This is a genomic window from Glycomyces sp. NPDC046736, assembly GCF_040645615.1.
Classification (GTDB): domain Bacteria; phylum Actinomycetota; class Actinomycetes; order Mycobacteriales; family Micromonosporaceae; genus Glycomyces.
Genome location: NZ_JBEYYO010000015.1, coordinates 1 through 57,288 on the forward strand (window position 1 = coordinate 1; position 57,288 = coordinate 57,288).

The 57,288-nt window shown below is 69.9% G+C and carries 49 protein-coding genes and 1 tRNA gene (1 of these 50 only partly in view); 27 read left to right on the top strand and 23 right to left on the bottom strand.

Features of this window, described 5'->3' with window-relative positions; translation table 11 throughout:
- Positions 1-328: 328 nt before the first annotated feature.
- Positions 329-2,626, bottom strand: coding sequence for a carboxypeptidase regulatory-like domain-containing protein (locus tag AB0B28_RS15410; protein ID WP_360121223.1), 2,298 nt, complete (start codon positions 2,624-2,626; stop codon positions 329-331).
- 317 nt (positions 2,627-2,943) lie between these two features.
- Between AB0B28_RS15410 and AB0B28_RS15415 the strand changes: the two genes are divergently transcribed.
- On the top strand, positions 2,944-3,303 hold the full coding sequence (locus tag AB0B28_RS15415) for a sterol carrier family protein (RefSeq protein ID WP_360121465.1): 360 nt from the start codon (positions 2,944-2,946) through the stop codon (positions 3,301-3,303).
- A 241-nt stretch (positions 3,304-3,544) separates the two neighbouring features.
- On the opposite strand, the gene purL is transcribed toward AB0B28_RS15415, so the two are convergent.
- From purL to purB, 4 genes are all read right to left on the bottom strand, one after another.
- Positions 3,545-5,824, bottom strand: coding sequence for a phosphoribosylformylglycinamidine synthase subunit PurL (purL, locus tag AB0B28_RS15420; RefSeq protein WP_360121225.1), 2,280 nt, complete (start codon positions 5,822-5,824; stop codon positions 3,545-3,547).
- Positions 5,821-6,504 (bottom strand): phosphoribosylformylglycinamidine synthase subunit PurQ, encoded by a 684-nt coding sequence (gene purQ / locus AB0B28_RS15425; RefSeq protein ID WP_360121227.1) that lies wholly within the window; start codon positions 6,502-6,504, stop codon positions 5,821-5,823. The genes purL and purQ overlap by 4 nt, the downstream gene beginning before the upstream one ends.
- Positions 6,501-6,761, bottom strand: coding sequence for a phosphoribosylformylglycinamidine synthase subunit PurS (gene purS, locus AB0B28_RS15430; RefSeq protein WP_360121229.1), 261 nt, complete (start codon positions 6,759-6,761; stop codon positions 6,501-6,503). The genes purQ and purS overlap by 4 nt, the downstream gene beginning before the upstream one ends.
- A gap of 104 nt (positions 6,762-6,865) precedes the next feature.
- Positions 6,866-8,296, bottom strand: coding sequence for an adenylosuccinate lyase (gene purB / locus AB0B28_RS15435; RefSeq protein ID WP_360121231.1), 1,431 nt, complete (start codon positions 8,294-8,296; stop codon positions 6,866-6,868).
- A gap of 101 nt (positions 8,297-8,397) precedes the next feature.
- Here purB and purD point away from each other — a divergent pair, with 101 nt between their 5' ends.
- On the top strand, positions 8,398-9,618 hold the full coding sequence (purD, locus tag AB0B28_RS15440) for a phosphoribosylamine--glycine ligase (protein WP_360121233.1): 1,221 nt from the start codon (positions 8,398-8,400) through the stop codon (positions 9,616-9,618).
- 50 nt (positions 9,619-9,668) lie between these two features.
- Here the strand turns inward: purD and AB0B28_RS15445 are convergent, their stop codons facing one another.
- Positions 9,669-10,883: an arginine deiminase gene (locus tag AB0B28_RS15445; RefSeq protein WP_360121235.1), complete on the bottom strand. Its 1,215-nt coding sequence runs from the start codon at positions 10,881-10,883 to the stop codon at positions 9,669-9,671.
- A gap of 61 nt (positions 10,884-10,944) precedes the next feature.
- On the opposite strand from AB0B28_RS15445, the gene AB0B28_RS15450 reads away from it, so the two are divergent.
- A complete protein-coding gene (locus AB0B28_RS15450; RefSeq protein WP_360121237.1) occupies positions 10,945-11,436 on the top strand; it encodes a hypothetical protein in 492 nt (163 codons plus the stop codon).
- A 104-nt stretch (positions 11,437-11,540) separates the two neighbouring features.
- Here the strand turns inward: AB0B28_RS15450 and AB0B28_RS15455 are convergent, their stop codons facing one another.
- Entirely contained in the window at positions 11,541-13,421 is a 1,881-nt protein-coding gene (locus tag AB0B28_RS15455; RefSeq protein WP_360121239.1) for a hypothetical protein, read from the bottom strand.
- A 281-nt stretch (positions 13,422-13,702) separates the two neighbouring features.
- On the opposite strand from AB0B28_RS15455, the gene AB0B28_RS15460 reads away from it, so the two are divergent.
- The 3 genes from AB0B28_RS15460 (at position 13,703) to AB0B28_RS15470 (ending at position 17,516) form a co-directional block, all read left to right on the top strand.
- A complete protein-coding gene (locus AB0B28_RS15460) occupies positions 13,703-14,569 on the top strand; it encodes a hypothetical protein (RefSeq protein ID WP_360121241.1) in 867 nt (288 codons plus the stop codon).
- A gap of 531 nt (positions 14,570-15,100) precedes the next feature.
- Positions 15,101-16,063 (top strand): hypothetical protein, encoded by a 963-nt coding sequence (locus AB0B28_RS15465; protein ID WP_360121243.1) that lies wholly within the window; start codon positions 15,101-15,103, stop codon positions 16,061-16,063.
- A 91-nt stretch (positions 16,064-16,154) separates the two neighbouring features.
- Positions 16,155-17,516 (top strand): FAD-linked oxidase C-terminal domain-containing protein, encoded by a 1,362-nt coding sequence (locus AB0B28_RS15470; RefSeq protein WP_360121245.1) that lies wholly within the window; start codon positions 16,155-16,157, stop codon positions 17,514-17,516.
- A 371-nt stretch (positions 17,517-17,887) separates the two neighbouring features.
- On the opposite strand, the gene AB0B28_RS15475 is transcribed toward AB0B28_RS15470, so the two are convergent.
- Positions 17,888-18,742 carry an aminotransferase class IV gene (locus AB0B28_RS15475; RefSeq protein ID WP_360121247.1) on the bottom strand — a complete coding sequence of 285 codons (855 nt, stop codon included), beginning with the start codon at positions 18,740-18,742 and terminating at the stop codon, positions 17,888-17,890.
- A 237-nt stretch (positions 18,743-18,979) separates the two neighbouring features.
- Between AB0B28_RS15475 and AB0B28_RS15480 the strand changes: the two genes are divergently transcribed.
- From AB0B28_RS15480 to AB0B28_RS15505, 6 genes are all read left to right on the top strand, one after another.
- Entirely contained in the window at positions 18,980-19,420 is a 441-nt protein-coding gene (locus tag AB0B28_RS15480) for a Fur family transcriptional regulator (RefSeq protein ID WP_360121249.1), read from the top strand.
- The gene (locus AB0B28_RS15485; RefSeq protein ID WP_360121251.1) at positions 19,417-20,517 is read left to right on the top strand and encodes a folate-binding protein; all 1,101 of its coding nucleotides are present in this window, start codon (positions 19,417-19,419) and stop codon (positions 20,515-20,517) included. Before AB0B28_RS15480 ends, AB0B28_RS15485 begins: the two co-directional genes overlap by 4 nt.
- Before the next feature lie 72 nt (positions 20,518-20,589).
- The gene (locus tag AB0B28_RS15490) at positions 20,590-21,567 is read left to right on the top strand and encodes an asparaginase (protein WP_360121253.1); all 978 of its coding nucleotides are present in this window, start codon (positions 20,590-20,592) and stop codon (positions 21,565-21,567) included.
- Positions 21,568-21,654: 87 nt separating this feature from the next.
- A tRNA-Leu gene (locus AB0B28_RS15495) sits at positions 21,655-21,737 on the top strand.
- 243 nt (positions 21,738-21,980) lie between these two features.
- A complete protein-coding gene (locus AB0B28_RS15500) occupies positions 21,981-22,586 on the top strand; it encodes a bacterial proteasome activator family protein (RefSeq protein ID WP_360121255.1) in 606 nt (201 codons plus the stop codon).
- A gap of 167 nt (positions 22,587-22,753) precedes the next feature.
- A complete protein-coding gene (locus AB0B28_RS15505) occupies positions 22,754-23,443 on the top strand; it encodes a lysophospholipid acyltransferase family protein (RefSeq protein ID WP_360121257.1) in 690 nt (229 codons plus the stop codon).
- Here the strand turns inward: AB0B28_RS15505 and AB0B28_RS15510 are convergent.
- The 4 genes from AB0B28_RS15510 to AB0B28_RS15525 all read right to left on the bottom strand — a co-directional run bounded on the left by AB0B28_RS15510 (position 23,440) and on the right by AB0B28_RS15525 (position 27,571).
- Entirely contained in the window at positions 23,440-24,390 is a 951-nt protein-coding gene (locus AB0B28_RS15510) for a peptidylprolyl isomerase (protein WP_360121259.1), read from the bottom strand. The genes AB0B28_RS15505 and AB0B28_RS15510 overlap by 4 nt on opposite strands.
- The gene (locus AB0B28_RS15515) at positions 24,345-25,691 is read right to left on the bottom strand and encodes an MFS transporter (protein ID WP_360121261.1); all 1,347 of its coding nucleotides are present in this window, start codon (positions 25,689-25,691) and stop codon (positions 24,345-24,347) included. The genes AB0B28_RS15510 and AB0B28_RS15515 overlap by 46 nt, the downstream gene beginning before the upstream one ends.
- A gap of 103 nt (positions 25,692-25,794) precedes the next feature.
- Positions 25,795-26,865 carry an inositol-3-phosphate synthase gene (locus AB0B28_RS15520; RefSeq protein WP_360121263.1) on the bottom strand — a complete coding sequence of 357 codons (1,071 nt, stop codon included), beginning with the start codon at positions 26,863-26,865 and terminating at the stop codon, positions 25,795-25,797.
- Entirely contained in the window at positions 26,858-27,571 is a 714-nt protein-coding gene (locus tag AB0B28_RS15525; protein ID WP_360121265.1) for a PadR family transcriptional regulator, read from the bottom strand. The genes AB0B28_RS15520 and AB0B28_RS15525 overlap by 8 nt, the downstream gene beginning before the upstream one ends.
- Positions 27,572-27,911: 340 nt before the next feature.
- On the opposite strand from AB0B28_RS15525, the gene AB0B28_RS15530 reads away from it, so the two are divergent.
- Positions 27,912-31,157 carry a transglycosylase domain-containing protein gene (locus AB0B28_RS15530; RefSeq protein ID WP_360121267.1) on the top strand — a complete coding sequence of 1,082 codons (3,246 nt, stop codon included), beginning with the start codon at positions 27,912-27,914 and terminating at the stop codon, positions 31,155-31,157.
- Between the two features lie 50 nt (positions 31,158-31,207).
- Complete coding sequence (locus AB0B28_RS15535) at positions 31,208-32,701, top strand: glycosyltransferase 87 family protein (RefSeq protein WP_360121269.1); 1,494 nt, start codon at positions 31,208-31,210, stop codon at positions 32,699-32,701.
- Here the strand turns inward: AB0B28_RS15535 and AB0B28_RS15540 are convergent.
- Complete coding sequence (locus AB0B28_RS15540; protein WP_360121271.1) at positions 32,592-34,016, bottom strand: CCA tRNA nucleotidyltransferase; 1,425 nt, start codon at positions 34,014-34,016, stop codon at positions 32,592-32,594. The genes AB0B28_RS15535 and AB0B28_RS15540 overlap by 110 nt on opposite strands.
- Positions 34,017-34,046: 30 nt before the next feature.
- Between AB0B28_RS15540 and murJ the strand changes: the two genes are divergently transcribed.
- From murJ to trxA, 6 genes are all read left to right on the top strand, one after another.
- A complete protein-coding gene (gene murJ / locus AB0B28_RS15545) occupies positions 34,047-35,870 on the top strand; it encodes a murein biosynthesis integral membrane protein MurJ (protein ID WP_360121273.1) in 1,824 nt (607 codons plus the stop codon).
- A gap of 123 nt (positions 35,871-35,993) precedes the next feature.
- A complete protein-coding gene (locus AB0B28_RS15550) occupies positions 35,994-37,499 on the top strand; it encodes a protein kinase family protein (protein WP_360121275.1) in 1,506 nt (501 codons plus the stop codon).
- A gap of 5 nt (positions 37,500-37,504) precedes the next feature.
- Complete coding sequence (sigM, locus tag AB0B28_RS15555; RefSeq protein ID WP_360121277.1) at positions 37,505-38,209, top strand: RNA polymerase sigma factor SigM; 705 nt, start codon at positions 37,505-37,507, stop codon at positions 38,207-38,209.
- Positions 38,206-38,955 carry a hypothetical protein gene (locus AB0B28_RS15560; RefSeq protein ID WP_360121279.1) on the top strand — a complete coding sequence of 250 codons (750 nt, stop codon included), beginning with the start codon at positions 38,206-38,208 and terminating at the stop codon, positions 38,953-38,955. Before sigM ends, AB0B28_RS15560 begins: the two co-directional genes overlap by 4 nt.
- A gap of 153 nt (positions 38,956-39,108) precedes the next feature.
- Positions 39,109-40,056, top strand: coding sequence for a thioredoxin-disulfide reductase (gene trxB, locus AB0B28_RS15565; protein ID WP_360121281.1), 948 nt, complete (start codon positions 39,109-39,111; stop codon positions 40,054-40,056).
- A gap of 34 nt (positions 40,057-40,090) precedes the next feature.
- A complete protein-coding gene (gene trxA, locus AB0B28_RS15570; RefSeq protein ID WP_360121283.1) occupies positions 40,091-40,405 on the top strand; it encodes a thioredoxin in 315 nt (104 codons plus the stop codon).
- 199 nt (positions 40,406-40,604) lie between these two features.
- On the opposite strand, the gene AB0B28_RS15575 is transcribed toward trxA, so the two are convergent.
- Positions 40,605-41,366, bottom strand: coding sequence for a GNAT family N-acetyltransferase (locus tag AB0B28_RS15575; protein WP_360121285.1), 762 nt, complete (start codon positions 41,364-41,366; stop codon positions 40,605-40,607).
- Between the two features lie 252 nt (positions 41,367-41,618).
- Between AB0B28_RS15575 and AB0B28_RS15580 the strand changes: the two genes are divergently transcribed.
- Both AB0B28_RS15580 and AB0B28_RS15585 read left to right on the top strand, forming a co-directional pair.
- Positions 41,619-42,866, top strand: a complete 1,248-nt coding sequence (locus tag AB0B28_RS15580) for a PLP-dependent aminotransferase family protein (protein WP_360121287.1) — start codon at positions 41,619-41,621, stop codon at positions 42,864-42,866.
- Positions 42,863-43,819 (top strand): D-alanine--D-alanine ligase, encoded by a 957-nt coding sequence (locus AB0B28_RS15585; protein WP_360121289.1) that lies wholly within the window; start codon positions 42,863-42,865, stop codon positions 43,817-43,819. The genes AB0B28_RS15580 and AB0B28_RS15585 overlap by 4 nt, the downstream gene beginning before the upstream one ends.
- 127 nt (positions 43,820-43,946) lie before the next feature.
- Here the strand turns inward: AB0B28_RS15585 and AB0B28_RS15590 are convergent, their stop codons facing one another.
- The gene (locus tag AB0B28_RS15590) at positions 43,947-44,501 is read right to left on the bottom strand and encodes a hypothetical protein (protein ID WP_360121291.1); all 555 of its coding nucleotides are present in this window, start codon (positions 44,499-44,501) and stop codon (positions 43,947-43,949) included.
- 289 nt (positions 44,502-44,790) lie between these two features.
- Here AB0B28_RS15590 and AB0B28_RS15595 point away from each other — a divergent pair, with 289 nt between their 5' ends.
- Positions 44,791-45,345, top strand: a complete 555-nt coding sequence (locus AB0B28_RS15595; protein ID WP_360121293.1) for a GNAT family N-acetyltransferase — start codon at positions 44,791-44,793, stop codon at positions 45,343-45,345.
- A 63-nt stretch (positions 45,346-45,408) separates the two neighbouring features.
- On the opposite strand, the gene AB0B28_RS15600 is transcribed toward AB0B28_RS15595, so the two are convergent.
- The 8 genes from AB0B28_RS15600 to rpmH form a co-directional block, all read right to left on the bottom strand.
- Positions 45,409-46,527, bottom strand: a complete 1,119-nt coding sequence (locus tag AB0B28_RS15600; protein ID WP_360121295.1) for a ParB/RepB/Spo0J family partition protein — start codon at positions 46,525-46,527, stop codon at positions 45,409-45,411.
- A gap of 3 nt (positions 46,528-46,530) precedes the next feature.
- Entirely contained in the window at positions 46,531-47,544 is a 1,014-nt protein-coding gene (locus AB0B28_RS15605; protein WP_360121297.1) for a ParA family protein, read from the bottom strand.
- Positions 47,545-48,044: 500 nt separating this feature from the next.
- Entirely contained in the window at positions 48,045-48,662 is a 618-nt protein-coding gene (rsmG, locus tag AB0B28_RS15610) for a 16S rRNA (guanine(527)-N(7))-methyltransferase RsmG (RefSeq protein WP_360121299.1), read from the bottom strand.
- A gap of 83 nt (positions 48,663-48,745) precedes the next feature.
- Entirely contained in the window at positions 48,746-49,243 is a 498-nt protein-coding gene (locus tag AB0B28_RS15615; protein ID WP_360121301.1) for a R3H domain-containing nucleic acid-binding protein, read from the bottom strand.
- A 91-nt stretch (positions 49,244-49,334) separates the two neighbouring features.
- The gene (gene yidC / locus AB0B28_RS15620; protein ID WP_360121303.1) at positions 49,335-50,438 is read right to left on the bottom strand and encodes a membrane protein insertase YidC; all 1,104 of its coding nucleotides are present in this window, start codon (positions 50,436-50,438) and stop codon (positions 49,335-49,337) included.
- The gene (gene yidD, locus AB0B28_RS15625) at positions 50,438-50,731 is read right to left on the bottom strand and encodes a membrane protein insertion efficiency factor YidD (RefSeq protein ID WP_360121305.1); all 294 of its coding nucleotides are present in this window, start codon (positions 50,729-50,731) and stop codon (positions 50,438-50,440) included. The genes yidC and yidD overlap by 1 nt, the downstream gene beginning before the upstream one ends.
- Positions 50,728-51,162 (bottom strand): ribonuclease P protein component, encoded by a 435-nt coding sequence (gene rnpA / locus AB0B28_RS15630; protein ID WP_360121307.1) that lies wholly within the window; start codon positions 51,160-51,162, stop codon positions 50,728-50,730. The genes yidD and rnpA overlap by 4 nt, the downstream gene beginning before the upstream one ends.
- Before the next feature lie 76 nt (positions 51,163-51,238).
- Positions 51,239-51,376 carry a 50S ribosomal protein L34 gene (gene rpmH, locus AB0B28_RS15635; RefSeq protein ID WP_106362847.1) on the bottom strand — a complete coding sequence of 46 codons (138 nt, stop codon included), beginning with the start codon at positions 51,374-51,376 and terminating at the stop codon, positions 51,239-51,241.
- A 580-nt stretch (positions 51,377-51,956) separates the two neighbouring features.
- Here rpmH and dnaA point away from each other — a divergent pair.
- From dnaA to recF, 4 genes are all read left to right on the top strand, one after another.
- Positions 51,957-53,825, top strand: a complete 1,869-nt coding sequence (dnaA, locus tag AB0B28_RS15640; RefSeq protein WP_360121309.1) for a chromosomal replication initiator protein DnaA — start codon at positions 51,957-51,959, stop codon at positions 53,823-53,825.
- Positions 53,826-54,217: 392 nt separating this feature from the next.
- Positions 54,218-55,366, top strand: coding sequence for a DNA polymerase III subunit beta (gene dnaN / locus AB0B28_RS15645; RefSeq protein ID WP_360121311.1), 1,149 nt, complete (start codon positions 54,218-54,220; stop codon positions 55,364-55,366).
- A 71-nt stretch (positions 55,367-55,437) separates the two neighbouring features.
- Entirely contained in the window at positions 55,438-56,313 is an 876-nt protein-coding gene (gene gnd, locus AB0B28_RS15650; protein ID WP_360121313.1) for a phosphogluconate dehydrogenase (NAD(+)-dependent, decarboxylating), read from the top strand.
- A 22-nt stretch (positions 56,314-56,335) separates the two neighbouring features.
- On the top strand, positions 56,336-57,288 hold the 5' portion of the coding sequence (gene recF, locus AB0B28_RS15655; RefSeq protein ID WP_360121315.1) for a DNA replication/repair protein RecF. Its footprint extends 184 nt past the window's final position; only the first 953 of its 1,137 coding nucleotides appear in the window; it begins with the start codon at positions 56,336-56,338; the stop codon falls past the right edge of the window.

Here is a 57,288-nt window from a genome sequence, read left to right on the forward strand (position 1 = left end):
GCAGGCGGCAGGCGGCAGGCGGCAGGCGGCAGGCGGCAGGCGGCAGGCGGCAGGCGGCAGGCGGCAGGCGGCAGGCGGCAGGCGGCAGGCGGCAGCAAGGGATTGTCGGTGACTCGCGCGATCATTTGAACCGGGCCGATTGCGTCGCGAGGCGCGAGGCGCGAGGCGCGAGGCGCGAGGCGCGAGGCGCGAGGCGCGAGGCGCGAGGCGCGAGGCGCGAGGCGCGAGGCGCGAGGCGCGAGGCGCGAGGCGACGGGATCGTATTGCGCCGGTGTGAAACGAGAACGCCGCCGCGCCCTTTGGGCGCGGCGGCGTGCTTTGAGGCCTGTTACCAGGAGCGGGGGCGGTCGTCCCATTCGCCCCAGTTGCGGCGGTCGGAGCGGCGGGAGTCGGGTTGGTCCTCGTCATCGCGGTTCGGCTCGCCGCCGTAGGGGGCGGCCGGGGGTTGAGACTGGTTGCCGTGCTGGGGCATCGCGCGGGTCGCGCCGAACTCGCCGGTGGGCGGGGCCGGGGGCTGCTCGGGCGGTGCGTACGGGTCGCGGCGCATCGACTGGCTCGGATGCGGGTCGCTGCTCGGCGCGCTCGAGCCGAAGCCGCCGGGCTGGGAGCCGTAGCTGGACGCGCCGGGTTGGGACCCGTAGCTGGACTGGTCGGGCTGCGAGCCGAAGCTCGACGTTCCCGGTTGGGACCCGTAGCTCGACGCGCCCGGCTGGGAGCCGTAGCTCGACTGGTCGGGCTGGGACCCGAAACCGCTCGGCTGGGAGCCGTAGCTCGACGTCCCCGGTTGCGAGCCGTAACCGGCCCCGAAACCCTGAGCGGGCTGGCCGCCCTGCGGGGAGTAGCTCTGCGAGCCCGGGCCGTACTGCGGCGCCGATTGGGAGCCGAAGCCGGGCTCGGACGGCGCGCCGTGCGACCCGAAACCGGGTTCCGAAGGAGCGCCCGGGGCCGAATGCGAGCCGAAGCCCGGTTCCGACGGCGCGCCTGGGGCGATGCCCGGGTTCTGCGGGTCGAACATCGAGCCGGTCGAGGGCGGCGGGGTCGGGGACGGCGACGGACGCGTCGCGCCCGGGTCACTGCCGTAGGCGTTCGGGTGCGGCCGGGTCGCCCCGGGGTCCGAGAACGAGCTCGCGCCGGGGTGCGGCTGCGTCGCACCAGGGTCAGCGAACGAGCCGGCACCCGGATGGGACTGCGTCGCACCAGGGTCGGCGAACGACCCGGCACCCGGATGGGACTGCGTCGCCCCGGGATCGGCGAACGACCCGGCGCCCGGATGCGGCTGCGTCGCACCAGGGTCGGCGAACGACCCCGGTCGGTTCGTGCCCGCAGGCGGCTGCGCGCCGCGCGGGTCGGCGAACGCGCTCGGGGGCTGCGACAGGTTGGCCTGCGGCATGATCTGGGTGGCGTCGGCGCCGCCGGGGCCGCCCGGCTGCTTGACGACCGGGAGGATCGTGGTGCCGTCGGGGCCAAGCGGGCTCGGGGGCGCGCCGAATCCGGACTGCGGCATGACCTGCGTCGAGTCGTCGCCGCCGTAGGCGGGACCGAACTGGGTCGCCGCGCCGCCGTCGACGAGGCCGCCGGGGTGGATCATCGTCGGCGCGTCGGACCCGGGCGCGGGCCCGGCCTGGTACACGCCGGGCGAGCCGACCTGGGCCGCGGTGGGCTGGTGGTCGGGCGGGCCGTCGGGGGCGAAGTTGTCGTCGTCGTCCTCGTCCTTGTCGTCCTTGCCGCCGCGCAGCAGGAACACGATGCCGACGATGCCGCCGATGACGAGCAAAGCGCCGACCACGATGAGGAAGATCAGCGTGCCGGAGACGCCGCTCTCCTCGGGCTCGGGGGCGGCGACCTCCTCCTCGGTGGTGGGCGGCGGCGCCGAAGTCGGCGGGGCGCTCGATTCCTCGGCCTTGACCTCGGAGAGCGTGATCGTACGGGTGAAGGTGGTCGAGCCTTCGGGGACGTTGAACTCCTCGGTCTTGTCCTCGTAGCCGTCCTTGGTGATGACCATCTTCATGTCGCCGGCCACGAGCGGGTTCGAGCCGTCGCCGGTGAAGTTGAAGGAGCCGTCGCCGCCGGTGGTCTGCTCGTGGTCCCTGCCGTCGCCGTCGGTGAGCTTGATCTTCGCGCCCTCGACCGGCTCGGCGTTGGAGGTGACCTGCCCCGACAGCGAGGACATCGACGCGGCGGCCGCGCCGTTGACGGTGACGTTGAGTTCCTTGTCGCCGTTGTTGAACTTGACCTTGAACTTGCCGGTCTTCTGCTGCCCCTGCGGCAGGTCCGACTCGGCCATCGGGGTGATGCTGAAGGTCACGGTGCGCGAGTCGCCGGGGCCGATCAGGCCGCAGTTGAGGGTCGCGTCGCCCTCGGGGGTGCAGCCGCCGCCGTCGACGATGTTGACGTAGGCGTACGAGTCGAGCTGGCGCAGCACGCCCTCGATCTTGAGTTCCTTGCCGGCCGGGTCGTTGTGCGTGGCCCACACCGAGATCGAGACGTTGACCGGCGCGCCGCCGATGTCGATCCACGGGTCGCCGGTGTTGAACGCGCCGTCGAAGTTGCCCTGGGCCTGCGCGGCCTGCGGGAACGAGAGGACGCCGATGAGCAGCACCCCGAACGATGCGGCGAGGCCGAGCAAACGCGCACGCAGGCCACCCCGTCGCCCGCTCCGCGAGCGCGAGACGTTAGTCTGGGGCCCGTTCGGTGCAGCCGCTACGGTCATCTACATCCCCTCCTGGGCATGTGCCATCCAGCGCTCACTCGCGGCGATCTGCCACGGGCAGGCACGACGAACCCACGGAAGCGGGCCGACGTCGCCACTATGCCTGGTCTCGATTCGATCACGGGACCGGGGTGCGGCACGCGGGGAGCGCTCGAACATTCAAAAGCACGGCCGTTCGGCAACGGGCCGTAACGAGCAGTCTAACGTTCTCCGGAGGTTCCCCCGTGGACGCTGTGGCCGACGCCATCACCGCGATCGACGACGACGAGGTCCCCGAGCGCGGCGTCCTCAAGGACGCGGTGCGCGCTCTTCTCAAGGCCCTCGCGGAGAAGGCCCCAGGTCACACCGTGGAAGTGCGGGTGCCGCCTTACGGTGCGGTGCAATGCATCGAGGGGCCCAGGCACCGGCGCGGGACCCCGCCGAACGTCATCGAATGCGCCCCGCTGGTGTTCCTCGAACTGGCCACCGGGCGGCTCGACTTCGCCGACGCCGTGACGAAGGGCAAGGTCGACGCCTCGGGGCAGCGTGCCGACCTCTCGGCAGTGCTCCCGCTCACCGGCCCCGGTGGCGAAGCGCTCGACGCGGCCGAGTGAGCGCCGCTACCTCGCGCCGCACGATGCGGCTGCGTGAGCGCGATACCTCTTTATTAGGCGGCGTTTCGCCGCCGAGCGACCTTCACCATCCGCTGAGGGCAGAACCGTTCCCGCCCTTGGCGTTCGCCCCGCTACCTTTGAAAACCGGGGGCCCTAACCCAGAGGTCAGGCGGGCTTTCGGCGTGCGCCGAGAACACGACCGCCCCGGCGCTCGATGCGCCGGGGCGGTTTCAGGTTCGCGTCATTCGCCGAGGCGAGCGGCGATGCGGCCCTTCCAGGCCGCTTCGAGCTCGCCCTGAGTGAGGTCGAAGTGGTCCCTCAGGTGCAGCCCGTCGGTGTTCGCGTCGGTCACGCCCAGCGGCGTGATCGGCAGGCCGCGCTGCTCGCAAGCGGTGCGGACGGCGAGCTCCTGGCCGCGCGGGATCACCACGAGCACCCGCCCGGAGGACTCCGAGAACAGGTACGTGAACGGGTCGGCCCCTTCGGGAAGCAGCACCTGAGCGCCGAGCCCGGAGTGGCAGATCGCCTCCACCAGGGTCTGCGCGAGGCCGCCCTGCGACAGGTCGTGCGCGGCCGCGAGCTGCTCGGTGGACGCGAGGCGCGCGAGCAGTTCGGCGAGCTTCATCTCGTGGTCGAGGTCGACCTTCGGCGGCACCCCGCCGAGGTGGCCGTGCTTGACCTGCGCCCACTCCGAGCCCGAGAGCTCCTCGCGGGTCTCGCCGATCAGCGCGATCGTGTCGCCGGTCTTGCCCAACCCCAGCGGGATCCGCCGGGCCACGTCGTCGAGGACGCCGAGGACGCCGATCACCGGCGTCGGGTGGATCGCCTCGCGCCCGGTCTGGTTGTAGAACGAGACGTTGCCGCCGGTCACGGGGATGCCCAGCTTCTGGCACCCGTCGGCGATCCCGGTCACGGCCCGCTCGAACTGCCACATCACGTGCGGGTCCTCCGGGGACCCGAAGTTCAGGCAGTCCGAGACGGCGATCGGGGTCGCGCCGGTCACGGCGACGTTCCGGTACGCCTCGGCCAGCGCCAGCTGCGCGCCGTGATACGGGTCGAGCCGCGCGAAGCGGCCGTTGCCGTCCAAGGAGAGCGCGATGCCGACGCCGGTGCGCTCGTCGAGGCGGACCACGCCCGCGTCGTGGGGCGCGCCGAGGACGGTGTTGCCGAACACCGAGGAGTCGTACTGCTCGGTGATCCAGGACTTGTCGCACAGGTTGGGGCTGGCGGCCATGTCGAGGATGGTCTGGCGGATCTCCTCGTCGGTGGTCGGGCGCGGCAGCGTCTCGGCCCGGTCGACGGCGATGAGCGCGAGGTCGTTCGGTTCGGCGATGGGCCGGTGGTAGACCGGGCCCTCGTCGGCGAGCGACGCGGGCGGGACGTCGACCACGGTCTGGCCGTGGAAGTCCACGACCAGGCGGCCGGTGTCGGTGACCTGCCCGATCGCGGTGGCCAGCAGGCCCCAGCGGTGGGCGCGGGCGAGGACTTCCTCGGCCTTGGCGGGGTCGACGATGAGGAGCATCCGCTCCTGCGACTCCGAGGCGAGGATGTCGTGCGGTTCCATGCCCTTGGCGCGCAGTGGGACCAGTTCGAGGTCGACGTGCATGCCGCCGTCCCCGGCCGCCGCGGTCTCGCTCAGGGCACAGGTGAGCCCGGCGCCGCCGAGGTCTTGGACGCCGACGACGAGCCCGGCGTCGAACAGCTCCAGGCACACTTCGATGAGGAGCTTCTCGGTGAACGGGTCGCCGACCTGCACCGAAGGCCTGGCGTCGTCTTCGCCGGACTCGGAGAACGTGGCCGAGGCGAGCACGGAGACGCCGCCGATGCCGTCGCGGCCGGTCTTGGCGCCCAACAGGATCACCACGTTGCCGACCCCGCTGGCCTGCATCGACTGGAGGCGCGAGCGGGGCATGACGCCGACGCTCAGCGCGTTCACCAGGGGGTTCCCCTGGTAGCAGGCGTCGAAGTAGGTCTCGCCGCCGATGTTGGGCAGGCCCACGCAGTTGCCGTAGTGGCCGACGCCGTCGACCACGCCCGGGAGGACCCGGGCGGTGTCGGGGTGGTCGATGGCGCCGAACCGCAGCGAGTCCATGACCGCGATCGGGCGCGCGCCCATCGCGATGATGTCGCGGATGATGCCGCCCACGCCGGTGGCCGCGCCCTGCTTGGGCTCGACGTACGACGGGTGGTTGTGCGACTCGACCTTGAAGGTGACGGCGATGTGCTCGTCGATCGCGACCACGCCGGCGTTCTCGCCGATCCCGGCCAACAGGCGCGGGGTCTTCACGTTCTTCTCGCCGAACTGGCGCAGGTGCACGCGGCTGGACTTGTACGAGCAGTGCTCGGACCACATGATCGAGTACATCGCCAGCTCCGACTGGGTCGGGCGGCGGCCGAGGATCTCGCGGATGCGCTGGTACTCGTCCTCTTTGAGCCCCAGTTCGGCCCACGGCTGCTTCTCGTCGGGGGTCGCGTCGGCCACGCCGACGGTGTCCACCGCGGTGTCGAGTTGCCTGCTCATCGGCTCGCTCCCTCGCTGAGATGGGCCAAAACGGAGGCGATCAGCCCCAGGCCGTCGGTCGACGGCCCGGTGAGCGCCTCCACGGCGTGCTCGGGGTGGGGCATGAGGCCGACCACGTTCCCGGCCTCGTTCGACACCCCGGCGATGTCCCTCATCGACCCGTTCGGGTTGTCGAGGTAGCGGAACACGACCCGGCCCTCGCGCTCCAGCGCGTCCAGGGTCGCCTCGTCGGCCACGTAGCGGCCCTCGCCGTGCTTGGCGGGGAAGACCGTCTCGGTCCCGGCCGCGAACGCCGAGGTCCACGCCGTGCGGTCGGTCTCCACGCGCAGGCGCGCGGGCCGGTTGCGGTAGCGCAGGTGGGCGTTGCGCACCAGGGCGCCGGGCAGCAGGTGCGACTCGCACAGGACCTGGAAGCCGTTGCAGACCCCGATGACCGGCATCCCCTCGGCCGCGGCGGCCTTGACGGTGTCCATCACCTGGCTGAAGCGGGCGATGGCCCCGCAGCGCAGCGCGTCCCCGTAGGAGAACCCGCCGGGCAGCCACACGGCGTCGACGCCGTGGATCTGCGCGTCGTCGTGCCACAGCGCCACCGGCTCGGCGCCGCCCAGGTAGACCGCGCGGGCGGCGTCCCGGTCGTCGAGCGAACCGGGGAACGTGACGATCCCGATGCGCGCGCTCATGCCGCCTCGACGGCTTCGGGCTCGACGAACACGGTGAAGTTCTCGATCACGGGATTGGCCAGGAGCTGGTCGGCGATGATGCGCGACTGCTCCTCGACGTCCTGGGCGTTCTCGTCGAACTCGATCTCGACGCGCTTGCCGATCCGCACCGACGCCACATCGGTGACACCGAGTCGGGGCAGCGCCCCGAGGACGGCCTCGCCCTGGGGGTCGAGGATTTCGGACTTCAGCATCACGTCGACCACTACACGGGCCACGGTCGCACTCCTGTCGGTCACATGGACGGAACAGGCCAAGCATATTCACGCGCAACAGCCCGGACCAGCGCCGCGCTGACCGAACCGTGCCAAGTCACAGCGACTCAGAGAATCCCGCCGGGCCGGTACGCGGCCGCTTCGGGGTGCGCTTTCGCCGCCGCGGCCACTCTTTCGGCGACACGGTCGACCTGATCGCCTGCGGCGCCGGAGAATTCACCCGTATTCGCGACGAGGGCGTCCAGTCCGGCCCGGTCCAGCGGCAGCCGCGCGTCGGCGGCGAGGCGGTCGAACAGGTCGTTGGAGCGCTGGCCTTCCTCGCGCATGGCGCGGGCGACGGCGACGGCGTGCTCCTTGATGGCCTCGTGGGCGTCCTCTCTTCCGGCGCCCTGCTTGACGGCCTCCATGAGGACCTTCGTGGAGGTCAGGAACGGCAGGTAGCGGTCGAGTTCGGCGCCGATCACGGCCGGGTAGGCCCCGAAGTTGTCGAGCACGGTGAGGAACGTCTCATAGAGGCCGTCGACAGCGTAGCAGAGGTCGGGGAGCGCGACGCGCCGGACCACCGAGCAGGACACGTCCCCCTCGTTCCACTGGTCCCCCGCGAGCTCGCCGAGCATCGCGGCGTACCCGCGGGCGACGACCGCGAGGCCGTTCACGCGTTCGGAGGAACGGGTGTTCATCTTGTGCGGCATGGCCGAAGAGCCGACTTGGCCGGGCATGAAGCCCTCGGTGGCGAGCTCGGCCCCGGCCATGAGCCGGATCGTGAGCGCCGCGCTGGAGGGGGCGGCGACGGCCTGGACGAGCGCGGTGCCGGTCTCGTAGTCGAGCGAGCGCGGGTAGACCTGCCCGACCGAGTCCATGACGCGTTCGAACCCGAGGTGGGCGGCCACGCGCCGTTCGAGCTCGGCGAGTTTCGCGGTGTCGCCGTCGAACAGGTCGAGCATGTCCTGGGCGGTCCCGACCGGGCCCTTGATGCCCCGCAGCGGATACCGCTTGAGCAGGTCCTCGATCCGGTCGTACGCGGCCAGGAGCTCCTCGGCCCAGGTCGCGAAGCGCTTCCCGAGGGTCGTGGCCTGCGCCGGGACGTTGTGGCTGCGGCCGGTCATGACGGTGTCGCGGTACTGCTCGGCGCGGGCGGCCAGGCGCACCAGCGCGGCCACGATGCGGCCCCGGACGAGTTCGAGCGACTGGCGGACCTGCATCTGCTCGACGTTCTCGGTGAGGTCGCGGCTGGTCATGCCCTTGTGGATGTGCTGGTGCCCCGCGAGGTCCGAGAACTCCTCGATCCGCGCCTTCACGTCGTGTTTCGTGACACGTTCGCGCTCGGTGATCGAGTCGAGGTCGACCTGGTCGATCACGCGCTCGTACGCGTCGATCACCCCGTCGGGGACGGTCACGCCGAGCTCGTGCTGGGCGCGGAGCACCGCGACCCACAGGCGCCTTTCGGCCTTGATCTTGCCGACGGGGTCCCAGATGTCGCGCATCGGCGCGGAGGCGTAACGCTCGGCGAGCACATTCGCAGTCACGCGGCCAATCATGGCACTTCTCACTGTGCGGTCGCGCGCTTCATGCTCCCGAGTAGCGGGAACCACTCGGCGTGGCGGTTAACCAGCACGTATCCGCCCCGTAAACTGGCGGAGTGCGAGTACTCCTGATCGGCTCCGGCGGCCGCGAGCACGCCCTCGCGGCGGCCCTGGCCGAGGACGAATCCGTCACCAAACTCATCTGCGCCCCCGGGAACCCCGGCATGGCCTCACTGGGCGAGTGCGTCCCGGTGAACCAGACCGACCCCGCGGCCGTCGCCTCCCTCGCGGTCACCGCCGCGGCCGACCTCGTCATCGTCGGCCCCGAGGCCCCGCTGGTCGCGGGCGTCGCCGACGCGGTCCGCGCGAAGGGCATCCCCGTGTACGGGCCCAGCGGCGCCGCGGCCCGGATCGAGGGCTCCAAGGCCTTCGCGAAGGAGATCATGGCCGCCGCGGGCGTGCCCACCGCCGCCGCGCGGGCCTGCAAGACCCGCGAGGAGGCCGAGGCCGCGCTCGACGAGTTCGGCGCGCCCTACGTCGTCAAGGACGACGGCCTCGCCGCCGGCAAGGGCGTCGTGGTCACCGAGGACCGCGCCCAGGCCCTCGCCCACGCCCTCGAATGCGACCGGGTCGTCATCGAGGAGTACCTCGACGGCCCCGAGGTCTCCCTGTTCGTCATCTCCGACGGCCACACCGCGAAGGCCATGCTCCCCGCGCAGGACTTCAAGCGCATCGGCGACGGCGGCACCGGCCCCAACACCGGCGGCATGGGCGCGTACAGCCCCCTCCCGTGGGCCCCCGACGACCTCGTCGCCGAGATCATGGAACGCGTCGCCGAACCCACCCTCGCCGAACTCGCCGGGCGCGGCATCCCGTTCGTGGGCACCCTCTACTGCGGCCTGGCCCTGACCGCCAAGGGCCTCAAAGTAGTCGAGTTCAACGCCCGCTTCGGCGACCCGGAGATCCAGGCGGTGCTCGCGCTCCTGGAGACCCCCCTGGGCACGCTCCTCCACTCGGCGGCCACCGGCAAACTCGCCGAATTCGGCCCGCTGTGGTGGCGCGAAGGCGCCGCCGTGTGCGTCGTGGTCGCCAACGAGGGCTACCCGGGCACCACGGTCACCGGCCGCCCCCTCTACGGCGCCGACGCCGACGGCGTCCTCCACGCCGGCACCGCCCTCGACGCCACCGGCCAACTCATCGCCACCGGCGGCCGAGTCCTCGGCTGCGTTGGCACCGGCCCCTCAGTGGCAGCGGCCCGCCAAGAGGCCTACTCGATAGCCGAAGGCATCAAACTCGAAGGCGCCTACCACCGAACCGACATCGCCGCGAACATCTAAGCGAACGAAGAAGGCCGCGAACCCGGTTGGGTTCGCGGCCTCCTTCGTGCCTACAGGCCCTCTCGGATCGAGGGGCAGGACATGCATCTGGGGCCTCCTCGGCCGGAGCCGAGTTCGGAGCCGGGGATGGTGAGGACTTTGACGCCGGCCCTTTCGAGGCGGGCGTTGGTGACCGTGTTGCGTTCGTAGGCGACCGCGACGCCGGGGGCGAGGGCGAGGGTGTTGTTGCCGTCGTCCCATTGCTCGCGTTCGGCGGTGACCACGTCGCGTTCGCCGGTGTGGATGATCTCGATCCGCTCGACGCCGATCGCTTCGGCCGCGGCGTCGAGGAAGCGCCTGGGGCCCTTGACGTCGAGGGACTCGCCGTTGTCGGCGCTGGTGAGCGTGTACGCCTCCAGGCGCTGCGCGGCGGGCGCGTAGATGACCATGCGGGAGCGGTCGACCATGGTGCAGACCGTGTCCAGGTGCATCGTGGCGCGGCGCTGCGCGATCGGGACGGCCAGGACCGTGCGAATCGTGCCGCGCTCGAAGGCCTTGCGCGCCAGGCGTTCGACGCCCGCGGGAGTGGTCCGCTCGCCGACCCCGACCGCGAGGACGCCGGGGGCGAGGGCGAGCACGTCGCCGCCTTCGAGGTGTTCGAGCGACGGGTCGTAGATCTTCGGGACGTCGGCGAAGCGCGGGTGGTGGTGGTAGATGATCCCCGTCAGCGTGGTCTCGCGGCGGCGCGCGGGCATCGCGAGGCTGGTCACGGCCACCGCGTCGCCGATCCACACCGAGGAGTCGCGCGTGAACATCATGTTCGGGAGCGGGTCGATCACGAACTCGGTGGGGCGCATCATCCTGTGCCGCAGGCTCTGCGAGGACCCGAACTCCTCCTTGGTGAGCCCCTCGACCAGGACCGCGGCGAGCCGCTCGGGGCTCAGGTCGGCCAGGTGCGCGGCGAGCTCGCGGTGCAGCGTGTGACCCAATCTCGGGTCGGCGGTGACCGAGACGGTGACCGCCTCGCGGGCCTCGGCCCGCTCGAAGCACTCGGCGAGCAGGGAGTTCACGTAAAAGACCTCGACGCCGTGGTCGAGGAGGACCCGCGCGAACTCGTCGTGCTCCTCTTGCGCGCGTTCGACCCACGGGAGCCCGTCGAACAGCAGCGCACCGGTGTTGCGCGGGGTCAGGCGGCGCAGTTCGCCGCCGGGCCGATGGAGCATGACACTGCGAAGGCGGCCCACTTCGGAGTCGACTCCGTACACGGGCGCGTCGTTGGCACTCATGACCTGAGGGTAGACGCGCGGAGGATGAAGATCAACTTATCTCTGTTAACGTTGAGGGACTGTGCGTGACGCCAACCCCCGGGACGCCCAATTGACACAGCTCGAACTCGTGATCCCGCTCCGCGCCAACGCGCCTGGGCCCGACGGCCGCAGGCTCGACCCGGCGCTGTCCACCTGGCGCACCGCCGTGGCCGCGAGCGCCGACGCCTGTCTGCTGCTCTCGGCCGACACCCGGATCGTGGCGATCTCCCGCGCGGCCCGGTACGTGCTCGGGTTCTCCGCCGAGGTCGAGGTGTCGATGCCGCGCTTTCTCGATGCGGGCCTTCGGTTCCTGGACTTCACGGCCGGCGCGCATCCGCTCGTGGACGCCGAGCTCGCGCGCCTCGCCCCGGTGCAGGCCCTCCAGACCGACGCGCTGGAGCGCAGCCTCATCCGCATCGAACTCCAAGGCGTGCACCGCACCTTCGACGTGACGGCCTCCCCGCTCCACTCCCCGCCGCGCCTGGACGCGGTGGGCGCGCTGGCGTTCCTCAACCCGATGGGCCCGACTTGAGCGCGTGAATCCCACTCACAAAAAAGGGCATGTCGGACCCTGGGAGTATTTTTAAATCAGGGGGCCCCTAAGGGACATATCCGATATTTCGGGAATGCGGTGATTCAATCGTTCGGATTGAGGTCGTAGATGATCGCCGACTCGGTGCGTTCGACGTCCACCCCGAACGGTTCGGCCTCGGTGTCCAGGCCCGCCCAGTCGGTGCCGGGAAGCTGGCCCGGGAGGACCACCACCGTCTCGATCCCCGCCTCGCGCAGCGAGTCCAGCGCCGCGTCGTCGGGGAAGCCCATCGACATCGAGCGGATCCCGGTGAGCTCCAACGGGGTGAACGCGGCGCTGCCGTTCGCGGTCTCCACGAAACCGTCGAGCGTCCAGAACTGGACCTTCGTGTCGCCCCCGCCCGAAGGCAGGAACAGCACCGGGCCTTCGAGCTCCGACATCGCCACCGGCGCCTCCGGCGGCGCCCAGTTCTCCTCGACCGGGACGCCTTCGGCCAGGATCGGGATGAGCGGCAGGAACAGAAGAGCATGGACGCGCCGCGGCGCGCGGACCCGCAGCCGCTTGTCCACTCTGGACTCGTGTGCGACCCGGTCGGCCTCGTCGGCGATCTGGCTGAGCGTCCCGGCGGCGAGGATCGCCAGCAGGATCGTCATGTACAGCACCAGCCGCCCCGGCGTGCGGATCGCGTCGAACCCGGGCGCGTAGTCGTAGAGCAGCCGCCACGCCCAATCGCCGTCGTCGAGGAAGTTCGGCCCCATCGCCAGCGCGAACAGCACGCCGGTGCCGAGCGCGAGCCAGATCCGCTGCCAGCGGCTCCAGCACGACCACATCAGGCCGGCGACGGCCAAGGCCAGCAACGTGAATCCGACGAGGAGCGTCTGCTCGGGCGGCCAGGTCAGTTCGGCGCGGGCGGCCTCGTGGGCGGTGCCCCACAGGCGCGACTCCTCGGGCGCGATAATGAAGCTCTGCCAGGTGGGGCTGAACCAGCGCACGTACTCGTAGTCGCGCACGGTCTCGGGATGGGCGTTGGCGACCGCGGCGTGCTTGTCGGCGATCCACAGCACCCCGAGGCTGAAGACGGTGCCGCCCAGGCCGTTCGCGGCGAGGGTCTGCCAGCGCAGGGCCGGTCGGCGCACGAGCCAGATGCAGCCGACCACGACGCCGATCGCGAGCAGCACGTACACGAACGTGAGGCCGAGGGCGACGCCGATCGCGAACTGCCACAGGGCCACGAGCCATCCGGCGATGATCCAGCCGGGCCGTTGGCGTTCGGGTTTGAAGCCGTGGCGCATGGACCAGCCGTGGCCGCGCGCGAGCATCGCCAGGGCGAGGACGATGCCGCCGGAGGACAGCACGTTGAGGTGTCCGAGGTGGGCGAGTTTCCAAGGGGCGTAGGCGAACGCGGCGGCGCCGACGGCGGAGGCGGCGACGCGGGCGCCGAGTTGGCGCAGGAGGGCGTACATGCCGAGGAACGCGAGGGCGAAGGAGCCGATGAACAGCAGGTTGTAGACGACCAGGACGCGGGTGGCGTCGGTGGCCAGCAGCGCGGCGGGCGCGAAGCCGAGGAGGGTGTCGGTGAACAGCAGCGAGTCGGTGGCGGGCCAGAAGGTGTTGGTGTCCCAGATGCCGCCGGGGTCGGTGCGCAGCGCTTCGGAGAGCCAGCCGAGCGTGTAGGCCTGGAGGAGCGGGTCGCCGAGGTCGTGCGGGATGACCTGGTGGAGTTGCCCCGCCAGCGGCCAGGTCATGGCGACGGCGAGCAGGATGCTGACGAGGGTGGCGATGGTCCATTCGCTGCGGGCGCCTCGGGCGAGGCGGCGGCCGGTGCGGCGGAGCCTGCCTGCGGGCGCTCGGTCCTCGGCGGGGGCGTCGCCGGTCTCGGCGAAGCGCTGCCAGCGTTCGTGGTCCGCTTCCGGGGCTTCGGTGGCGCTGGGGGCCGCGGCCTGGGGCCGGGGCCCTTCGCCGGATTCGGACTCAAGTGTGGACATGGGGTTCCCGCGGTCTCGCTCGGTGCTGTCAGCCACATCCTACGGACGGTCGCCTACCCCGACTCGCCCGCATGTGAATCGTCCGGGGCGCGGACCGTCACCTTTTCGGCTTCGGCTCGTTGAAAGTGGTTGAGACCTGATTCCCGTTGACGATCGGGTCGGCATTCTGTCATCGCGGCACTTGGAGAGACGTAGGCATGGGAAGACACACCTCGAAGCTGGGTCAGCAGTCACGGGCTCAGACGCGTCGTCCTCTGCCGTATCCGGTGAACGACGGCCGGGTGGCGCCGAGGATCCAGGAGGCGGTCGAGCGTCGGGCGCATCGGCGCCGGACCCGGTTGGCGGCGTTCTCGGCGGCGTCGATGCTGGCGCTGGGCGGCGCGGCCGCCGGGGTGAGCATGGCCACGGCCGACGAGCAGGAGTCCGGCCGCGGCGGCGAGGTCGTCTTCAGCGGCGACTGCGGGGTGCTGGGTCTGGTGTCGGCCACGTCGAGTCCGGACTCGTCCGAGGTCACGGTCGAGCAGGGCTCGCAGGTGCGCTACCGCAACGATCTGGGCACTGACGCGAAGCTGCATGTGGGCGACGAGGTGTACGAGATCGGCAAGGGCGCCACGCAGGTGTTCGTGATGAACCGCTCGGCCGAGGTGGCGATGGTCCCCTCGTGCGCGGGCCTGTTCGCCGAGTACAAGTCGGCGCAGGTGAACGTGGTGGAGGCGCAGTCCGAGGAAGCCCCGGTCGAGGACCGCGAGGACTCGGAGACTGACGTGCGGACGCTCCCGGCCCCTGACTCCGATGAGGGCCGGGACTCCTCTTCGTCGTCGTCCACCGAGGGCGGGTCGCAGTCGCAGCCTGATGCGTATGATGCCGCGGGCCAGCAGGGTCCCGAGGGTGAGGACGGGGCCGAGGCGGAGGCCGAGGAGCCCGATGCCGAAGAGACCGAAGAGGTGAACGCGTTCGGGCCGCCCCCGGGTCAGGACACTGACGCGGCGGCTGACGACTCGGCCGTGTCTGACGAGGTCGTGGCGGTGGACCCGAAGGCCGTGGCCGACGGGGCGAACGGGCTGTTGGCCCTGGTCGCGATCATCTGTCTGGTGGGTGTGGCGGCCGCGGTGGCCCGCACCCTGTTGAAGCAGCGGGTGACGGCGTGATCGCCGTCGCCGCGCAGGCCCCGGCGCCGCAGGCGGCCGTCTCGGCCGGTCCCGTGCACCACTCCCCGGCCTGGCCGGGCGGGCGGGTGCGGAACCGGCGCGAGCGGCAGCGGGCGGCCCGGTGTCTCACCGGGCCCGATCCGGCTCGTACCGCGCGTTGGTCGCGGCGCAGGCCGGAGGGGAACGGCACGGTGGAGTCTCCGTGAGGCACTGCGGCTCGGGCGAACGTCGATGGTCAATTCCTCCCCAGGTCCCACCGCGAACGTCCGGACCAGTGCCTCACGGCCCCACCGAGACATGAATCACTGAGCGAAGCGTCCGTCACCGGCGGGCGCTTCGCCGTTTGCCGGGCCCGCCGCGCCGAGGCACGATGGGGCGGCAGGGGCGTTCGGGGCGACCGGACCTCCACCGATGCGCAATCGTTGCGAAACTCTCGAATGCACCTGCTTGTGAAGGCGACTGCACCTGCTTTAGCGTGGGCCGCAGCAACGCTTCCGCTCCCCCCCATCGCGTGACAGTCAGGTTCCCTCTGTGTCTGCAAAACCCGCCTCGCGGCGGCTCTGGCCCTTCATCGCCGTGCCCGCCTTCGCCGTGCTCGTCGCGGCCGTGATCTACATCGGCCCGTTCTCAGGCGACGCCGGCGGTTCCGGCGGTTCTGTCGACGTGCCGTCCAAGGACGCCCAGGCCGCCGACGACTCCGCGCTCCAGCCGTCCGAGGAGCAGTTGCACGAGGCCGCGCAGGCCCAGTTGCAGGCCGCGCTGGACCAGGCCGTGGACGATTATCTGGCCGAACTGGACGACGAGAACTTCTACGCTTCGATCGCGGTGGACGACGGGACGTTCCGGCTCGACTACGAGGGCGAGGTGCAGTACGACACGGCCTCGGTGGTCAAGGTCGAGATCCTCGCGATGGTGCTGGAGGAGTACGGGACCCTCGACCAGGTGCCGGGCTGGCTGCTCGACCGGGCCGAGCTGATGATCCGCAACTCCGACAACGACGCGACCAACGACATGCTCTACGGCGGCACGTTCGACGACGGGCACGACGCGATCGCCCAGGCCCACATCGACTACGAGCTGGCCGCCACCAACCCGCACGAGACCGAGCGGTGGGGCATGACCCAGTCCACCGCCGTCGACCAGCTGCGGGTGCTTGAGCTCACGCTGTTCGAGGAGGGCGGGGTGCTCGACGCCGAGCAGGTCGAGTACGCGCGCTCGCTCATGGGCGACCTGGCCCCGAACCAGCAGTGGGGCGTCTCCGCGGCGGCGCTGGAGGACGAGTCGGTGTGGATGAAGAACGGGTGGGACACCCGCGACTTCCTCGGCGGCGAATGGGTCGTGAACTCGATCGGTGTCGTCGCCGGGGACACCGAGCGCCCGATCGAACTGGCGATCTTCACCGGCGGTTCGGCCTCCGATACCGAGGGCATCGAGCGGGTCGAGGAGCTCGCCGAGATCGTGCGCGGCGTCATCGACATCGACCCTTACGCTTAGCTCACCCGAATCACATAGGATATATCCTATACGATTTAGGGGCGAGTGCACCCGATCGGAGATGGGGCCCGGGTTGAGTGACAATCGTGGCATGAGCGAACTCGTCACCGCCCTGAAGAGCGCGGGCCTCGCGCCGGTGCTCGACGCCGACGTGCTGGCAGCGCACGCGGTCGACCACGCCGGGCTCGTCCCGGCCGGGAAGGCCGCGGCACTGGTGCGGGCGCGTTCGACCGACGAGGTGAGCGCCGCGGTGCAGGTCGCCGCCGAGTTCGGCGTTCCCGTAGTGCCGCAAGGGGCCCGGACCGGCCTGGCCGGGGCGGCCACCGCCGTGGACGGCGCGCTGCTGCTCGACCTCTCGCAGATGGACCGCATCCTCTCGATCGACCCGGTCAACCGCGTCGCGGTGTGCCAGCCCGGGGTCCTCAACGCCGCGATCTCCGAGGCCGCCAAGGAGTTCGGGCTGCGCTACAGCCCCGACCCCGGGTCCTGGCAGATCTCCACGATCGGCGGGAACATCGCCACCGGTGCGGGCGGCATGTGCTGCGTCAAGTACGGCACCACCCCCGAATACGTGCTGGGCCTGGAAGTCGTGCTCGCCTCCGGCGAGGTGATGCGCTGCGGGCGCACCACCGCGAAGGGCGTGGCCGGGTACGACCTGGTGCGATTGTTCTGCGGTTCCGAAGGGACCCTGGGGATCATCACCGAGGCCACCCTGAAGCTCTCGCCGATCCCGGCCGAGCGGCTCACGCTCGCCGCGGTCTTCGACACCACCGCCGACGCCGGGAGGGCCGTCACCGCGATCATGGCCTCCGGCGCCCAGCCGAGCCTGCTCGAACTCATCGACAACACCCACCTGCGGGCCCTGGAAGCCCTGCGCCCCATGGGGCTCCCGACCGAGGCGGCCGCGCTGCTGCTGGCCGCCGCCGACGCGAACCCGGCCGCCGAGCTGGTCGCGATCGAACGGCTCTGCGTCGAGTCCGGTGCGGCCGAGGTCTTCCGCGCCACCGACGCCGAGGAGGCCGACGCGCTCCTCGAATCGCGGCGCAGCGCCTACCACGCGATGGAGAAGCTGGGGACCGTGCTCGTGGACGACGTGGCCGTGCCGCGCTCGCGCCTGGCCGAGGCGCTCGACGCCGTGCAGGCCACCGCCGAGCGGCACGGCGTGGTCATCGGCGTCATCGCCCATGCCGGCGACGGGAACCTGCACCCGAACATCATCGTCCACCCCGAGGACCCCGATTCCCTGGCGGCCGGGCGGGCCGCGTTCGACGAGATCCTGGAGACCGCGCTCGCGATGGGCGGCACCATCACCGGCGAGCACGGCGTCGGGTTGCTCAAACGCGATTGGCTCGTGAAGGAACTCGACCCGGTCAACCTGGCCGTGCAGCGCCGGTTGAAAGACGCGCTCGACCCACTCGGGATTCTCAACCCCGGGAAGGTCCTGCGGCGCTGAACCATTGCACCCGAATCGCATCGCCGCAGGCCGCAGCGAGTGCGGAACCGAGTCGGGTTGCGAGAGAGGCCGATGAGACCGCGATGCGGATTCGTGTCGGTCCTGTGACACGTTAATGGGGCCGCAGCGCTTGCCCATTCGCTGCGGCCCCGATAAAGTGGAGGAGCTCCACTTTTCATTGGCACCAGTAGGGCTGTGCCCGATTGCCCTTACTGGTTTGTGCCCCCGGATTGTTCCGTGCCTCCCGGATGACTGCCCATGTCCGTCCGTTCGGCTTGTCGGCGTGACCGGAACAATCATTACTATGAGGACCGTCTCTGAACGTGGCCTGTGCCGAGCCTGGGAAGAACCTGGGAATCGATGCCGAACCGTTACGAAGGAACCTCGAAGCCCGCGAGTTTGTCCAGCTCAGCGGTGATGTCGGCCCGCTGCGCCACCGGTTCCCCGTCGATCTGGGTGATGAAGGCCACACCTCGAACGGAGGAGCTCAGCCACGCGGCCTCCGCGTTCTTCAACTCCCCCAACGGGATCAGCTTCTCGGCGGTCTTCAGTCCCGCCTTCGGCGCCTGCTCCAGCAGGTGCGCGCTGGTCGTCCCGGGGAGGATGCCCGCCGAGGTCGAGGTGGTGCAGAGCGTGTCGCCCTCCAGCCACAGGAGCGAGGAGGTCGGGCCTTCGAGCGCGAACCCGTCGGCCGAGACCCACAGGGCGTCGTCGGCGCCTTGGGTCTTGGCCCAGCGGGTCACGGCCATCATCGACGCGTAGGAGAGTGCCTTGACCCCGCCTAGGAGCCACGGGGCTTCCCCCCGCGCATCGGCATTCACCCCCAGGGTCGCCGTGGCGATCTTGAGGCCGTCGCGGCGCGGGAGGACGCGTTCGAGCGGGACCGGGTCGACGGTGGCGTAGACGGTGGGCGGGCCCCCGTGCTCGCGCCCGCGGGTCGCGACCAGGCGCAGGGCCCCTTCGCCTTCGCCGCGCTCGCGCCAGGCCACGAGGGCCTGCTCGGCGAGCTCGGCGAGCTCGGCCTTGGCGGGAAGCTCGAACTCCATGCGGCGCGCGGAGTTCGCCATGCGGTCGAGGTGTTCGGAGAGCAGGAACGCCTGACCGGCGCGGACGTTGATCGTCTCGAAGACGCCGTCGCCCCGGAGGACCCCGAGATCGTCGGCGCACAGGAGCGGCGCGTCCGAGTCGACGACGCCGCGGTGCAGTACTGCGGTTACAAGTGCCATGGCCTCATTCTGCCCCCGCCGGGGCGGAGCCTTGGGTGGGCGGGTGGGACGTCCATCCCAAACCCCCGCCCACCCAAGGGGAAAAGGAAGGACCGTCTGCCGAAATCCTGCCGCCTGGGTACGACAAGAATCGGGGTCCGGCGCCGATATGTCACCCGAACGTGTCAAAGGGCCGCGCGTGACCGGGTGGGGTCGCGGTGGGGGCGTCGGCGGAGACCGGCGCAGTACCATGCAGCTATGCCCACCGAAGCCGAGGCCGAGACCGAGTTGGCGGCGGTGCTGCGCGCCAAAGGGCTGCGCATGACCGCGCAGCGCCAGCTCGTGCTGGAAGCGGTCCGCTCGCTCGGGCACGCGACCCCCGAGCAGATCCACGAGCGCATCCGCGGCCAGGTCGAAGGCGTGAACATCACCACCGTCTACCGCACCCTCGACCTGCTCGAAGAGCTCCAGCTCGTCTCGCACACCCACCTCTCCCACGGCGCCCCCACCTACCACCTGTCCGGCGACAGAGGCCACGCCCACCTGGTGTGCCACCGCTGCGGCCGGATCACCGAAGTCGAACCGTCGCTGTTCGCGAACGCGCGCAAGGAGGTCGCCGACACCACGGGTTTCGTGATGGACGTCGGCCACGTCGCGGTGTTCGGGACCTGCGCCGAATGCCAGGAGAAGCACGCATGACCACGCCGTCCGACGACACCGCCACACCGTCCCCGCTGTTGTCCCTGCCCGGGGCCGTGGCCACCACGCCCTCCGCGATCGCGACCGGACGCACCGCCTGGCACTACGGCGGCCCGCTCACCGAGCAGCGCGCCGCGGTCCAGCAGGGGACCGCGGTCTTCGACCGCTCTGACCGAGACCTCATCACGGTGACCGGCGAACCGCGCCTGACCTGGCTCCACTCGCTCACCACCCAGCACCTCACCAGCCTCAAGCCCCACCAGGGCACCGAAACGCTCATCCTCTCCCCCACCGGCCGCGTCGAGCACCACATGAACGTCTACGACGACGGCGAGACCACCTGGCTCGACACCGAGCCCGGCCGTGGCGAGGCGCTGCTGAAGTACCTCCAGATGATGAAGTTCCGCACGGAAGTCGACATCGAGGACGCCTCCGCCGATTGGGCGCTGTTCACCTGGACCTTCGGCGAGTCTCTCGAAGACGCCGAACCGACGGTGCAGCCGGTGCCACCGGCGAAGTTCGTGCAGCAGGAGCTGCTTCCAGTGCCCACGGCCGTGTATCCGGGCGCTCCGCTCGACGCTGCCCCGGGCTGGACCCGGCGAACCGACGCGCTCGGCGTCCGCACCTACGACGTGCTTGAACCACGCGAGGTGTTCGCCGAAGACTTCGCGAACGTCACCCCGGCTGAAAAGGGCCTAGCCGGAACCTGGGCGTTCGACGCGCTTCGAGTGGCCGCCGGGGTGCCGAGGTTCGGAATCGACACCGACGAAAAGACCGTCCCGCACGAAGTCCCGCACTGGCTCTCGCGAGCGGTGCACTTCAACAAGGGCTGCTACCGCGGCCAGGAGACCGTGGCGAAGGTCCACCACCTCGGCCAGTCGCCGCGTCGCCTCGTCATGCTCCACCTCGACGGCTCCGACGAGCACCCGCCCGCCACCGGTACCCCGGTGACCTTGGACGGCAAGGAGATCGGGTTCATCGGCACCGCCGTCCAGCACTACGAGGACGGCCAGATCGCCCTCGCCGTGCTCAAACGCTCGGTCGCCCAGAACCAAGAAGCGAAGTTCCTTGTGGACGGTCAGTCCGCGTCGTTCTAGCCCGCGTGACCGAGGCGTCTGTTCGGCGCCGATCAGGCACGCCGCCTCGGCGGCGGGGATAGTCTCCGCGGTATGAGTGCTTCCTACCGCGGCGGCGAACCCGTCGCCGAAATCCTCAGGTCCGGCTTCGCCGAGAGCTTCCACCGAGGCAGCGTGGCCGTCACCGACACCGCCGGGGAGCTCGTCGCCTCCATCGGCGACACCGCCGCCCCGGTCTTCCCCCGCTCCTCCAACAAGCCCATGCAGGCCGTGGCGATGCTCCGCGCCGGATGGGAGCCCGCGAGCGAGGCCGACCTGGCCATCAGTGCGGCGAGCCACCGGGGCGAGGCGGTCCACGTCGAACGCGCCCGCTCCGTGCTCGCCCACGCCGGGCTCGGCGAGGACCGGCTGCAATGCCCGCCCGACCTCCCCGGCGACCAGGCCGCCCGCCGCGACGTGATCGCCGCCGGAGGCCACCCGAGCCGGATCTACATGAACTGCTCGGGCAAGCACTCAGGGATGCTCGCGGCCTGCGCCGCCGCCGGCTGGGACCCGGACACCTACCGCGACCCGGCCCACCCGCTCCAGCGGCTCATCACCGCCACCGTCGAAGAGCTCACCGGCGAGACCGTGGGCGCGGTCGGCGTCGACGGCTGCGGCGCGCCGGTCCTGGCCGTGTCCCTGCACGGCATCGCCCGCGCGTTCGCCCGCCTGGTGGCCGCCCCCGAGGGCACCCCCGAGCGCCGCGTCGCCGACGCGATGCGCGCCAACCCGATCCTCATCGACGGCACGTCGGGAGCCGACCACCGCGGCATGACCGCCCTGCCGGGCCTGCTCGCCAAGGGCGGCGCCGAAGGCGTCCACGTGATCGCCTTCCCCGGATCGGGCGCGGTGGCCGTCAAGATCGACGACGGCGCGGGCCGGGCCTCCATGCCCGTGGCGATCCGCGCCCTGGTGCGCCACACCGGCCTGGCGATCCCCGAGAGCGCCAAAGCCGAGGTCGACGCGCTCGTAGCGCCCGAGGTCCTCGGCGGCGGCCAGCCCGTGGGCCGCCTGCGCACCCTCCTGTGAGTGGCGCGCGACTCAAAGGGGCCAATACCCCGTGGCGTGCCAAAGACCAGCCAGGGTAATATCGTCGCGTCGTAAGTACTGACACTCGCGCGAGTGGCGGAATGGCAGACGCGCTGGCTTCAGGTGCCAGTGTCCGAAAGGACGTGGGGGTTCAAGTCCCCCCTCGCGCACCGACGAAGGGCTCCGGAAACGGGGCCCTTTTTCGTGCCCGCGAACGCTCGGCCGAACACGGCGAGGACGGCATGGTCGCCTATATTCGGATCGTCCTCGACCACGCCGTCGGGGCTGCGCGCCGCGAGCGGGAACAGCCCCGGAAGCGTTCGCGTTAGGCTCGGAGTAGAGGAAACGGGAGCGCCTTCGCGGTGCCCCGAGGACGCCAGGACACTCGACAGGACAGTGGGGTCACGCCGACCATGAGCGAAGCGAACACCGAGCAGGACGGGTACGAGGAGCGGGAGTCCGAGGACCAGCCCGTCATCCTCGACGCCGAGGGCAACCCGGTCACCTCTGAGGACGCCCCGGCCGAGGACGAGGCCTACGAGTCCGACCCGACCAAGCTCGTCTCCGAACCGGCCAAGGTCATGCGCGTCGGCTCGATGATCAAGCAGCTGCTCGAAGAGGTCCGCGCCGCCGACCTCGACGACAAGGGCCGCCAGCGCCTCCGCGACATCCACCAGCGTTCGATCGCCGAGCTGGAGACTGGCCTGGCGCCGGAGCTGCGCGACGAGCTGGAGCGGCTCTCGCTGCCGTTCAGCGCCGACGAGATCCCCACCGAGGCGGAGCTGCGCATCGCGCAGGCCCAGCTCGTGGGCTGGCTGGAGGGCCTGTTCCACGGCATCCAGGCGGCGCTGGTGGCGCAGCAGATGGCCGCGCGGTTGCAGCTCGACCAGATGCGGGGCGGGGAGCTCAAGGCCCTGCCCGCCGGGAGCGAGGAGCTTCCGCCGCAGCTGAGGGCCGTGATGGCCGAGCGGGCGGCGCGCGGTGACGATCGCGACCACCATCCCGGCCAGTACTTGTAGAGCTGGAAGATGGCTTAGACTCGGCCCTGCCTTCCTGGCGGGGCCGCGCTCGTCTCCCGGCGAGGGCCGCAGGGCTCGCGGGTTTCGCCAGGAGCGGTTCGCGAGCCATAATTGGCCCGTAACGACCCTCCCGCCGCCGGGGTGAGACCACTGGAGAGCTGAACACGGTGCTGTACAAGACGTTGCAATGGACGGCCGCTCCGACCATCAAACTCATCTACAGGCCGTGGATCGACGGGAAAGAGAACATTCCCGAGACCGGCCCGGTGATTCTGGCGTCGAACCACCTCTCCGTGGCCGACCACTACTTCCTGGGTCTGACGACCAAGCGGCACATCGCCACGATGGCGAAGATCGAGTACTTCACCGGCGCGGGCGTCAAGGGCAAGATCATCTCCTCCACGGTCAAGGCCTTGGGCCAGGTGGCCGTGGACCGCTCGGGCGGGCGCAAGAGCGCTTCGGCCCTGGAGCCGTCCTTGGAGGTGCTGGAGGAGGGCCGGGTGTTCGCGATCTTCCCGGAGGGGACGCGTTCGCCCGACGGGCGGTTGTACCGCGGCAAACCGGGGGTGGCGCGGTTGGCGCTGGCCTCGGGTGCGCCGGTGGTGCCGATCGGGTTGATCGGCACGGAGAAGGTGCTGCCGATCGGCGAGTCGCGCCCGCGTGTGGCCCCGGTGGGGGTGCGGGTGGGCAAGCCGCTCGATTTCACGCGGTACAAGGGCCTGGAGAACGACCGGGTGGTGATCCGGGCGGTCACCGACGAGGTGATGGACGCGATCCGGCGCCTGACCGGTCAGGAGTACGTGGACAAGTACGCGAAGCGGAACGCCGCGGGCAAGGACAAGGACGGCGAGGACTAGCTCGACTGCGCGGCGGTCGGGGTTTCGGTCGCACCTGTCGGGCTTTCGCCGGGCGTGAGCCCGGTCGGGGTCTCGGTCACGCTTTCGCTCGGGGTGCCTGTCGGTGTCGCCGAGGGCGTCTCGGTCTGGGCCGCGGTGTCGGGCCCGGTGGGCAGGTCCTCGATGTCGGTGACGTACACGTCCCAGATCTCGACGGGGGCCTGCGGGGGCCCGTCGGATTCGACGGTCTCCGAGAGCGCGGCGATCTGGTCGAGGACTTCGTAGCCGTCGACGATGCCGCCGATGACGCTGACCCCGGCGGTGGGGATCGCGGCGCCGCGGATGAGCGCGAAGGCCGCTCCGGCGCGGCCGCGGTCGTCGGTGACCAGGGCGAGGACGTCGGCGACGTCGTTGCCGGCCATGCCGGTCTCGGCCTGGAAGCGCCAGCCGGGGCCGAAGGTCGCGTCGGATTCAGGGTCGGAATCGGACGCGGGGCTGCCGCAGCGCAGGATCGCGGTGGGGTCGATCGCCTGCGTGGTGAGGCGGTCGCACGCGTGGGAGTAGTAGAAACCGGTCTCGGCCAGGTGTGTGAACGCGGTGACGCTGCACGGGGCGAGGTCGCCCCAGAGCATCACGGTGATGTCGCCGTAGTTGGTCTGCACGACCGCGAGGGACCGCTCGGGGGGCGTGCCGGGGCTCATGGGGTCGGCGCCTTCGCCCGCGTCGTCGGCTTCGGTGATGTGGCATTGGCTGGAGATGATCTCGCCGTCGTGGGCGGCCTGGCCGCCTTCGTCGCGGAAAGCGAGCCAGGTGACCGCCGCGACCGACCCGGTGGTGAGCAGGACCGCGCCGAGTCCGGCCAGGCCCCGTTTCCAGCCGCCGCTGCGTTGCCAGGGGGGTGTGCCGCGGAAGGGGTTCTCGCCTACTGGCTCGTCGTGGGCCGGGGGGCGGGCGCGGCTGGGCTCCATGACTGAGCATCGTACGGTGCGTCGGCTCGCGCGAGATAGGCGTATCCGAGGCAGACGAGGGCGTAGGCGACCGCGACGCCGATGAGCGTCCCGGGCGTGTAGCCGTCCTTGGGAACGACGATTGCGGCCGCGAACAGCCCGGCGAGGTAGCCGACGTTGTAGACGGTGTCGTTGACGCTGAAGACCCGGCCCCGGTAGGCGTCCTCGATGCCGCGCTGGATGCTGGTGTCGACGGTGATCTTGATGCCCTGGGACGCGATGTTCACCAGCAGCACGGCCACGGCGAACATGACCGGTTTCATGGTCCCGGCGAGGCAGGCCACGACCACGGCGCACAGCCCGATGAGCACGAGCACCCAGTTCCTGGGGCCCCACACGCGGGTGGCGCGGGGCGTGGCGAGCGCGGCGGCGAGGACCCCGACGTTGCCGAGGACGGCGAGCACGAGCAGCCACGAGATCGTGGTGGTGCGGTCGGGGTCGGACTGGAGGTCCCAGAAGAAGCCCATGAACAGGGCGATCGCGATGATGAACACGATGCCGTACAGGAACCGGTGCAGGCCTTGCACGGCCATGACCAGCGCGGGCCCGCGGCGCCTGCCCAGGTGCTTGAAGCCCTCCCACATGCCTGCGGTGGTGTCGGCGACGCCTCGCCACAGGCCGCCGCCGGGGGCCTCGTCGACTGGTCCGAGGTCGGAGCGGCCGAACGAGGCGGTGACGATGAACGCCGAGACGAGGTAGCCGCACCCGGCGGCCAGAGCGAGCATGGAGTAGGAGACGCCGGAGTCGAGGAGTTTGGCCACGCCGGTGGTGGCCAGGCCGAGGCCGTAGGCCAGAGCGCCGAGCGTGGAGGCGAGGGAGTTGGCGGTGACGAGGTCCTTCTCGGGCACGACCTGCGGGTGGGAGGCGGCCAGGCCCGCGAGGACGAACCGGTTGGCGGCGAGCACGAGCATCGCGCACAGGACCCACGTCCAGTTGAAGCCGGTGACGAGGGTCAGGCAGATGACGAGCATGAGGGCGGCTCGGGCCAGGTTGGCGCCGCCGATCAGGTTGCGGCGGCTGCACCGGTCCAGGACGGTGCCCACGTAGGGGCCCAGCAGCGAGTAGGGGCCCAGGAGGATCGCCACGGCGGCGGCGTACCGGAACGGGTCGTTCGCCTCGCCCAGGTCGGGGTTGAAGAACACCGAGAGCGCCAGGGAGGCCTGGAACATGCCGTCCGCGGCCTGCGAGGTGAGCCGCACGCCCAGCAGCTGCCGGAAGCGTCGGTTGCCCGCGAGGCTTCGGAGGTGCCCGTCGGTGCGCATCGTCCGAGGATAACTCCGTTGCACGCCAAGGGGGACCCCTTCACGGCGAAGCTCGGCGCTGTGGCCGGGCCCGCCCAGGGGTCCCCCTTGGCGTGGGCGAGTGTTACTTCCCGGCGATGAAGTTCTCGACCGAGACGCGGGCCTCTTCGTCGGAGAACTGCTCGGCCGGGGACTTCATGAAGTAGCTCGACGCGCTCGCGACGGGGCCGCCCTGGCCGCGGTCGAGGGCGATCTTCGCGGCGCGGACCGCGTCGATGATGACGCCGGCCGAGTTCGGGGAGTCCCACACTTCGAGCTTGAGCTCGGCGTTGAGCGGGACGTCGCCGAAGGTGGTGCCCTCCAGGCGGATGTACGCCCACTTGCGGTCGGTCAGCCACGGCACGTGGTCCGAGGGGCCGATGTGGACGTCGGCGCCGCGCATCTCGTGCGGGATCTGCGAGGTCACCGACTGGGTCTTGGAGATCTTCTTCGACTTCAGGCGGGTGCGCTCCAGCATGTTCATGAAGTCCATGTTGCCGCCGAAGTTCAGCTGGTACGTGCGGTCGAGGCGCACGCCGCGGTCTTCGAACAGCTTCGCCAGCACGCGGTGCACGATGGTGGCGCCGACCTGGGACTTGATGTCGTCGCCGACGATCGGGATCCCGGCGTCGGTGAACTTCTTGGCCCATTCGGGGTCGGAGGCGATGAACACCGGCAGGGCGTTGACGAAGGCCGCGCCCGCGTCGATCGAGGCCTGCGCGTAGAACTTCGCGGCGGTCTCGGAGCCCACCGGCAGGTAGCACACCACGACGTCGGCCTTGGCCTTCTTCAGCTCGGCGACCACGTCGACCGGCGCTTCGGAGGACTCGGTGACCATCTCGGTGTAGTACTGGCCCAGGCCGTCGTGCGTGGGGCCGCGCAGGACGGGAACGCCGGTGGGGGGCACCTCGGCGAACTGGATGGTGTTGTTCTCCGAGGCGTTGATGGCGCTGGAGAGGTCCTGCCCGACCTTCTTCGCGTCCACGTCGAACGCGGCGACGAACTCGATGTCGTTGATGTGGTAGTCGCCGAACTGGACGTGCATGAGGCCGGGCACCCGGTCCTCGGGCGCGGCGTCGCGGTAGTACTCGACGCCTTGGACCAACGAAGAGGCGCAGTTCCCCACGCCGACAATGGCTACGCGCAGCTTACCCATCGCGCATGCCTCCTTTGCCTTGTTTATTTGGGTCTCCGGCGCTCGAAGCCGGATCGGGTGTTCCCTGACTCGGGGAGGCCTGCGGCCGCCCCGGTTCGGCGATGGACTCGCCGAAGTCGTTCCGCTGCCGCTGGGGCCGGCGGCCCTCCTCGGTGGCGATGAGCTCGTTGAGCCAGCGCACCTCCCGCTCGGCGGTCTCCAGGCCGTGCCGCTGGAGTTCGAGCCCGTAGGCGTCGACCCTCTCGGCGGTGCGGGCCAGGGCCTCGCGGATGCGTTCGCGGCGCTCCTCGACGCGGCGGCGCCGCGCCTCCAGGATGCGCAGGCGCGTGGCGGGGTCGGTGCGGGAGAAGAACGCGAAGTGGACCCCGAACAGGGCCTCGTCCGCGGTCTCGGGCCCGCCCTCGGCCATGAGCTGGGCGAAGTGCTCCTTGCCCTCGGGTGTGAGCCGGTAGACCTTGCGGGCCCGGCGCCCGGTGAGCAGCGGTTTCTCGGCGCCCTTGACGGCGCCGGTGTTCTCGGCCTCCCCCGTGCCAGGGGTCTCCTCGACGATGAGTCCGCGCTGACGCATCCGCTTCAAGGTGGGGTAAAGGGAGCCGTAGCTGAACGCCGCCCGAATGGCCCCGAGCAGGGCCAGCAGACGTTTGCGCAGCTCGTAGCCGTGCATGGGGGATTCGTGCAGGAGCCCCAGAATGGCGAGCTCGAGCATCGCGTCCCTCCCTTCACACGGTGACCTAACTAACCGATGTATCGGTTCGATACATCCGCCTAACCATAGCCCCAGGCGCAGATCACGTCAAGGCGAGGCCGCTCGCGCTGGTCAGAGGGCCTCTCGTCCGATAGGCTCGTGCCCACCAAGCGAACTGGCAGCAGCCTCTCAGCATTCGTGTGCGAAACTGCGAGGCGACCGGCCACCCCCCATGCCGGAGTAGACCTTTGCGAAGACCGGTCGCCTGGCACGCCCCCCGGGGCAGACGCCGAGAAGGCGCACCGGGCCGACCGGCAAGCCCCGGCACCGCCTGGGCAACACAGCACGTGGATGGTTGAGCATGAGCGACTACGGTTACCGCCCCGCCCCGCCCCCCGAAGACCCTCGGGGGCAGGGACGCGGCGCCGGTCAAGGCCGCGCCTACAACAACGGCCCCGACCCGCGCGGGCGTTCGGCGGCACCCGGCTGGGGAAGCGACCGCCGCCAAGGCGCCCCGCAGCCCGGACGCGGCTCGGCCCGCCCCCCGCAGTCCCAGTACGGCACCCCGCCCTCCGGTTCGGCCCCCGTCGGCCGCGGCTCCGCGTCGGTCGGGCGCGGCTCGGCCTCGGTGGGCGGCGCCTCCGGCTCGGCGTCGGTCGGCCCGAACGGCCGCAGCGGCCGCGCCTCGGTCGGCTCGGCCTCCGTCGGCTCCGCGTCCGTGGGCTCGGCCTCCGTAGGTTCGGCCTCAGTCGGCGGCCGCACCCTCGATCGTGACAAGACCCCCGAACGCGCAGGCCGCGCGGGCGCGGGCGGCAGACGCCGCGCCGGCTCCGGCCCCGGCAAGGGCGACGAAGGCGACAAGAAGAAACGCAAGCGCTTCGGCCGCAAGATGCTCGCCACGCTCATCGCACTGGCCATCCTGTTCGTCACCGGCGTCACCATCGTCGCCTCCTACTTCTTCGTCGACGTCGGCGACGTCAACAACATCGCCCGCGCCGGCGAGTCGAGCACCTTCACCTTCGCCGACGGCAACACCGAGGCCGGCGGCTACGGCGAGACGCTGCGCCTCCAGGCCGACCCGAACGAGATCCCCCAGACCGTCAAGGACGCGCTGATCGCCACCGAGGACCGCAAGTTCATGGACCACAGCGGGGTCGACTTCACCCGCACCATGGGCGCGCTGGTCAACAACCTCACCGGCGGCGACACCCAGGGCGCCTCCACGATCACCCAGCAGTACGCGGGCATGATCATGGACATCCGCGACGACATCTCATACGACCGCAAGGCCCGCGAGGCCGCGATGGCCATGAAGATCGAGAACCAGTACTCGAAGGACCAGATCATCACGGCCTACCTCAACCTCGCCTACTTCGGCCGGGGGGCCACCGGGATCGAAGCCGCCGCGAAGGTCTACTTCGACAAGCCGCTCCTCGAACTCGACTACCACGAGGCCGCGTTCATCGTCATGCAGGTCAAGTCCCCCAACGGCCTCTACGACGAGTACTACAACGACGTGTACAACGAAGAGGCCGCCCTCGGTCGCTGGAACTACTCGATGAACTCGATGGTCGAGACCGGGGCGCTCACCCAGGAGCAACGTGACTCCTACGAGATGCCCACCCCGATCAACGACTTCAAGTCCAGCGGTTCGTGGGGCGGCAACACCGACGTGGGCTTCATCGTCAACGAACTCGACGGCTACGTCTTCGACGAGCTCTACGACCGCTACGACATCACCCCCGAGATGCTCGGCGGCGCCGAGGGCCAGAACGGCGGCTACAAGGTCGTCCTCACCATCGACCAGGACATCCAGGCCGCGCTCAAGGCGACCAACTCCCGCGGCCAAGTGGCCGTGAAGATGGACGGCGACACCTACCTCGACAAGGACGGCAACCCGGTCGACAGTCGGTCCGAGGCCGCGCTCGACACGAGCGAGGAGGGCTACGCCCAGTTCATCAACGACAACGACGAAGCGGCCCTCAAGGAGTACAAGGAATACATGATGTCGGCGATGGTGGCCATCGACCCCGCCACCGGCGCGGTCCTGGGCTACTACGGCGGCGACGACGGCTTCGGCGTCGACAAGGCCGGCGCCGAGTCCCCGCACCCGCCGTCCTCGACCATGAAGATGGTGACCGCCGCGACCGCGATCCAGAACGGCGACTCGATCGAGTCCTGGTTCAACGCCGACTCCCCGCGCAACTTCGACTCGCTCAAGAACGACGACGAGACCTGCATCGGCGGCGGCGACTACCCCAACTGCGCCATCCGCAGCGGCTCCCAGAGCCAGCGGAAGCTCGAACTCACCCTTGAGGACTCGGTCGTCAGCTCCAAGAACACCCCGATGTACTCGATCGCCGAGCAGTACGGCGCCGACGAGATCCTGCGCTACGCCAACGCGATGGGCCTGACCCAGATGAGCCAGTCGCTCCAGGTGTTCGACAGCGAGGGCGGCGACCACTCCCCGAACGTCAACTACGAGCTCACTCCGAACGGCGAGTACATCCTCCACGGCCAGGCCGTCGACGCCGAGGGCAACCCTGTCACCGACGTCAACGGCAACTGGGACACCTGGGCGCTGGTGCAGACCGACGAGAACTGCGTCCCCGAGGTCAACCTCGACGGCGCGTTCATCCTCGACACCGACGGCGTCCCGCAGGCCTGCCCGATCGGCGGCCCGGACGAGACCAAGAAGACCGACCCGTTCTACTACCACCTCGCCTTCGGCCAGTACCCGACCAGCGTCAAGGACATGGCCGCGATCTACGCGACCATCGCCAACGACGGCCTCTACGAGGAGACCCACTACATCGCCAAGGTCTTCGACTACCGCGGCGAAGAGGTCGAACCGAAGCGCGATCTCAAGTCCGACCAGGTGATCGCGGCCGAGACCGCCCGCGACCTCCAGTACGTGGGCGCGCAGATCAAGGGCGAGAACACCGTCGGCGAGGACCTCACCCGCGACTACTTCGGCAAGACCGGTACGTGGGAGGCCTCGGGCGAGGACGAGAACGGCAACAAATACGAGGCGGGCTGGAACGCCCACGCCTGGTACGTGGGCGCGATCCCGCAGCTCTCGATCGCCTCCTGGGTCGGGAACCTCGAATCCGAATCGGACCCGATCTCAGGGCCCGACGGCAGTTTCAACAACGTCTTCGGCGGCAACACCGCCTACCCGGCGTGGCTGGTCGCGATGCACAAGATCCTCGACGTCAAGGACGGCGACGAGGCCTGGGAACCCGTCGAATGGGGAGGCAAGGCCCTCAACGGCTCGCCGACCACCTGGGACCTGGACAAGGCGGGTTTCCGCACCGACGGCGAGTACTGCGCGGCCAACGGCGACAAGGACTCCCGCTGCGGAGCCGACGACGAGGAGAAGTGCGAGGACGGGAGCGAGCCCGGAGCCGGCGGCGTCTGTCCCGAGGACGGCAACGAGGACGACAACGACCAGCCGACCCCCGACCCGACCGACCCGACCACGCCGGGCGACGGCGAATCCAGCGAAGAGTGCGGTGACAGCATCTTCCTGCCGGACTGCGAGGAGACGCCGTCCACCGATCCGTCGACCCCGATCGAGGAGACCTCCGACTGGGGCCGAGATTAGCGTTCGGCCGCGATTACCGTGCGACGGCGGCATGGGCCACAATAGGGCCCATGCCGCCGTCTCCCATTGACCCGCCGCGCACCCCCGCCGCCCCCACCCGAACCGACCGCGTCGCCCGCATCTTCGCGAGCGTCATCGGCGGGCCCTTCGGCGACCACGCCCAGGACCCGCCCCGCCGCCGCTTCTGGACCCCGATCCGCGTCATCCTCCTCACCGGCCTCATCGTCTTCGCCCTCAACTGGCTCCAGAAATACCCGTGCTCGGCGGGCGGCTGGGTCGACTGGCAGCAGTACACCAGCGCCTGCTACACCGACATCCGCGCGCTGTGGGGGGCCGAGCGGCTCAACGAGGGCTTCATCCCCTACCGTGACCACCCGGTCGAATACCCGGTACTGACCGGGTGGTTCATGGGCATCCTCGGGCAGATCGCCTTCCGCATCGGCTCGGTCGCCGGCACCGACGGCGGCCCGATCTTCTTCCACCTCAACGCGATCGTGCTGATCATCTGCGGCGCGGCCGCCATCGCCGTCCTCCACCGCATCAGGGAGGACAACCGCCGCACCGACCTGCCGGGGCCGAGCCCGGACCCGGCCCTGGTGCACGCCAGGCCTTCTCGACCCTGGGACGCGATGATGCTCGCGGCCGCGCCGGTGGTGCTGGTGACGGCCACCGTCAACTGGGACCTGTTCGCGATCGCTCTGGCGATGCCGTTCTTCCTGTACTGGCAGCGCGGCCGCCCCGTCGCCGCCGGGGTCTTCCTCGGCCTGGCGGTCGCCGCGAAGTTCTACCCGCTCTTGTTCCTCGGCCCGCTGCTGGTGCTCGCGGTGAGGCAGAAGCGGATCCTGCCCGCGCTCCAGTCGACCGCCGCCGCGGCCGTTGTGTGGGCGGTGATCAACGCGCCCGTGGCCTACCTGTGGCGCGACTCGTGGCTGCGGTTCTTCGAGCTCAACTCCGAACGGCCCGTGGACTGGGGCACCGGCTGGTACGTGCTGCGCGGCGTCACCGGCTGGGACGCGCTGTGGGACTCCGAGTTCGTCAACGACCTGTACCTGGTGCTGTTCGCGGCCTCGTGCCTGGGGATCGCCGCGCTCGGGTTCTTCGTACAACGCAATAAGATGCCGATGGAGGACGTGGTGCCGCGCCTGGCGCAGCTGTGCTTCCTCGTGGTGGCCGCGTTCTTGCTGTTCGGGAAGGTCTGGTCGCAGCAGTACGTGCTGTGGCTGATCCCGCTGCTGATCCTCGCACGCCCCAAGTGGGGGTTCTTCCTGGTGTGGCAGGCCGCCGAGTTCGGCTACTTCCTCGCGTTCTACGGCAAGATGCTCCAGGTCTCGGCCGACGACGACCGAGGCATCGCCGAAGGCCTGTTCCTGTTCGCGGCAGCCTCCCGGTGGGTCACCGTGGCGATCCTGTGCGCCCTGGTGGTGCGGGAAATCCTCAATCCACGTCTGGACGCGGTGCGATCCCTTCGGCTGCCGCCCATGCCAGGAGCGCCGCTTCCGCCTCCTCGCGCGGCATCGGACCGCGCTCCAGCCGAAGCTCCTTGAGGTGCGCCCAGGCCCGGCCCACCTCGGGGCCGGGCGCCAGGCCCAAGAGCTCCATGATCGCGTTGCCGTCGAGGTCGGGGCGCACCGCGCGCAAGTCCTCCGCGGCCCGGATGCGCGCGATGCGCTCCTCGAACGCGTCGTAGTCGCGGCGCAGCCGCTCGGCCTTGCGCCGGTTGCGGGTCGTGCAGTCCGAACGCACCAGGACGTGCAGCCGTTCGAGCTCGGGCCCGGCGTCGGTCACGTACCGGCGCACCGCCGAATCGGTCCAACCGGCATCGCCGTAGCCGTAGAACCGCAGGTGCAACGCGATGAGCTGCGACACGGCCTGCACCTCGGCCTTGGGGAAGCGCAGCTCGCGCATCCGCCTGCGCGCCAAGCGAGCTCCGGCCACATCGTGGTGGTGGAAGGAAACGCCGCCGCCAGCCACGACTTCCTTGGTCTCGGGCTTGCCGATGTCGTGCAAGAGCGCCGCGAGCCGCAGCAGCAGATCGGGGCCGTCGGTCTCGAGCGCGATCGCGTTGCGCAGCACCTGAAGCGAGTGCTCGTAGACGTCCTTGTGCTGGGCGTGCTCGTCGATCTCCATGCGCAGCGCGGGCAGCTCGGGCAGGAACTCGGCGGCCAGGCCGGTGTCGACCAGGACCCGCAGGCCCACCACCGGATCGGGAGCCAGCATCAGCTTGACGAACTCGTCCCTGATGCGCTCGGCGGTGATCCGCCCCAGCTCGGGGGCCATGCGCCGCATCGCGTCCAGCGTGTCCGGCTCGATGCCGAAACCGAGCTGCGCGGAGAACCGGGCCGCCCGGAGCATCCGCAGCGGGTCGTCGGCGAACGAGGACTCCGGCGAGGCCGGGGTGCGGATCGTGCGGCGCGCGATGTCCTCGATCCCGCCGAACGGGTCGGCGAAGACGTGGCCGGGCACCGACACGGCCATCGCGTTCACGGTGAAGTCGCGGCGCTCCAGGTCGTCGACCAGACTGTCGCCGTAGCGGACGATCGGGTTGCGGCTGACGCGGTCGTAGGCGTCGGCCCGGAACGTGGTCACCTCGACCTGTTCGCCCCGGAACATGCCCCCGATGGTCCCGAAGTCCGCCCCCGTGGTCCACACCGTCGAGCACGACCGGCGCAGGATCGCCTCGGTCGCATCTGGACGGGCGTCGGTGGTGAAGTCCAGATCGCTCACCGTCCGGCGCAGCACCGCGTCCCGGACCGGACCGCCGACCAGATGCAGTTCGAAGCCCTCGTCGGCGAAGACCCGACCCAGTTCATCGGCTATCGGCGGGACCGTGATTTCCTTACCGCTACTGTTGTCAGACATCGCCGGGCAAGCTTAGCGGAGAGTGCGAGAATGGCCGAACCTAGCGCGAGACCGGGACCGGGCTCAGGACCCCCGCCTTCCGGCCCCGCCGGGGACCCCCACCCGGGCGCGAACCCCCACTGGCAGCCCGATCCCCACCGCGGCGGACCCCAGACCGGCAACGGCTACGTCCCCCTCGGCCAGACCCCCACCCAGGCCCCGCAGCCCCCAAAACCCCAGGGCAAGAACGTGGTCCGCTCCAGCCTGCTCATGGGTTCGGGCTCGCTCGTCTCGCGCGTGACCGGGTTCGGGCGCACCGTGGTGATCTCCGCGGCGATCGGCGCGGGCCTCTTGGGCAACTCGTACACGACCGCGCAGTACTTCCCCCAGATGATCTACGAACTCGTCCTCGGCGGCGTGTTCGCGAGCATCATCATGCCGCTGTTCGTCAAGTCCCACAAGAACGACCCCGACGGCGGCGACGCGTTCGCCAACCGGCTCTTGACCCTCGCCGCGCTCGTCCTCGGCGCGGCCGCGATCATCGTCACCCTCTGCGCCCCGCTCATCGCCCTCGGGATCGGCGAACCCGAGCAAAGGGACCTGGTCACCCAGTTCTCCTACCTCATGCTGCCCGCGCTGCTGTTCTACGGCCTGTTCGCGGTCCTGTCGGGGGTGCTCAACTCCCGCGAGCACTTCGGCGCGCCCATGTGGGTGCCGATCATCAACAACCTCGTGGTGATCGCCGTCGGCGCGGTGTTCTTCTTCGTCTACACCCAGGACGCCGTCCCCAACTCCGCCGGGCAGATCTTCGTCGACGCCGACCAGGTCACCACCGGGATGGTCCTCCTCTTGGGCGGCGGCACCACCGCGGGCGTGGTCATCCAGGTCCTGTGCCTGGCCCCGGCCCTGCGCAAAGCCGGATTCAAGGTGCGGCCGCGGTTCGACTTCAAAAAGCTCCCGCTGCGCACGATCCGCAACATGGCCGCGTGGACGCTCCTGTTCGTGGCCGCCAACCAGATCTCGGTCATGGCCGTGCTCAAGATCGCCAACACCGCCTCGGGCAACCAGGTCCAGGGCGGAACATTCATCCCCGGGGCCACGGTCTACAACAACGCCTATCTGATGATGATGATGGCGCACGGCATCGTCGCCGTCTCCGTCATCACCGCGCTCATGCCCCGCATGACCCGCGCCGCCGACGACCGCCGCTGGCCCGAACTGGCCGGCCACCTCTCCTCGGGCATCCGCCTCGCGTCGTTCCTGCTGGTGCCGATCGCGGCGGCGTTCGTCGCGCTCCACGAGCCGATCGCGATGGCGATCTTCCAGTGGGGCGCGTACGACCACACTATGGCGATCGCCACCGGGCAGGCCCTGGCGATGGTCGGGATCGTGCTGCTGGCGTTCTCGATCAGCCAGTTGCAGATCTACGCCTTCTACGCCCAGACCGACACCAGGACCCCCGCGATCTTCAACCTGCCGGTGATCGCGTTCCGCATCGGCGGCTACCTGCTCGCGTTCGCGCTCCTGCCCCTGGAATGGGTGGTCGTGGGCCTGCTGGCCGCGAACGGCGTCTCCTACCTGGTGAGCCTGCTCCTCTCGATGAGTCTGCTGCGCCGCAAGATCGGCCTGCTCGACATGCGCAAGACCGCGAACGGCCTCGTCCGCACCACCGCCGCCGCGCTCATCGCGGGCGGCGCGGCCTACGCGGGCTGGCTCGCCTGGCCCGACGTGTCGGGGAACAAACTGGGCCAACTGGGTGCCTCGTTCGTGCTCGGCGGGGGCCTCTTGGCCTTGTATCTGGCGGCCTGTCTGGTATTGCGCGTCACTGAAATGGCGTCGCTCCAGGCAACGGTGCGCGCAAAGCTGCGACGATGAGCCAAGTACCATCCATACGTGCCACTCTGGCCGGAACGAACCCGTCCGGGCCGGGACACCGCCGGTGAGGCCGACCTAGGCCGGCCCCTCCGGGGTCGCTTCGAGAGGGGAGGACCCCGCACCATGACTCTTGCCGAAGTGCCGTCCGTGGGCGACCTGCTCGCCGAACGCTACCGCCTCGAAGAGCACGTCGGAGGCGCGAACGGTCACCGCCAGCTGTGGCGGGGCGTCGACGTCCTCCTGCACCGCTCCGTCGCGGTCGTGCTCCGCTCCCCCGGCGGCGAGGACGCCGCCCCCACCATGACCGCCGCGGTGGCCGCCTCCCGCACCCATGTGGACTCGATGGTCGACGTGTACGACGCCGTCGACGAGGGCCGCTTCGCCTACGTGGTGCGCGAATGGGTCAACGGCTCGTCCCTGCGCGGGGTCCTGGAGCAGCAGACCCTCGAGAGCGCCCACGCGCTCGAACTGGTCGCCTCCGTCGCCGACGCGGTCGCCGCCCTCCACGAAGGCGGCGTCACCCACGCCGACCTGCACCCGGGCACGATCCTCCTCTCCGAGGACGACCGCGTCATGGTCACCGAGCCGCGCAACGAACCGGGCGTGACCCAGGTCGAGGACGTGCGGGCGCTCGGCGCGACCCTCTACGCCTGCCTCACCGCGACCTGGCCGCGCGTCGTCCCGGCCGAGAACACGGGCCTGCCCGACGCCGCGACCGACGAATGGGGCCGGGTGCTCGACGCCGCGGCCGTCTCCTCCCAGGTCCCGGCCCGCATCTCGCAGCTGACCGCCGACCTCCTCGACCACACCCAGGCCCCGCCCTCGGCCGCCGAACTGGCCGTGGAGCTGCGGGCCCTGGCCGTCGCCGGGAACGAGCCCACCGCCGCGATCAAGGTCTCGGTCGAGCCCCACGAGGCCCCCACCAGCGTCCTCGGCTCGATGAACCTCGGCCGCTTCAAGCCCGAGACCCCGCCCGCGGGGATGAAGCGCCTCGCCGTGATCGCGGCCGTGATCGCCGCGGTCCTGTTCGGCGGGGTGCTCACCAGCGCCCTCGTGTTCGGCGGCGAGGACGACCCGGCCGAGGCCGACGAGAACGTCACCGCCTCCGACACCGGCTCGGACAAGGGCGAGGAGACCACCGAGGTGGCCGTCCCGACCGACCTGCCGCTCACCCCCGACATGATCCGCGTGGTCGACCCGCCCGACGGGGACCGCGACAACGGCGAGGGCCTCGACGCGCTCATCGACGGCAACGCCTCGACCGGCTGGTCCACCGCGACCTACCGCAACAACCCCAAGTTCGGGAACCTCAAGCCCGGCATGGGCATCCTCATCGACCTGGGCCAGGCCTACGAGGTCGCTTCGGTGCGGGTCCAGATGACCAGCGCCGGTGCCACCGTGGGCCTGCTCTCCGGCAACGAGGACCCGGGCGACTCCTCGGAGGGCGACCAGGCCATCGTGGACGGCTTCACCGAGCTGGCCGCGCCGGTCGAGAACGCCGACACCAACATCGAGCTCCAGGCCGGCGGCGAGGCCACCCAGTTCATCGTCATCTGGGTGACCGAGCTGCCCGAGAGCTCCGGTGGCTACAAGCTCACCGTCTCCGACATCAACGTGTTCGTCCGGTAGCGACCATGCCCGGCCCGCTCCCCTCCGCCGGCCCCGTCGACGACGGGGTGTTCGGCGGTGTGGCCGACGCCGAGCTCCTGCGCCGCCATGTGGGCGGCGACCGGGACGCGTTCGGGGAGCTGTTCCGCCGCCACCGCGGCAGGCTCTGGGCGGTCGCGGTGCGCACGCTCGCCGACCCCGAGGACGCGGCCGAAGCGGTCCAGGACGCGATGATCAAGGCCTACCAGGCCGCCGGTTCGTTCCGCGGGAACGCGGCGGTGACCACGTGGCTGCACCGGATCGTCGTCAACGCGTGCCTCGACCGCATCCGGGCCGCCGGGCGGCGGCCCACCGTGCCGCTCCCCGAGGACGACGTCGCGAACGCCCGGCCCGCGACCGATCCGGCCGTCGACCCGCAGCGGTCGGCGCTGCGGATCACCGTGCACCGGGCCCTGGCCGAGCTGCCGTTCGAGCAGCGGGCCGTGCTCGTGTACATCGACATGCTCGGGTACCCCGTCGAGGAGGTCGCCGCGATCCTCAAGGTCCGCCCGGGCACGGTCAAGTCCCGGGCCTCGCGGGCGCGCAAGCGCCTGGCCGCGCGGCTGCCCGAGTTCGGGGTGCACCCGGGGGCGGTGTCGGAGGACGCCGGGGGGAACCCGCCGCCGCAGCGGGGCGTCGAACCTGACGCCAGGGACTGGACCGCCACGGGCCGGGAGGAGGGGAACCGATGAACCAGCACCACTCGGAGAGCGAGGTCGCCGGCGTGCTGCGCCAGGCCTCGGACGAGTACGGGGACCTGCCCGCCGACGTCGGGAACCGCCTCGACCGGGTCCTGAACACGCTTCCGGCCGCCGACACGCTGCGCTCGGGCGCCCGACAGACCTGGTTCGAGCGCTGGGCGGAGCGCTTGCGCCCCAAGCGGGTCCGGTACGCGATCCTCTCCACCGCGGCCGCCGTCCTGTTCACGGTCGGCGGGGTCTCGGTCGCCATCCAGGTCGTCGGCGGCGACTCCGGCGAAGGCGAGTCCGCGCTCTCCTCGGACTCCTACGAGGAGCACCAGAGCGACGAGGGCGGCGCCGCGCCCGAGGCGGCACCCGACGAGGAGCCGATGAACGAGGAGACGCAGCTCGAAGAGCCCGGCGCGGCCATCGCCGGGGTCGAGACGTTCGCGACCGGTGTCGACTACGCCGACGACCCCGACCTCATCGCATCCCTCCACGAGCTGGGCGCGACCACCCGCTCGGGCGAGGTCCCGCCCGAACTCGAAGCGCTCGCCGCGGGCGGGCGGGCCTGGGAGGACTGCGAAGAGGCGATCACCGCCGAGTACGGCGGCCTGCTCATCGCGGTCGACTTCGCCCACTACGACGCCGCGCCCGCGATGGTCGCGCTGCTCCTGGCCGACTCCGGCGAGGTCGCGATCGCGCTCACCCCCGCGTGCGCCGAGGGCCTCGTCGAGCCCCTCGCGGTCCAGCCCTGAGTGAGCTTCCCCACGATCGGCGAACACTCCGGTCACAGGCCCGCCACAGGTCGGGATCACGGAATTTCGGGTCAATAGGATGGCGTTGAAGCAGCCAGAACCACTGCTTTCCGGGGCCGCCCCGGAGCGCCGAACCACACAGGAGCGAACCCGGTGAGCGAAATCCGCGACGTCATCATCATCGGCTCGGGCCCGGCCGGCTACACCGCCGCGCTGTACACCGCCCGCGCCAACATGCGCCCGCTCGTGTTCGAGGGCTTCGAGTTCGGCGGCGCGCTCATGCAGACCACCGAGGTCGAGAACTACCCCGGCTTCCCCGAGGGGATCATGGGCCCCGAGCTCATGGACTCCTGGCGCAAGCAGGCCGAGCGCTTCGGCGCCGAGCTCGTCTCCGACAACGTCACCCGCGTCGACCTCACCGGCGAGATCAAGAAGGTCTGGGTCGAGGACACCGAGCACCGGGCGAAGGCCGTGATCCTCGCGACCGGCTCGGCCTTCCGGCCCCTGAACGTCCCCGGCGAGACCGAGCTGATGGGGCGCGGCGTCTCGGCGTGCGCCACCTGCGACGGGTTCTTCTTCCGCGACCAGGAGATCGCGGTGGTCGGCGGCGGCGACTCGGCGATGGAGGAGGCCACGTTCCTCACCAAGTTCGCCTCCAAGGTCACCATCGTGCACCGCCGGGACGAGTTCCGCGCCTCCAAGATCATGGCCGAGCGCGCCCTGGCGAACCCCAAGATCGAGGTCGCCTGGAACTCCGCGGTCGAGCGGATCAACGGCGAGGGCGGCAAGGTCGCCAGCGTCGACCTGGTCGACACCGTCACCGGTGCGGGGCGCACCCTGCCCGCGACGGGCCTGTTCATCGCGATCGGCCACGACCCGCGCTCGGAGCTGTTCAAGGGCCAGGTCGAGCTCGACGAGTCCGGGTACGTCAAGGTCGCCTCGCCCTCGACCCGCACCAACCTCGAAGGCGTGTTCGCCGCCGGGGACCTGGTCGACCACACCTACCAGCAGGCCGTCACCGCCGCCGGCACCGGCTGCGCGGCCGCCCTCGACGCCGAGCGGTTCGTGACCGCGCTGGCCGACGCGGCCGTGGCCAACTGACTTTCCGCACACATCGACATATAGGAGGATGCTTATGGGCGCCATCAAGGCAGTCACCGACAAAGAGTTCCAGGCCGAGGTGCTGGAGTCCGACAAGCCGGTGCTGGTCGACTTCTGGGCCGAATGGTGCGGGCCGTGCAAGAAGGTCGCCCCGGTACTCGAAGAGCTGGCCGCGGAGATCGACGCCATCGAGATCCGCAAGCTCGACACCGACGCGAACCCCGAGATCACCCGCAAGTACCAGGTGATGAGCGTGCCGACCATGATCCTGTTCAAGGGCGGCCAGCCCGCCGACCAGCTCATCGGAGCCCAGCCCAAGGCCGCGATCCGAAAGTTCCTGAGCCAGTAGCGCGAAGGAACATGAATAAATCTTCACCAATCGGGGGACCGAGCCAGTGGCTCGGTCCCCCGATTCCTGTCATACCCCCGGGATACTTTTAAACAAGGGGTCCCCCGGGGGGACAAATCGGGAATATCCGCTTTCACATTCGCCCACGTTCGCGTTACGCCCCTTCGCATTTCGCGCCGCCGCGTGCGAAGCGCGGCCGCTAGCGCTCGGGCCGCGTCCCGCGTTCGCCGCCGCACCCGCCGCCTTCGCCGCTCACGCAGGCGGCGCGGTCGAAGGGTTCTCCCCGTTGCGATCCGGGGCGGTCGACGCGGTTCCGGCCCGTGGTCGCCTCGCCGAAGAACTGCTCCAGTTCGATGTCGTCGAGCTTGAACCACTCGACCGAATCGTGGATCTCCATCGACTCCTCGGCCTCCACGCTCCGGTCGATCGCCGAGCGCAGTTCCAGGCGCAGCCGCGGATACCGCGGGTCGAAGCGCACCGTCTTGAAGCCCACCGAGCGGTAGAAGTCGGCAGGCACCAGGCACGCCCCGGCCTCGCCCCTCGTGTCGCCGAACGTCTCGATCGCGTAGATCCCCCGCCGCGCCAAGTCCGCCGCCACCGTCTGCACCAGCTGGCGCCCCAGGCCGCTCCCGGCATAGGCCGGGTTCACATAGGCCGTCATGAGCAGCGCCGCGTCCGGCGAGACCGGTCCCGAGGGGAACTCCTGCGAACGCGGCACGAACTTCGGCGACGCATAGGTCACGTACCCGGCCACCGCGTCGCCCTCGTAGGCGATCCGCCCGCAGCCGCCCCATTCGAGGAGCGTGTGCGACAGCCACGCCTCCTTCTCCAGCGCGGGCTCGCCGATCTCGCGGGCGGCCTCGGCGCGGAGCGGGGAGAGCTCCCAGAACACGCAGGCCCGGCAACGCCTCGGAACGTCTTCCAAGGAGTCGAGTGTGAGGTTCACCATGCGCTGCTGCACTGCTCCACACTACTTCGCGTAACAGTCCACATGACGGAAAACACGCGCGGCCTGCGGCCGGTGTGCTAGTAGAGTGGCCCGATCACGCCGCAGGTCCCGTAGGCTGGTCGAAGCCACGGCCACCCCCGCGGGCAACCGCGGGCGGCGGGCGGGCGTGTACGTACGAAAGCGCGAACGTGTCGCCGCGCGGCACAGCGCACGACCCGCGAGCACGGATCGCGGGCGACGAGGACCACCTGAGGAGGTCTCCGCGTGTCCGGTACCACACTCGACGATTACACCGGTCGGTACGCATCCCGGGTCCACGGGATGGCACAGTCGGAGATCCGCGCACTGTTCTCGGTCGCAGCCCGGCCCGAGGTCGTCTCGCTCGCCGGAGGCAACCCCTACACCGCCGCGCTCCCCATGGACGAGCTCGCCGAGATGTTCACCCGCCTGCTCTCCACCGTCGGGGCCGAAGCGCTCGGCTACTGCTCCGGGCAGGGCTCGGTGGCGCTGCGCGAAGCGCTGTGCGGCGTCTTGGACCTCTCGGGCATCCGCGCATCGGCCGACGACCTGGTCCTCACCACCGGCGCGCAGCAGGGACTCGACCTGCTCGCCCGCACCTTCCTCGACCCCGGCGACATCGTCCTGGCCGAAGGCCCCACCTACGTGGGCGCGCTCGGGGCGTTCCAGGCCGCGCAGGCCGACGTGCGCCACCTCCCGATGGACGATGACGGGCTCATCCCCGCCGGCCTCGAGGAGTCCCTCGCCGCGCTCGAACTCGAAGGACGCCAGGCGAAGTTCCTGTACACGATCCCCACCTACCAGAACCCGGCCGGCGTGACCCTCACCGAGGGCCGCCGCGAGGAGATCCTGGCGATCTGCGAGCGGCACGGCCTGCTCGTCATCGAGGACGACCCGTATTCGATGATCAGCTTCGAAGGCGCCCCGCCCAAGCCGCTGCGCGCCCGCGCCGAGCGCGGCGTGATCTACCTCGGCACCGTCTCCAAGATCTTCGCCGCCGGGCTGCGCCTGGGCTGGGTCCTGGCCCCGCCCGCGGTGCGCGACAAGCTGCTCCTGGCGATCGAGGCCTCGATCCTGTGCCCCTCGGGGCTCACCCAGGAGGCCACGCTGCGCTTCCTCACCGAGATGGAGTGGCGCCAGCAGGTCAAGGTCTTCAACACCCTCTACCGCGACCGCCGCGACGCCCTCCTGGGCGCCCTCGGCGACTACATGCCCGAGGGCATGACCTGGACGGTCCCCGGTGGCGGCCTGTTCATCTGGGCCACCCTGCCGGAGGGTCTGGACTCCAAGGCCATGATGCCGCGCGCGCTCCAAGAGCGCGTGGCCTACGTCCCCGGGACCGGTTTCTACGCCGACGGCAACGGCCGCAGGGAGATGCGCTTGAACTTCTCGACCCAGACCGCCGAGACCATCCGCGAAGGCGTGCGCCGCCTCGCGGGCGTGGTCGCCGGCGAGATCGAACTGCGCGACACGTTCGCGGGCGGCGCGGCATGAGTGCCGCCTCCGACGTCCGGGTCCTCATCCTCGCGGGCGGCATGTCCTACGAGCACGACGTGTCGCTCAAGTCCGGCCGCCGCGCCGCCGACGCTCTGGCCCGCCAGGGCATGGCCTGCGAGGTCCGCGATCTCGACGGCGAGCTGCTGCCGGTCCTGCAAGGCTTCCCGCCCGACGTGGTAATCCCGCTCGTGCACGGCTCCCCCGGCGAGGACGGGTCGCTCCAGGCGGTCCTGGAGCTCTCGAACATCCCGATCGTGGGCACCGGCTCGATCGGCGCCCGCCGCGCGTGGAACAAGGCCGCCGCCAAGGACCTGCTGCGGTCGGCCGGGATTCCCACGCCCGACTGGACTTCCATGCCGCGCCAGGCGTTCTCGGACTTCGGGGCCCGCAAGCTCCTCGACCGGATCGCCACCAAGATGGGCCTTCCGCTGGTCGTCAAGCCCAACTCGGGCGGCTCGGGCCTGGGCGTGCACGCGGTCCACAAGGAGGACGACTTCCCCTCGGCGATGATGGGCTGCTTCTCCTACAGCGACGAGGCGCTCATCGAATCGTTCGTGGACGGCCGCGACATCGCGGTCGGGGTGATCGACCTCGGCGAGGGCCCCACGGCCCTTCCGCCGGTCGAGATCGCCCCGCTGCATGGCGACTACGACTACGCCGCGCGCTACAACCCGGGTGCGACCCGCTGGACGGTTCCGGCCACGCTCGACCCCGCCGTCTCGGCCCGCGTGGCCGAACTCGCCGTCGAGGTCCACCGCACCCTCGGTCTCGGCGACATGTCCCGCGTCGACCTGATCGTGGACGACGCGGGCGGCATCCAAATCCTGGAGGCCAACGTCGCCCCCGGCACCACCGAGACCTCGCTGCTGCCCATGGCGATCGAGGCCGCCGGGCTCGACTTCGGCGAAGTCCTCGCCACGATGGTCCACCGAGCACTCGACCGGACCTGAACCGTGCTTGACACCGAAGGGCGTCGATGTTTCACGTGAAACATCGACGCCCTTCGGTCGTTCACACGGACATGATCCCGCACCCCGAGCATGATGCCCTATATCCTATATTCTATATTCTATAGGATCAATCGTCGCTGAGCCAGGCCGCGATGTACTCCAGGTTCATCCGCCACTCGTGCTCGTCAACCGGCGGCAGGATCTCGTCCCACATCGTCATGAACGGGCCCCGCAGTTGCAGGTAGCCGTGCGGGCGGGCCAGGAACCATTGCTGGAGGTGGGCCGTGCCGTCGCCCCAGCGGTTCACGTGGACCTGGGCCACCGATTCGAGCGAGCGGATCGCCCGCTCCAAGCGCACGGTGAGCACCCCGAGTTCGGCCGCGTGCATCGTGGAGAGGTCGCCGAGGTCGAGGTGCGCGCGGGGTTCGAGGATCACCACCACCGGGAGGCCCGTGGGCGCGAGAGGGCTCTTGAGGCGCCACCGCTCGTTCGACCACAAGTAGGCCGAGTCGGGGGTGTGGCAGGCCGCGCACTGCTCCTGGCGGTCGCCGCGGCGCGGCGGCTCGGTCGCCACCGGTTCCTGGAGCGGCTTGATGCGCAGCTCCCCCTCGAACGGGAAGGCGGGCCACCCCACGAACGCGGGCAGCGTCTGCCGGACGCCGCTCGGAGGTCGAGTCGTCATGTCGGAATTGGGATTCGGGCCGGGGGTACTCGCTGCTGCCACCATCGAAAAATACCGCATGGGTGCGAGAGTGGAAACCACCGGAATCGACCTTTTGACAGATTTCACCTGGGTCACAGTGAACTCGGTCTCCCCCACCCCCGACAATGGACCGAATCCGGGTCGCGAACCAGGCGAATCGGTCCCAGAACGGCCGTTTCGGGGTCGAGAGTGACGTGCGCCCATATGGCGGGAAGACCCTGTCGGCAGGGCACCTCGGTAGGGCAAGCTGGAAGGCGTGCAAGCAACAGTGACTGATAGCTCCACGCCGGAGGCCACGCCCGCGGGTGTGGCCGTCCTGGTGGACCCGCCGGTCACCGCCGCGCTCGTTGACGAACTCAGCCATCTCTGGGTGAGAGTGACGAACGCCGGCGGTTCCGTCGGGTTCGTCCCGCCGGTGAACATCGACGAGGTCCGCCCTCACACCGTTTCCATTCTCGCGCGAGTGATCGACCGGACTGACACGCTGGTCGCTCTAAAGGAAGGAGCCGCCATTGTCGCTTGGTGTGTTCTCACATCAAACGACAGCCCGCCGCGCCAGGGCTGGCGGACCATGCGCCACGTCCAGGTCGACCCCACCCGGCAGGGTGGCGGCCTCGGCGGCAGACTGCTGGCGGCGGTCGACCATGTCGCTCGCGAAGAACTCAAGCTCGACGCGCTGACCCTCAAGGTCCGCTCGGGCACCGGTGCCGACGCCTTCTACCGGCGGCACGGATTCACCGAAGTCGGCCGCCTGCCGCGCGCGGTGCGCATGGCGGAGGACGACTACCGGGACGACATCATCATGTGGCGAGAGCTCACCTGAGAACACCGAGCAAAAGCGTCGGGGCCATGTTTCACGTGAAACATGGCCCCGACGCTTTTGTCCTTACGCCTTCTGGTCGATCCCGATCTGCTCCACGATCCGGTCGAGGTCGGAGAGCGAGCCGAACTCGATCACGATCTTGCCCTTCTTGCGGCCCCAGGAGATCGCCACCTGCGTCTCGAAATGATCCGACAGGCGCTCCTTCAGCTCCTCCAGCCCGGGCGCCTTGATCCGGTCCTTCGCGCTCCGAGAAGAGGACGCGCGGGGCTCGTCGAGCTCCGGCTTCTCCTCCAAGCGGTTGGCCGTCACGAGCTCCTCGGTGCTGCGCACCGACAGGCCCTCGGAGATGATCCGCTCGGCGATGTGCTCCTGCGAGTCCGAGGAGTCCAGGCCCAGCAGCGCCCGCGCGTGCCCGGCGGTGAGCACCCCGGCCGCGACCTTCGTCTGCACCGTGGGCGGCAGGCTCAAGAGCCGGATCATGTTGGAGATCTGGGGGCGGCTGCGACCGATCTTCTTGGCCAGCTCCTCCTGCGTCACGTTGAACTCTTCGAGGAGCTGCGCGTATGCCGCGCCCTCTTCGAGCGGGTTCAGTTGGACGCGGTGGATGTTCTCCAGGAGCGCTTCGCGGAGCAGCTCCTCGTCGGCAGTGCGGCGCACGATCGCCGGGACCGCATCCCAGCCGAGCGCCGTGGCGGCCCGGAGCCGCCGCTCCCCCATGACGAGTTCGAACCGTGCGCCGTCCTCGCGAGGCTCCTCGGCGGTGCGCTCGCGCACCGCGATCGGCTGGAGCATCCCGACTTCGGTGAGCGAGGTCTGAAGTTCGAGCAGGTGGTCGTCGTCGAAGATCTGCCGCGGCTGCTTCGGGTTGGTCCCGATGTCGGCGATCGGGATCAGCTGGAAGCTCGCCCCGGGCACGGGGACGAGGTCCGGACCGTCCGATGTTTCACGTGAAACATCCGCGGCGACGGTCGATGTTTCACGTGAAACATCGCCCTTCGGCGCGGCCTGACGCGGCGCGCTCGCCTTCCGAACCCCGTTCTTGGCGGCCCCGTTCTTCGGCGCGCTCACGACCGGAGCCGGCGCCTCCGGCTCGTCGTCTTCGTTGGTCGTGCTCTCGGCCAGACCGGTCGGGATGAGCGCGCCCAGTCCGCGACCGAGTCCTCCGCGCTTCGCCGCAGCCATCGACTAGTTCCCGCCCTTCTCGTTCTTGCCCCGGCGCGAGGAGAGCTTCGCGCCGCGGCGCGCGATCTCTTCGGCCGCTTCGAAATAGCTCGTCGCGCCCCGCGAGCCGGGGTCGTACGTCATGATCGACTGCCCGTACCCGGGAGCCTCGGAGACGCGCACGCTCCGCGGCACGACAGCGTCGAGCACGATCTCGCTGAAGTGCCCGCGCACTTCCTGCTCCACTTGGTCGGCGAGCTTGGTCCGCTTGTCGTACATGGTGAGCAGGATCGTGGAGACCCGCAGGCGCGAGTTCAGGTGCGCCTTGATGAGCTCGATGTTCCGCAGGAGCTGCCCCAGCCCCTCGAGCGCGTAGTACTCGCACTGGATCGGAATCAGCACCTCCTCGGCGGCCACCAGAGCGTTCACCGTCAGCAGCCCGAGCGACGGCGGGCAGTCGATGAAGATGTAGTCGAGGTCCTGGCTGAAGGTGTTGATGCTCTTCTCAAGGCGCCCTTCGCGGGCCACCACGTTGACGAGCTCGACCTCCGCGCCGGCCAGGTCGATCGTGGCCGGGACGCAGTAGAGCGAGGGGATGCCGTCCACTTGGACCGCGATCTCGTCGAGCGACTGGCCTTCGACGACCGCCTCGTACACGCTCGGCGTGCCCGCGCCGTGCTCGACCCCGAGGCCGGTGGAGGCGTTCCCCTGCGGGTCGAGGTCGACGACCATGACCCGGTTCCCGTGCAGCGCCAAAGCGACCGCGAGGTTCACCGTGCTGGTGGTCTTGCCGACGCCGCCCTTCTGGTTGGCCACGGCGATCACCCGTCGCCGCGCGGGCCGCGGCATCGTGACCGAGCCGGACGGGTTGAGCACCCGCACCGCCCTTTGCGCCTCGCGAGCCAACGGCAGATCGTCGTCCACCGGATCGGGCTGCTGCGGCAGCGCCGTACTCGTGGTCTCCTGCCGTGTCGCGCTTCGCTGTGCCTCGGGCGCCAAGTGCCGCCCGGTCTTCCCCCGCGATGTGGATCTGCGCATGCCGTCTCGTCCCCCGCCCTTGTCCGATCGCACCTCGGCAGGCCGGTCGGACACGTCGAGGTCGCGACCGGACTCCCCCGCAACAGATTCTGGCGCAACCTGGCCGAAGCCCGAGGCTTCGCCACCCGGGGCCGGGGAAGTTTCTCGATAGCGGTGCCGCCGAGGGGGCGCCTCCTCGCTCACCGCGGCGTCGAGGAGATTCCGGATGCGCCGTTCGGCCGGGGTATCGCCGCCAAGGGAGTTCGAAGGTTCACGATCTTCGGAGGGAAGGGGGTCGCGCACGTTCACCGCCACAGACTACGGGCCGATGTTTCACGTGAAACATCGCCCTGCTCGGAGAAGCTTACGAGCCATACACTATCCGAACGCGGCTCCGATTGCGCGAGCCCGCGTCTAAGGGCACACCAAGCGAGAAGCCGCGATGAGCATCTCATCGCGGCTTCCGTTGTCTTGCAGACTATTCGAGTTGACCAGAGAATCAGATACGTTGCGGCGCTTGCCTACCGCACCCGTTCGATGCTCACTACCGTTGCGGGGACGGTGAACACGGGCTCGGCGAGCTTGCCTTCACCGCAGACCGAGATGGACGCGGGACCGCCGCCCGCGCGCTTGATCTCCCGCGCGTCGCGTTCGATCTCCTCACCCGCGCTCTGTCCCTTGACCGCCATCATCACCCCGCCCACTCGGGCCAGCGGCAGGCACAGCCCGGCGAGCCTTCCCAAGGGCGCCACCGCACGTGAGACCACCACGTCGGCCCGCCCCTGCGGGTCGACCTCTTCGGCCCTGGCGCGCAGCACTTCCACGTTCACGAGGTCGAGCTCGTCGACCACTTCGCGGAGGAAGTCCACTCTCCGCTGCATCGGCTCCACCAGCGTCACCAACAGGTCGGGCCGCGCGATCGCCAGCGGGATGCCCGGCAGTCCCCCACCGGAGCCCACGTCGAGCACGTCGGCCTTCTCGGGGATCAGCTCCTCGATCACCGCGGAGCCGAGCACGTGTCGCCCCCACAGCCGTGGCACCTCCCTCGGGCCGATGAGGCCGCGTTCGATGCCGGTGGTGGCGAGGATGGCCACGTAGCCCTCGGCCAGTGCGATCCGCTGCTCGTCGCTTCCGAACACAGAGGCCAATGTTTCACGTGAAACATTGGCCTCTGAGGATTCGGAACCCTCGACGGGTTCCTCTGTCATGTCGTTCCTTCGGTCTACTCGGCGGGCTTGACGACGACCCGGCGGCGCGGCTCGGCGCCCTCCGACTCGCTCTGCACGCCGTCGGTGGCGTTGATGACGTCGTGGACGCATTTGCGTTCGAACGCGCTCATCGGTTCCAGCTTCGCCACTTCACCGGTCTCGATGACCTGCTTGGCGGTCTTCTCGGCCAGCTCGGCGAGCTTCTTGCGACGCCCGGCGCGGTAGCCCCCGATGTCCAGCATCAGGCGGGAGTGGTCGCCGGTCTTGCGGTAGACCGCCAGGCGGCACAGCTCCTGAAGCGCCTCCAGGGTCTGCCCCTTGGGGCCCACCAGGCCACCGAGCTCTTCGCCCACGATCTCCACCTGGGGCCGGTCGCCGACCACCAGTTCGTCGATGTCCCCGTCGATGTCGAGGATGTCGAGGAGGCCCTCCATGTAGTCGGCGGCCACTTCGCTCTGCTCAAAGAGGTCGTCTTCGGAGGCCACCTCGTCCTCCCGCACCGTTGCACCCATAATTGCCAACTCGTCCTATCGCTCGTTATAAGCCTAGTTTGCACCATTGTGGCTGATCCGGAGCGCGCGCAGGCGCTCCCCGGACCGTCCCCTAGCCTTTTTTCTTCTTCGAGGCCTGCTGCGCGCCGCTGACCTTCTTGGCCCTGGCGATGCGTTCAGACCTGGAGAGGTTCTTGCCCGAACCGGGGCCGCCCTTGGCGGCCGACGTCGGTCCGGAGGAGCCGTTCGCGCCCGCGCCGTTGACAGGCTTCTTCGGCTGCGAGCCCTTCGGCTTCTGCCCCGGCTTGGGGGCCAGGTTCTTGCGACGCTCCTCGGCCTCTTTCTGCTCGGCGAGCATCTGCTCGTGCGCCTTGCTGCCGGGCTTGGGCGGCTTGGTGGCCGAGTTCTGCGCGGGCGGCGGGTACTTGCGGAGCACGTACTGCTGCTGCGCGAGCGAGAAGAGGTTGTTGATCGTCCAGTAGATGACCACGCCGATCGGGAACGCGCCGGCCGAGAAGATCATGATCACCGGGATGCCGTAGAGCATCACCTTCTGGATCATGCGCTGGTTCGGGTCCTCGTTCCAGCCGGTCTTGAGGATCATCTGCCGGGTGGTGAGGAAGGTCGTGAGGATCATGAGCGCGCCGAGGACGCCCGCCACGAGCTTCACGTTGACCGAGGAGGAGCCGACGTCGGCGAGCTGGTCGGCGGGGGTGAGGAAGGTGCTCCAGAACGGGGCGCCGAAGAGCTTGGCGTGGACGTAGGAGAGCCAGTCGCCGGTGTTCCCGGCGTCGATCCCGCTCCAGCCGTAGAGGTCGGTGTTCTTCGTCTGCGCGGGGTCGGGGCGGCGCAGGACGTGGAACAGCGCGAGGAAGACCGGCATCTGGATGAGGATGGGAAGGCAGCCCATGAGGGGGTTGGCCTTCTCCTTGCGGTACAGCTCCATCATCTCTTTCTGGAGCGTCTCGCGGTCACCCTTGTAGCGCTCCTGGAGCGCCTTGATCTCGGGGGCGAGCTTCTGCATCGCGCGCTGCGACTGGATCTGCTTGACGAACAGCGGGAAGAGGATGATGCGCAGCGTCAGCACCACGCCGAGGATGGCGAGCACCCAGGCCCAGTCGGATTCGAGGAAGCCGTTCTCGTGACCGAAGACCCTTGCCCACAGGTCGTGCCAGAACAGCAGCACCCACGACACGCCGTTGTAGGCCCACTCCATCACTTGAGGACTCCAGTCATCTCGGTCTCCGATTTCACGTGCTCATGCCGTGGGGGTACGGGGTCGTGGCCCCCAGGATGAAAGGGGTGGCACCGTCCGAGCCGCCGCAGGCTCAACCATATGCCACGGACGGCGCCGTGCTCGGACAGCGCCTCAAGGGTATATGCGCTGCAACTGGGGTAGAAGCGGCAGCGTGCCGGCAGGGCCGGGCTTATCCATCGACGGTACGCGACGACCGGTGCGCCGACCACTCTGACCGAAAGGGGGCGCTTGGGGGACGGGGCGGCGCTCATGGCGCGTCCCGCCGGGCGCGGCCGCCCTTGCCGGTGCGGGCCGCTTCGACGGCCTCGGCCAGGTCGCGGTGCAGCTGGTCGAAGTCGCGTTCGGCGGCGCGGGGGGTGGCGCGCACGACCACGTCGGTGCCGGCGGGCCAGTGCGGGAGTTCGGCGGCGGCGGCGTGGCGCAGGCGGCGCTTGACCTTGTTGCGCACGACCGCGTTGCCCACGGCCTTGGAAACGACGAAACCCGCCCGCGCCGTGCGGTGTGCATCGGCTTCGGACGGTGTCGTCGGCGCCTGAGACGCCGGGGGGTCTTCGGTCTGGCTGGTCTCGGGTGCCCAGTGCACGACGACGCCGCCGCGTGCGGCGCGGCGGCCTCGCTTGAGCGCCGAACCGAAGTCCCGGCTGCTGCGAATACGCGCGTCGACTGGAAGCACCTGGATCACGTCCTCATGGGGCCCCTGGTCGGGACCGGCGGGCTCAGGCCCGCGGACCGCCGTGCGGGGGACGGGAGGCGAGCGCTCAGACGGTCAGCTGCTTGCGGCCCTTGTTGCGACGCGCGTTGATGATGGCGCGCCCGGCACGGGTGCGCATGCGCAGCCGGAAGCCGTGGGTGCGCTTGCGACGGCGGTTGTTCGGCTGGTAGGTGCGCTTGCTCACGACGGATGTCTCCCATTACAGATCAAGTTGCCACGCGCCGGGCCCGGGGGCCCGGCCCCGGATCGGGGCCACGGGGACGCGGAGAACAGCCTAGCAGGGCATTCACGTCGGGCCCCAGCCGCGGACGGCGGGTGTGGTACGCCCCTCTGATGGAGTGGGCAACTCACTCATGTTACTCGCCGCGTCCGGACCGTCGCCAGCGCGGTGGGCCTTCTTGTGGCGGTCTTCCCAGGTCCGCCCGGCGGGTCGCGGCAGCGCCTGTGGAGCGGCCTGGCAACCGATGCGAGCAGCCTGTGGATAACTTCGCTCGATCGGTGGACGACTTCGGCGGCCCCCGTTGGGCTTCGTCGGGGAACTCACAAGAAAACGCTGGTCATGACCGTGATTCAGGAAACATTGTCACAAGGCGCGCATGTGCACAGGCCAGGTGAAGGCCTGTGGATAACCTGTGGAAAACTTGCTGGATCGCACTGGGGACGACCGGGTGCGGCGGTGCGGAACGCCTGCGTTGGAGCCTACCTGGTGCGGTCTCCGAACTTCGCGAAAACGCCCGTTCGAGGACAGACGACCAAGCAGAGGGATGGCGAAGGTGACCGACCAAGATCTGTCGGCGGTCTGGTCGGCGGTGACCGCCGAGCTGGCCGACGCGTCGGCGCTGACCCGCCAGCAGGCGGCGTGGATGCGCCTGACGCGGCCGATGCTGGCGGTGGCGGGGACCTTCATCATCGAGGCCCCGGACAAGTTCGCGCGTTCGGCGTTCGAGTCGAAGCTGCGGGTGCCGATCAGCGAGGCGCTGTCGAAGCACTTGGGGCAGCCGACCCAGATCGCGGTCACGTTGCAGGAGAAGCAGTCCGAGCCCGCTCCCTCGGCCCCCGCGGCCGAGGACGACACGATCGTGTTCGCGCGTCTGGCCTCGTTCGAGGCCCCGCCTGAGCCGGTGCCCTCGCCGCCCGCCCCTCGCGTCGAGCCGTCCCCGCCCCGCGAGGAGCCCGCGCCCACGCCGCCTAAGGACGTGGAGTCGGAGGAGACGTACCGGACCCGGCGTCCGGTCCCGTCGCAGAATCCGCCGAGCCTGTTCGACACGGCGGCGTTCCGGCACGGGGAGGCCGAGCGGGCGCCCGAGCGCGCGCCGCAGGCCCCTGCGCCCGAGCCCTCGCCGCCGTCGCCGATTCCGCATCAGGCGACGCGTCCGGCCGAGCCCCAGCATTGGGAGGACCACACCCCGGAGCCGCCGGCCGACGAGTTGGAGCGGGTGCTGTCGGAGACGGCCGCGCGCCGCGGGGAGATGGGCGCGAAGGAGAACGGTGCGGCCCCGCCGGTCGCGCCGCCGCCTTCGGACGACCCGGATCCGGCGCGTCGGGGCGGGATCACCAAGCCGGGGCAGGACTCGGCGCCGGTGAAGGCCGTGGACGGGGTGGGGCGGCTCAACCCGCGGTACAACTTCGACACGTTCGTGATCGGTTCCTCGAACCGGTTCGCCCACGCGGCGGCGTTCGCGGTGGCCGAGGCTCCGGCGAAGGCCTACAATCCGCTGTTCATCTACGGCGGTTCGGGTCTGGGCAAGACGCACCTGCTGCACGCGGTGGGTCATTACGCGCACGATCTGGGCACGGCGCAGTCGGTTCGCTATGTGACGACCGAGGAGTTCACGAACGACTTCATCAACTCGCTGTCGGACCGCAGGCAGCAGGCGTTCCAGCGCCGCTACCGGGACGTGGACATCCTCCTGATCGACGACATCCAGTTCCTGATGGACCGCGAGCGCACGCAGGAGGAGTTCTTCCACACCTTCAACACGCTGCACAACGCGAACAAGCAGCTGGTGATCTCCTCGGACCGCTCGCCCAAGCAGCTCCAGACGCTCGAGGACCGGCTGCGCACCCGCTTCGAGTGGGGGCTGTTGGCGGACATCCAGCCGCCGGACCTGGAGACGCGGATCGCGATCCTGCGCAAGAAGGCGGTGCAGGACGACCTGAACGTGCCGACCGACGCGGTGGAGTTCATCGCGACGCAGATCCACCATTCGATCCGCGAGTTGGAGGGCGCGCTCATCCGCGTCACCGCGTACGCGAGCCTCAACCGCAAGCCCGTCGACCTGGGTCTGGCCGAGGAGGTCCTGCACGACCTGATCCCCGAGTCGGGCAAGAGCACCGAGCTGACGGTGGACCAGATCATGCAGGCCACCGCGGACTACTTCGGGGTGCAGGCCGGGGACCTCAAGGGGAACTCGCGCTCGCGGGTGCTGGTGAACGCCCGTCAGGTCGCGATGTACCTGTGCCGGGAGATGACGGATCTGTCGCTGCCGCGGATCGGCCAGGCCTTCGGGGGCAGGGACCACACCACGGTGATGCACGCGAACAAGAAGATCCGCAAGCAAATGGCCGAGCGTCGGGCCTTGTACAACCAGATCGCGGAATTGACCAATCGTTTGAAACACACGGGCGATTGAGTGGGCCTGTGGACAACTCTGTGGAAAAGCTGTGGATAAACCCGCATTTCTGTGGAAAGCCTGTGGACGACGTGTGGAAAACAGCCGCGGGCGTGATTTCGGCTCGGCTTTTTCCTGTGGAGAAACCTGTGCATAACCTGTGGAAAAGCTGTGGACAACCCTGTGGATGAGATGTGGAAAACTCGGTGGATGTCGGGGGCTGTGGATAAGCTCCTGATTCATCCACAGGTTCTCCACAGGTCGTCCACAACCCCATATCGCAGTTGAGCTGCGAAAAGGCGGCTTTTCCACAGTTTCCACAGCACCGACGACTACGACGACAGTTATATCTATAGAGAGTTCATTAGTAATAGCGCTGTGAACAACCGAGCTTCATCAAGAAGGAGCGACCCATGAAGTTCCAAGTTGACCGAGACACGTTCGCCGACGCGGTCTCGTGGACCGCCAAGAGCCTCCCGGCCCGCCCGTCGGTGCCCGTCCTCGCGGGCGCGCGCCTGTCGGTCGACGAGGGCAGCCTGACCATCTCCGGTTTCGACTACGAGATCTCCACCCGGGTCACCGTGGAGGTCACCGGCGAGTCGGCCGGGACCGCCCTGGTCTCGGGCAAGCTCCTCGCCGAGATCGTCAAGGCCCTCCCCCACAAGCCGGTCGACTTCGTGGTCGACGGCCCCCACGCCGAGCTCACGTGCGGCTCGGCGCGTTTCACCCTGCCGACCATGCCGTTGGAGGACTACCCGAGCCTGCCGCAGATGCCCGAGGCGATCGGCACGATCGACGCCGAGGAGTTCGCCAAGGCCGTGGCCCAGACCGCCGTCGCCGCGGGCAAGGACGAGACCCTGCCGACGATGACCGGCGTCCAGGTCGAGCTCTCCGATCGCGGCATCGGCATGCTGGCGACCGACCGCTACCGCATGGCCATCCGCGACACCACCTGGGAGCCCGGCGTCGCCGACGTGGATGTCACGGTCTTGGTGCCCGCCAAGGCCCTCGCCGACACCGCCCGCACCTTCGGGTCGCTCTCGGGTCCGGTCACGATCGCCGTCCCGGCGGGCACCGAGGGCGCGCCCGGGATGATCGGGTTCATCTCCGGCGGTCGCCAGACCACCTCCCGCGTCCTCGACGGCCAGCTGCCGCCGCTGCGGAGCCTTCTGGCGACCTCGTACGCGACCACGTTGCGCGTCAAGACCTCCGAGCTGATCGAGGTGGCCCGCCGCGTCGCGCTCGTCGGCGACCGCAACTCCCCGATCCGCCTCTCCTTCGACGAGGACGGGCTGATCGTCGAGGCCGGCGGCCACGAGGACGCCAAGGCCTCCGAGGCGATGGACTGCGCGCTCGACGGCGAGGCCGGGAAGATCGCGTTCAACCCGACCTACCTGCTCGACGGGCTCGCCGCCGTCGACGCGCCCTACACCGCGTTCAAGATGAACGAGCTCGGCAAGCCGGTCGTGATGACCGGGCAGCCCGCGCCCGAAGATGAGGACTCGGACACAAACCACGACGTGTTCCTGTACATGCTGCAACCATTGCGTTGGGACGCCTGACCGGCGCACAACGACGTGTTCGACCCTGGCGCACGGAACATCGCTGATCGCTTTGTGAAAGGGGGCGCGACATGCAACTGGGCATGATCGGGCTCGGCAAGATGGGCGGCAACATGAAGTTGCGGCTCGAAAAGGCCGGACACCATGTCGTCGGCTACGACCGCAACCCGGACGTGGCCGACGTCGGCTCTCTGGAAGACCTCGTGGCCGCGCTGGAGGGCCCGCGGGCCGTCTGGGTCATGGTGCCCGCCGGAGAGCCCACCAGGTCCACCGTGACCGAGCTGGCGGGCCTCCTGTCGGAAGGGGACGTGGTCGTCGACGGCGGCAACTCCCGCTTCACCGACGACGCGGTCAACGCCGCGCTCCTGGCCGAGCGCGGCATCGGCTACGTCGACGCCGGGGTCTCCGGCGGCGTCTGGGGCCTCGCCGAGGGCTACGCGCTCATGGTCGGCGGATCCGAGGCCGACGTGGCCCGCCTCCAGCCGATCTTCGACGCGCTCAAGCCCGAAGGCGAGTTCGGCTTCGTCCACGCCGGCGGGGTCGGCGCGGGCCACTACGCCAAGATGGTCCACAACGGCATCGAGTACGCCATGATGCAGGCCTACGCCGAGGGTTACGAGCTCCTGGAGGCCAGCGAGTACGTCGAGAACGTCCCCGAGGTCTTCAAGTCCTGGCGCTCGGGCACCGTGATCCGCTCCTGGCTGCTCGACCTCATGGACCGGGCCCTGGACGAGGACCCCGAACTGGCCCACATCAAGGGCTACGTCGAGGACTCCGGCGAGGGCCGCTGGACCGTGGACGAGGCCGTGCGCCTGCGGGTCCCGCTCCCGGCGATCACCGAGTCCCTGTTCGCCCGCTTCACCTCCCGCCAGGAGGACTCCCCGGCGATGAAGGCCGTCGCGGCGCTGCGCAATCAGTTCGGCGGCCACGCCGTGAAATCCGAATAATCCAGAGCGGCACAATAGAGGCGTGCGTGTACGACAGCTGCAACTGAGCGACTTCAGGTCCTACGCGCACGCCCAGGTCATGTTCGACGAGGGGCCCTCGATCCTGGTGGGCCCCAACGGACACGGTAAGACCAACCTGGTCGAGGCCCTCGTCTACCTCGCGAACCTCCGCTCCCACCGCGTCTCGGCCGACGCGCCCCTGGTCCGCCAGGGCTGCGAGCAGGCCGTCATCCGCGCCGAGATCGTCCACGACTCCCGCCGCCTCCTCGCCGAGCTCGCCGTCATCCCCGGCCGCTCCAACAAGGCCCGCCTCAACAAGACCCCCCTCGCCCGCCCCCGCGAGATCATCGGCGCCCTCAAGGCCATCGCCTTCGCCCCCGAGGACCTCGCGCTCGTGCGCGGCGAACCGGCCGCCCGCCGCCGCTACCTCGACGAGCTGCTGTGCGCGCGCCTCCCCCGCTACGCGGGCGTCCGCGCCGACTACGAACGGGTCCTCAAGCAGCGCAACACCCTCCTGCGCACCGCCTACCTCGCCAAGAAGACCGGCGGGCGCGGCCCCGGCGGCGCCGAGATGGCCACCCTCGACGCGTGGGACGCCCACCTCGCCGAACACGGCGCCGAACTCCTCGCAGGTCGACTCGCCCTCCTCGAGGACCTCGCCGAACCCGTGGCCAAGGCCCACGCCAAGATCGCCGACGGCCGCTCCGAAGTCGCCCTCGCCTACGAGTCCGAACTCGGTACCGACCTCACCCCCGACCGGGACGTGCTCACCGCGCGCCTCGCCGCCGCGCTGGCCGCGGCCCGCTCCAAGGAGGTCGAGCGCGGCTCGACCCTCGTCGGCCCCCACCGCGACGACCTCGACCTGATGCTCGGCTCGCTCCCGGTCAAGGGCTACGCCTCCCACGGCGAGACCTGGTCGGTGGCGCTCTCGCTTCGCTTGGGCGCGTTCGAACTCCTGCGATCGGACGGCACCGC

Excerpts from the sequence above, each read along its gene's own strand:
- AB0B28_RS15525 (WP_360121265.1), bottom strand. The coding sequence starts at position 27,571 with ATGCTCGAGCTCGCCATTCTGGGGCTCCTGCACGAATCCCCCATGCAC.
- dnaA (WP_360121309.1), top strand. The coding sequence starts at position 51,957 with ATGGCGAAGGTGACCGACCAAGATCTGTCGGCGGTCTGGTCGGCGGTG.
- purQ (WP_360121227.1), bottom strand. The coding sequence starts at position 6,504 with ATGAGCGCGCGCATCGGGATCGTCACGTTCCCCGGTTCGCTCGACGAC.
- dnaN (WP_360121311.1), top strand. The coding sequence starts at position 54,218 with ATGAAGTTCCAAGTTGACCGAGACACGTTCGCCGACGCGGTCTCGTGG.
- AB0B28_RS15600 (WP_360121295.1), bottom strand. The coding sequence starts at position 46,527 with ATGGCTGCGGCGAAGCGCGGAGGACTCGGTCGCGGACTGGGCGCGCTC.
- AB0B28_RS15605 (WP_360121297.1), bottom strand. The coding sequence starts at position 47,544 with ATGCGCAGATCCACATCGCGGGGGAAGACCGGGCGGCACTTGGCGCCC.
- AB0B28_RS15455 (WP_360121239.1), bottom strand. The coding sequence starts at position 13,421 with ATGTCCACACTTGAGTCCGAATCCGGCGAAGGGCCCCGGCCCCAGGCC.
- AB0B28_RS15530 (WP_360121267.1), top strand. The coding sequence starts at position 27,912 with ATGAGCGACTACGGTTACCGCCCCGCCCCGCCCCCCGAAGACCCTCGG.
- yidC (WP_360121303.1), bottom strand. The coding sequence starts at position 50,438 with ATGGAGTGGGCCTACAACGGCGTGTCGTGGGTGCTGCTGTTCTGGCAC.
- AB0B28_RS15540 (WP_360121271.1), bottom strand. The coding sequence starts at position 34,016 with ATGTCTGACAACAGTAGCGGTAAGGAAATCACGGTCCCGCCGATAGCC.
- AB0B28_RS15480 (WP_360121249.1), top strand. The coding sequence starts at position 18,980 with ATGCCCACCGAAGCCGAGGCCGAGACCGAGTTGGCGGCGGTGCTGCGC.
- AB0B28_RS15490 (WP_360121253.1), top strand. The coding sequence starts at position 20,590 with ATGAGTGCTTCCTACCGCGGCGGCGAACCCGTCGCCGAAATCCTCAGG.
- AB0B28_RS15585 (WP_360121289.1), top strand. The coding sequence starts at position 42,863 with ATGAGTGCCGCCTCCGACGTCCGGGTCCTCATCCTCGCGGGCGGCATG.
- murJ (WP_360121273.1), top strand. The coding sequence starts at position 34,047 with ATGGCCGAACCTAGCGCGAGACCGGGACCGGGCTCAGGACCCCCGCCT.
- AB0B28_RS15510 (WP_360121259.1), bottom strand. The coding sequence starts at position 24,390 with ATGGAGCCCAGCCGCGCCCGCCCCCCGGCCCACGACGAGCCAGTAGGC.
- yidD (WP_360121305.1), bottom strand. The coding sequence starts at position 50,731 with ATGAGCGCCGCCCCGTCCCCCAAGCGCCCCCTTTCGGTCAGAGTGGTC.
- gnd (WP_360121313.1), top strand. The coding sequence starts at position 55,438 with ATGCAACTGGGCATGATCGGGCTCGGCAAGATGGGCGGCAACATGAAG.
- AB0B28_RS15470 (WP_360121245.1), top strand. The coding sequence starts at position 16,155 with ATGAGCGAACTCGTCACCGCCCTGAAGAGCGCGGGCCTCGCGCCGGTG.
- AB0B28_RS15445 (WP_360121235.1), bottom strand. The coding sequence starts at position 10,883 with ATGAGTGCCAACGACGCGCCCGTGTACGGAGTCGACTCCGAAGTGGGC.
- AB0B28_RS15550 (WP_360121275.1), top strand. The coding sequence starts at position 35,994 with ATGACTCTTGCCGAAGTGCCGTCCGTGGGCGACCTGCTCGCCGAACGC.
- AB0B28_RS15475 (WP_360121247.1), bottom strand. The coding sequence starts at position 18,742 with ATGGCACTTGTAACCGCAGTACTGCACCGCGGCGTCGTCGACTCGGAC.
- purL (WP_360121225.1), bottom strand. The coding sequence starts at position 5,824 with ATGAGCAGGCAACTCGACACCGCGGTGGACACCGTCGGCGTGGCCGAC.
- AB0B28_RS15615 (WP_360121301.1), bottom strand. The coding sequence starts at position 49,243 with ATGGGTGCAACGGTGCGGGAGGACGAGGTGGCCTCCGAAGACGACCTC.
- purB (WP_360121231.1), bottom strand. The coding sequence starts at position 8,296 with ATGATTGGCCGCGTGACTGCGAATGTGCTCGCCGAGCGTTACGCCTCC.
- AB0B28_RS15535 (WP_360121269.1), top strand. The coding sequence starts at position 31,208 with ATGCCGCCGTCTCCCATTGACCCGCCGCGCACCCCCGCCGCCCCCACC.
- AB0B28_RS15520 (WP_360121263.1), bottom strand. The coding sequence starts at position 26,865 with ATGGGTAAGCTGCGCGTAGCCATTGTCGGCGTGGGGAACTGCGCCTCT.
- AB0B28_RS15560 (WP_360121279.1), top strand. The coding sequence starts at position 38,206 with ATGAACCAGCACCACTCGGAGAGCGAGGTCGCCGGCGTGCTGCGCCAG.
- AB0B28_RS15515 (WP_360121261.1), bottom strand. The coding sequence starts at position 25,691 with ATGCGCACCGACGGGCACCTCCGAAGCCTCGCGGGCAACCGACGCTTC.
- sigM (WP_360121277.1), top strand. The coding sequence starts at position 37,505 with ATGCCCGGCCCGCTCCCCTCCGCCGGCCCCGTCGACGACGGGGTGTTC.
- AB0B28_RS15485 (WP_360121251.1), top strand. The coding sequence starts at position 19,417 with ATGACCACGCCGTCCGACGACACCGCCACACCGTCCCCGCTGTTGTCC.
- AB0B28_RS15500 (WP_360121255.1), top strand. The coding sequence starts at position 21,981 with ATGAGCGAAGCGAACACCGAGCAGGACGGGTACGAGGAGCGGGAGTCC.
- AB0B28_RS15590 (WP_360121291.1), bottom strand. The coding sequence starts at position 44,501 with ATGACGACTCGACCTCCGAGCGGCGTCCGGCAGACGCTGCCCGCGTTC.
- trxA (WP_360121283.1), top strand. The coding sequence starts at position 40,091 with ATGGGCGCCATCAAGGCAGTCACCGACAAAGAGTTCCAGGCCGAGGTG.